The sequence below is a fragment of the Haliea salexigens DSM 19537 genome, assembly GCF_000423125.1.
GTDB classification, from domain to species: domain Bacteria; phylum Pseudomonadota; class Gammaproteobacteria; order Pseudomonadales; family Halieaceae; genus Haliea; species Haliea salexigens.
In genome coordinates this window covers 1-41,489 of sequence record NZ_AUHJ01000022.1, presented here as the reverse complement: position 1 = coordinate 41,489, position 41,489 = coordinate 1, and the positions used below count along the sequence as shown (strand labels likewise).

Annotated in this window: 37 protein-coding genes, 5 tRNA genes and 1 pseudogene; 10 read left to right on the top strand and 33 right to left on the bottom strand. The window is 61.1% G+C overall.

All coding sequences use genetic code 11. The annotated features are described in order from the left end of the window. Positions 1-195 (top strand): annotated as a pseudogene (locus tag G533_RS25025) (hypothetical protein); the annotation flags it as partial. A gap of 38 nt (positions 196-233) precedes the next feature. Here G533_RS25025 and G533_RS0117250 read toward each other — a convergent pair. From G533_RS0117250 to G533_RS0117240, 3 genes are all read right to left on the bottom strand, one after another. Next, positions 234-310, bottom strand: a tRNA-Arg gene (locus G533_RS0117250). Between the two features lie 142 nt (positions 311-452). Then, positions 453-528: transfer RNA gene (locus G533_RS0117245), tRNA-His, on the bottom strand. Positions 529-582: 54 nt separating this feature from the next. Next, a tRNA-Pro gene (locus tag G533_RS0117240) sits at positions 583-659 on the bottom strand. 192 nt (positions 660-851) lie between these two features. On the opposite strand from G533_RS0117240, the gene folD reads away from it, so the two are divergent. Continuing rightward, on the top strand, positions 852-1,697 hold the full coding sequence (folD, locus tag G533_RS0117235; protein ID WP_027951033.1) for a bifunctional methylenetetrahydrofolate dehydrogenase/methenyltetrahydrofolate cyclohydrolase FolD: 846 nt from the start codon (positions 852-854) through the stop codon (positions 1,695-1,697). Between the two features lie 15 nt (positions 1,698-1,712). Here the strand turns inward: folD and cysS are convergent, their stop codons facing one another. Both cysS and G533_RS0117225 read right to left on the bottom strand, forming a co-directional pair. Beyond that, positions 1,713-3,089, bottom strand: coding sequence for a cysteine--tRNA ligase (gene cysS / locus G533_RS0117230; protein ID WP_027951032.1), 1,377 nt, complete (start codon positions 3,087-3,089; stop codon positions 1,713-1,715). Beyond that, complete coding sequence (locus tag G533_RS0117225) at positions 3,086-4,759, bottom strand: glutamine--tRNA ligase/YqeY domain fusion protein (protein WP_027951031.1); 1,674 nt, start codon at positions 4,757-4,759, stop codon at positions 3,086-3,088. The genes cysS and G533_RS0117225 overlap by 4 nt, the downstream gene beginning before the upstream one ends. Positions 4,760-5,025: 266 nt before the next feature. On the opposite strand from G533_RS0117225, the gene G533_RS0117220 reads away from it, so the two are divergent. Then, the gene (locus tag G533_RS0117220) at positions 5,026-5,523 is read left to right on the top strand and encodes a peptidylprolyl isomerase (RefSeq protein WP_027951030.1); all 498 of its coding nucleotides are present in this window, start codon (positions 5,026-5,028) and stop codon (positions 5,521-5,523) included. Between the two features lie 18 nt (positions 5,524-5,541). Then, complete coding sequence (locus G533_RS0117215; RefSeq protein WP_027951029.1) at positions 5,542-6,258, top strand: UDP-2,3-diacylglucosamine diphosphatase; 717 nt, start codon at positions 5,542-5,544, stop codon at positions 6,256-6,258. A 32-nt stretch (positions 6,259-6,290) separates the two neighbouring features. On the opposite strand, the gene G533_RS0117210 is transcribed toward G533_RS0117215, so the two are convergent. Both G533_RS0117210 and G533_RS0117205 read right to left on the bottom strand, forming a co-directional pair. After that, positions 6,291-6,908: a MiaE family protein gene (locus G533_RS0117210; RefSeq protein WP_027951028.1), complete on the bottom strand. Its 618-nt coding sequence runs from the start codon at positions 6,906-6,908 to the stop codon at positions 6,291-6,293. After that, a complete protein-coding gene (locus tag G533_RS0117205) occupies positions 6,905-7,360 on the bottom strand; it encodes a DUF1289 domain-containing protein (protein WP_338035411.1) in 456 nt (151 codons plus the stop codon). The genes G533_RS0117210 and G533_RS0117205 overlap by 4 nt, the downstream gene beginning before the upstream one ends. Before the next feature lie 174 nt (positions 7,361-7,534). Here G533_RS0117205 and acnB point away from each other — a divergent pair, with 174 nt between their 5' ends. After that, a complete protein-coding gene (acnB, locus tag G533_RS0117200) occupies positions 7,535-10,150 on the top strand; it encodes a bifunctional aconitate hydratase 2/2-methylisocitrate dehydratase (protein WP_035528793.1) in 2,616 nt (871 codons plus the stop codon). 117 nt (positions 10,151-10,267) lie between these two features. Here the strand turns inward: acnB and G533_RS0117195 are convergent, their stop codons facing one another. Together G533_RS0117195 and G533_RS0117190 are read right to left on the bottom strand one after the other, a co-directional pair. Continuing rightward, the gene (locus tag G533_RS0117195) at positions 10,268-11,197 is read right to left on the bottom strand and encodes an electron transfer flavoprotein subunit alpha/FixB family protein (protein ID WP_027951025.1); all 930 of its coding nucleotides are present in this window, start codon (positions 11,195-11,197) and stop codon (positions 10,268-10,270) included. Continuing rightward, positions 11,194-11,946, bottom strand: coding sequence for an electron transfer flavoprotein subunit beta/FixA family protein (locus tag G533_RS0117190; protein ID WP_027951024.1), 753 nt, complete (start codon positions 11,944-11,946; stop codon positions 11,194-11,196). Before G533_RS0117190 ends, G533_RS0117195 begins: the two co-directional genes overlap by 4 nt. A 293-nt stretch (positions 11,947-12,239) precedes the next feature. Between G533_RS0117190 and G533_RS0117185 the strand changes: the two genes are divergently transcribed. After that, positions 12,240-13,892, top strand: coding sequence for an electron transfer flavoprotein-ubiquinone oxidoreductase (locus tag G533_RS0117185; RefSeq protein WP_027951023.1), 1,653 nt, complete (start codon positions 12,240-12,242; stop codon positions 13,890-13,892). A gap of 32 nt (positions 13,893-13,924) precedes the next feature. Here the strand turns inward: G533_RS0117185 and G533_RS22590 are convergent, their stop codons facing one another. From G533_RS22590 to G533_RS0117080, 21 genes are all read right to left on the bottom strand, one after another. Continuing rightward, entirely contained in the window at positions 13,925-14,446 is a 522-nt protein-coding gene (locus tag G533_RS22590; protein ID WP_035528787.1) for a DUF1285 domain-containing protein, read from the bottom strand. An 18-nt stretch (positions 14,447-14,464) separates the two neighbouring features. Then, a complete protein-coding gene (locus G533_RS0117175) occupies positions 14,465-15,640 on the bottom strand; it encodes a phosphoglycerate dehydrogenase (RefSeq protein WP_027951022.1) in 1,176 nt (391 codons plus the stop codon). Positions 15,641-15,676: 36 nt separating this feature from the next. Beyond that, positions 15,677-17,560 carry a SurA N-terminal domain-containing protein gene (locus tag G533_RS0117170; RefSeq protein ID WP_027951021.1) on the bottom strand — a complete coding sequence of 628 codons (1,884 nt, stop codon included), beginning with the start codon at positions 17,558-17,560 and terminating at the stop codon, positions 15,677-15,679. A gap of 128 nt (positions 17,561-17,688) precedes the next feature. Beyond that, positions 17,689-17,964, bottom strand: coding sequence for an HU family DNA-binding protein (locus tag G533_RS0117165; RefSeq protein ID WP_027951020.1), 276 nt, complete (start codon positions 17,962-17,964; stop codon positions 17,689-17,691). A 215-nt stretch (positions 17,965-18,179) separates the two neighbouring features. Continuing rightward, positions 18,180-20,591 (bottom strand): endopeptidase La, encoded by a 2,412-nt coding sequence (gene lon / locus G533_RS0117160; RefSeq protein WP_027951019.1) that lies wholly within the window; start codon positions 20,589-20,591, stop codon positions 18,180-18,182. Between the two features lie 132 nt (positions 20,592-20,723). Continuing rightward, positions 20,724-22,022, bottom strand: a complete 1,299-nt coding sequence (gene clpX / locus G533_RS0117155) for an ATP-dependent Clp protease ATP-binding subunit ClpX (protein WP_027951018.1) — start codon at positions 22,020-22,022, stop codon at positions 20,724-20,726. Positions 22,023-22,126: 104 nt separating this feature from the next. Next, positions 22,127-22,768 carry an ATP-dependent Clp endopeptidase proteolytic subunit ClpP gene (gene clpP / locus G533_RS0117150; RefSeq protein ID WP_027951017.1) on the bottom strand — a complete coding sequence of 214 codons (642 nt, stop codon included), beginning with the start codon at positions 22,766-22,768 and terminating at the stop codon, positions 22,127-22,129. 56 nt (positions 22,769-22,824) lie between these two features. Continuing rightward, positions 22,825-24,147, bottom strand: coding sequence for a trigger factor (gene tig, locus G533_RS0117145; protein ID WP_027951016.1), 1,323 nt, complete (start codon positions 24,145-24,147; stop codon positions 22,825-22,827). 87 nt (positions 24,148-24,234) lie between these two features. Continuing rightward, positions 24,235-24,319, bottom strand: a tRNA-Leu gene (locus G533_RS0117140). A gap of 194 nt (positions 24,320-24,513) precedes the next feature. Next, the gene (locus tag G533_RS0117135) at positions 24,514-25,569 is read right to left on the bottom strand and encodes a beta-N-acetylglucosaminidase domain-containing protein (RefSeq protein WP_035528785.1); all 1,056 of its coding nucleotides are present in this window, start codon (positions 25,567-25,569) and stop codon (positions 24,514-24,516) included. A gap of 250 nt (positions 25,570-25,819) precedes the next feature. Beyond that, positions 25,820-26,173, bottom strand: a complete 354-nt coding sequence (locus tag G533_RS0117130; RefSeq protein WP_027951014.1) for a PilZ domain-containing protein — start codon at positions 26,171-26,173, stop codon at positions 25,820-25,822. Beyond that, positions 26,170-27,222, bottom strand: coding sequence for a DNA polymerase III subunit delta' (gene holB / locus G533_RS22585; RefSeq protein ID WP_144079928.1), 1,053 nt, complete (start codon positions 27,220-27,222; stop codon positions 26,170-26,172). The genes G533_RS0117130 and holB overlap by 4 nt, the downstream gene beginning before the upstream one ends. Further along, positions 27,171-27,830, bottom strand: a complete 660-nt coding sequence (gene tmk / locus G533_RS0117120) for a dTMP kinase (RefSeq protein ID WP_027951013.1) — start codon at positions 27,828-27,830, stop codon at positions 27,171-27,173. The genes holB and tmk overlap by 52 nt, the downstream gene beginning before the upstream one ends. 2 nt (positions 27,831-27,832) lie before the next feature. Beyond that, entirely contained in the window at positions 27,833-28,849 is a 1,017-nt protein-coding gene (mltG, locus tag G533_RS0117115; RefSeq protein ID WP_240472463.1) for an endolytic transglycosylase MltG, read from the bottom strand. A gap of 17 nt (positions 28,850-28,866) precedes the next feature. Further along, positions 28,867-29,706 carry an aminodeoxychorismate lyase gene (pabC, locus tag G533_RS0117110; RefSeq protein WP_035528782.1) on the bottom strand — a complete coding sequence of 280 codons (840 nt, stop codon included), beginning with the start codon at positions 29,704-29,706 and terminating at the stop codon, positions 28,867-28,869. Positions 29,707-29,716: 10 nt separating this feature from the next. Beyond that, positions 29,717-30,958: a beta-ketoacyl-ACP synthase II gene (gene fabF, locus G533_RS0117105; RefSeq protein WP_027951010.1), complete on the bottom strand. Its 1,242-nt coding sequence runs from the start codon at positions 30,956-30,958 to the stop codon at positions 29,717-29,719. A 101-nt stretch (positions 30,959-31,059) separates the two neighbouring features. Next, positions 31,060-31,296 carry an acyl carrier protein gene (gene acpP / locus G533_RS0117100; RefSeq protein WP_027951009.1) on the bottom strand — a complete coding sequence of 79 codons (237 nt, stop codon included), beginning with the start codon at positions 31,294-31,296 and terminating at the stop codon, positions 31,060-31,062. A gap of 146 nt (positions 31,297-31,442) precedes the next feature. Beyond that, positions 31,443-32,186 (bottom strand): 3-oxoacyl-ACP reductase FabG, encoded by a 744-nt coding sequence (fabG, locus tag G533_RS0117095; protein ID WP_027951008.1) that lies wholly within the window; start codon positions 32,184-32,186, stop codon positions 31,443-31,445. 38 nt (positions 32,187-32,224) lie between these two features. Continuing rightward, positions 32,225-33,172 (bottom strand): ACP S-malonyltransferase, encoded by a 948-nt coding sequence (fabD, locus tag G533_RS0117090; RefSeq protein ID WP_027951007.1) that lies wholly within the window; start codon positions 33,170-33,172, stop codon positions 32,225-32,227. A gap of 190 nt (positions 33,173-33,362) precedes the next feature. After that, positions 33,363-33,545: a 50S ribosomal protein L32 gene (rpmF, locus tag G533_RS0117085; RefSeq protein ID WP_027951006.1), complete on the bottom strand. Its 183-nt coding sequence runs from the start codon at positions 33,543-33,545 to the stop codon at positions 33,363-33,365. A 3-nt stretch (positions 33,546-33,548) separates the two neighbouring features. Further along, a complete protein-coding gene (locus G533_RS0117080; RefSeq protein ID WP_027951005.1) occupies positions 33,549-34,085 on the bottom strand; it encodes a YceD family protein in 537 nt (178 codons plus the stop codon). Between the two features lie 98 nt (positions 34,086-34,183). Here G533_RS0117080 and G533_RS0117075 point away from each other — a divergent pair, with 98 nt between their 5' ends. Next, entirely contained in the window at positions 34,184-34,762 is a 579-nt protein-coding gene (locus tag G533_RS0117075; protein ID WP_035528778.1) for a Maf family protein, read from the top strand. On the opposite strand, the gene G533_RS22580 is transcribed toward G533_RS0117075, so the two are convergent. Together G533_RS22580 and rluC are read right to left on the bottom strand one after the other, a co-directional pair. After that, positions 34,744-35,403, bottom strand: a complete 660-nt coding sequence (locus G533_RS22580; RefSeq protein WP_035528775.1) for an HAD-IA family hydrolase — start codon at positions 35,401-35,403, stop codon at positions 34,744-34,746. The genes G533_RS0117075 and G533_RS22580 overlap by 19 nt on opposite strands. 6 nt (positions 35,404-35,409) lie before the next feature. Beyond that, the gene (gene rluC / locus G533_RS22575) at positions 35,410-36,366 is read right to left on the bottom strand and encodes a 23S rRNA pseudouridine(955/2504/2580) synthase RluC (RefSeq protein ID WP_035528772.1); all 957 of its coding nucleotides are present in this window, start codon (positions 36,364-36,366) and stop codon (positions 35,410-35,412) included. A gap of 585 nt (positions 36,367-36,951) precedes the next feature. Between rluC and rne the strand changes: the two genes are divergently transcribed. Together rne and G533_RS0117055 are read left to right on the top strand one after the other, a co-directional pair. Then, positions 36,952-39,876, top strand: a complete 2,925-nt coding sequence (gene rne, locus G533_RS22570) for a ribonuclease E (protein ID WP_035528769.1) — start codon at positions 36,952-36,954, stop codon at positions 39,874-39,876. A 99-nt stretch (positions 39,877-39,975) separates the two neighbouring features. Continuing rightward, a tRNA-Ser gene (locus G533_RS0117055) sits at positions 39,976-40,065 on the top strand. Positions 40,066-40,148: 83 nt separating this feature from the next. Here G533_RS0117055 and G533_RS25175 read toward each other — a convergent pair. Continuing rightward, the gene (locus G533_RS25175) at positions 40,149-40,433 is read right to left on the bottom strand and encodes a hypothetical protein (protein WP_240472464.1); all 285 of its coding nucleotides are present in this window, start codon (positions 40,431-40,433) and stop codon (positions 40,149-40,151) included. On the opposite strand from G533_RS25175, the gene G533_RS0117050 reads away from it, so the two are divergent. Continuing rightward, positions 40,323-41,486: an ISL3 family transposase gene (locus G533_RS0117050; RefSeq protein WP_240472402.1), complete on the top strand. Its 1,164-nt coding sequence runs from the start codon at positions 40,323-40,325 to the stop codon at positions 41,484-41,486. The two genes, G533_RS25175 and G533_RS0117050, sit on opposite strands and share 111 nt — an antisense overlap. Positions 41,487-41,489 lie beyond the last annotated feature (3 nt).

The window sequence follows — 41,489 nt, the reverse complement described above, 5'->3', positions numbered from 1 at the left end:
GTGAACTTCAGTACCGTGTTTGCGGGCCAGTATGTAGGGATTAGAGAGATCGCTGACGAGATCTGGCTTGCCGGAAGGCCGGACCCCAGCTTTATGGATTATGATCTAGGCTTTTTTGATCAGACCGAGAACAGGGTGGAGCCAGTGGGTGTGAACCCCTTCGCTCCAAAAGTGTTACCCATGTCCTCGGAATAAAGTGCAACCTATGTGACCGGAATGCACCCTTGATTTAGTGGCAGGGGCAGAAGGACTCGAACCCTCGACCTACGGCTTAGAAGGCCGTTGCTCTATCCAGCTGAGCTATACCCCCACAGAGGCTGATGGCAACAGAGTGCCCTGCCGGGGTTCAGCGGTAAACCACAACCTCGACGCGGCGCGAGTATACCATTGGGGGCGAGCGATTCCAGAGTGTCTTGCGGAGTTCGTTTATAAGGATACAGCGAGACAGAAGATGGGGTGGCCGACGGGTCTTGAACCCGCTACCTCCGGAGTCACAATCCGGTGCTCTACCAGGTGAGCTACGGCCACCACTGCAAAAGGGCTGAAAACAACACAACCAACTCGACAACCGTGGCCAATAGTTGGTCGGGGTAGAGAGATTCGAACTCCCGACATCCTGCTCCCAAAGCAGGCGCGCTACCAGACTGCGCTATACCCCGATATCTCGCATGGACCAAACGTGCAGCCCGTTTTCAGGTGGCGAATGATACTCAGCCCCCGCGAGGGCGTCAACGTCCGTTTGGTCATAATATACTCCTTTCGCATTGCCCTCCCCTCCCAATCGCCACCTGCCCGTGGGACAATACGCGGCGAACGACTCCCATCCCCCTTTGATTACAGGATACAGACCCATGTCAGCACTGGTTCTGGACGGCAAGGCCCTCGCGGCCAAGACCGAAGCCGAACTGCTCGCGCGCGTCGAGCAATTGAAAACCCGTTCCGGCGGCAAAACGCCCATTCTCGCCACCATTCTGGTTGGTGACGATCCGGCTTCCGCTACCTACGTCAAAATGAAGGGCAATGCCTGCCGCCGCGTGGGCATGGAGTCACTCGCAGTTGAACTTCCCGCCGCCACCAGCACTGAGCAGTTGCTGGAGGAAATTGCCGCCCTGAATACCAACCCCGATGTCCACGGCATTCTGTTGCAACACCCGGTGCCCGAACAGATTGATGAGCGCGCCTGCTTCGATGCCATAGCGCTGGAAAAGGATGTCGACGGCGTGACCTGCCTGGGCTTCGGCCGCATGGCCATGGGCGAGGATGCCTATGGCTGCGCGACACCACAGGGCATTATGCGCATACTGGAAAGCTACGGCGTCGAGATTGAAGGCAAGCACGCCGTGGTGGTGGGCCGCAGCCCCATTCTCGGCAAGCCGATGGCGATGATGCTGCTGCAAAAGAACGCCACCGTCACCATCTGCCACTCGCGCACGCAGGACCTGCCTGCGCTCATCGCACAGGCAGACATCCTGGTTGGCGCCGTGGGCAAGCCGGAATTCATCAAGGCGGCCTGGGTCAAGCCGGGTGCGGTGGTGGTCGACGCGGGCTACCACCCCGGCGGCGTGGGTGACATCGAGCTCGCCCCCCTGCTGGAAACTGCCAGCGCCTACACACCCGTGCCGGGTGGTGTTGGCCCCATGACGATCAACACGCTCATCATGCAGACCGTGGAGTCCGGGGAAAAGTCTCTCAGCTAACGTCCACGGGAGCTCTCAAGCCCTGCGCCAGAGAGTTCCCTCGCGGCCGTCTTCGAGTTCTACACCGGCGTCCAGCAACTGCTGGCGGATCTCATCGGCGCGGGCAAAGTCCCGCGCCTGCTTGGCTGCCTGGCGCTCTGCTATCAGCGCCTCGATTGCCTCCGGTGTCATCTCCCCTGCTGCCGCGCCGCCCTGCAGCCATGCCGCGGGTGGTTGTTGCAGTATGCCCAGCAGTTTGCCTGCCGCCAGTAGCCGTGCTTTCAGCTGTGGCTTGTCAGCGCCCCCTGCTTTGTGCAACTGCTTGGCCAACGCATGCAGCTCGGCAATGGCTAGCGGTGTATTGAGGTCATCTTCCAGCGCCTGGTAGAACGGCTCGGCCGGCAAGTCCACAGGGCCGCTGTCCGGCAGGCTTTCCACGCCCCGCAGGGCGGTATAGAAACTCCCCAGGTTTGCCTCGGCCTGCGCCAGCAGGTCGGTGCTGAAATTCAACGGCGACCGGTAGTGGGCCGACAGCAGGGCGAAGCGCAGAACTTCGCCACGGTAGTGCTGCAGCAATTCACGCACAGTGCGAAAGTTACCCAGTGACTTGGACATCTTCTCGCCGTCGATGTCCAGATAGGCGTTGTGCATCCAGTAACGCACATAGTCGCCACCGTGGGCACACCGGCTCTGGGCAATTTCGTTTTCATGGTGGGGGAAGATGAGATCCCGACCACCGCCGTGGATATCAATGGTCTCGCCCAGGTGCGCGCGAATCATCGCCGAACATTCCAGGTGCCAGCCCGGGCGTCCACGGCCCCAGGGGCTGTCCCAGCCCGGGTCCTCGGCCGCAGCGGGCTTCCACAACACAAAATCCCCCGGATGGCGCTTGTAGTCGGCCACCTCCACACGGGCACCCGCCAGCATGTCATCCAGTGAACGACCCGAAAGCCGGCCGTAGTCCGGCATCGACTCCACGGCAAACAACACATGGCCTTCGCTGACGTAGGCATGGCCTTTTTCCAGCAGCGTCTGTGTCAGGGCAATCATGCCGTCGATATTGTGGGTGGCATGGGGCTCGAGGGTGGGCGGCAGTGCATTCAGCGCCGCCATATCCTCGCGGTATTTCGCGGTGAACTCGGCGGTAATGTCATCAATGCTGCAGCCCCGGTCGCGGGCCGCGGTAATGATCTTGTCGTCCACATCGGTAATGTTACGCGCGTAAACCACCTCCGCGTACTGGGTTTGCAGCAGGCGAAACAGTACATCAAACACCACCACCGGCCTCGCGTTGCCGATGTGCGCCAGGTTGTACACCGTGGGGCCGCAGACATACAGGGTGACGCGGTCTTGCTCTAATGGCACGAAGGGCTCCTTGCGGGCATTCAACGTGTTGTAAAGCGTAATACTCATGCATCGCCCCCTGCTGTGGCCCAGGTATCACGCAGCCCAATGGTGCGGTTGAACACGGGGTTGGCCGTCGTGTGATCATGCCGATCGGCCACGAAGTACCCTTCCCGTTCGAACTGAAAACCCTGCTCGGGCGATGCCTCGGCAAGGCTGGGCTCAATCCAGGCGCCCTCCACCGTGTGCAGGGAATCGGGGTTCAGCAGTTCCAGGTAGGCGTTGTCGCCCCAGTCGGGTGCTTCATGGGTGAACAGGCGGTCATAGAGGCGCACGGTGGCGCGACGACCCTCGCTGGCAGAGACCCACTGAATGACGCCCTTGGGTTTGATGCCATCGGCCGGGTCATTGCCCAGTGTGTCAGGGATGGTGTGCGCATGCACGGCAACAATGGCGCCGGTGTCATCCTTCACCACATCCGTCGCCTCGATAACATAGGCATTGCGCAAACGTACCCGCTTGCCCAGCACCAACCGTTTGTATTTCTTGTTGGCCTCCTCGCGGAAATCGTCCACATCGATGTAGACCTCGCGGGTGAAAGGCAAGGTACGACTGCCGAGATCCTCACGGCTCGGGTGGCACGGCGCGGTAATCACCTCCCGATGTGCCTCTGGCAGGTCGGTGAGAATCACCTTGAGCGGGTTCAGCACGCACATGCCGCGTGGCGAATTGTTGTTCAGGTCGTCGCGAATCGCGTGCTCCAGCATCGCCACATCGACGACACCGTCGCTGCGGGTCACACCAATCATGTCGCAAAAGGTGCGGATGGAGGCAGGTGTGAAGCCGCGCCGGCGCATACCGGCAATGGTGGGCATACGCGGGTCATCCCAGCCGCTGACGATCCCCTCATCTACCAGCGCCTTCAGTTTGCGCTTGCTGGTGACGGTGTAATTCAGGTTCAGGCGACCGAATTCGTACTGGCGCGGCCGCGATGGCACCGGCAGGTGTTCCAGCAGCCACTCGTAGAGCGGACGATGGTCTTCGAACTCCAGCGTGCAGATGGAATGCGTGACACCTTCGATGGCATCCTCCTGACCGTGGGCAAAATCGTAGGTGGGGTAGATAACCCAGGTGTCGCCGGTCTGGTGATGCGGCACCTTGCGAATGCGATATAGAATGGGGTCACGCAGGTTCATGTTCGGCGAAGCCATATCGATGCGCGCTCGCAGCACCCGGCTGCCCTCCTCAAACTCGCCATCGCGCATGCGCTGCAACAGGTCGAGGTTTTCCTCCACCGAGCGGCTACGGCCGGGGCTGTTGCGGCCAGGCTCGGTGAGAGTGCCGCGGTACTCGCGGGCCTGCTCGGCATTGAGGTCACACACATAGGCGTTCCCGTTGCGCACAAGGTGCACGGCCCAGTCGTAAAACTGCTGGAAATAGGCGGATGCGAAGCGCACCTCTCCCGCCCACTGGTAGCCCAGCCAGCGCACGTCCTCCTGGATCGCATCAATGAACTCCTGGCTTTCCTTCTCCGGGTTGGTGTCATCGAATCGCAGGTGGCAGTGGCCACCAAAACGCTCCGCAAGGCCGAAATTCAGGCAGATGGATTTGGCGTGGCCGACATGCAGATAGCCGTTGGGCTCGGGGGGAAAGCGCGTGACCACGGTCTGTACGCGACCCGCGGCAAGGTCGTCGGCGATGACGGTCTGGAGGAAGTTGTTGCCGGGCTTGGTGTCCATGGAGCCTTTGATTCCCAAAAGCGGCGCATTATAGCCCCAGACGTGCGGCGCTTACAGCTATACTCGGGTAGAGCGCACGGATCATCAGGGGCTGAAGGCCGGGCAAGCAGTTCGCGCCCGACGGCAAGCTGCAAATCGGTCACCGCGAAGTGTGAGGTAATGCCAAACACACACCGCGTGTTTTACAGTCAGGCAAAAGTCCGTATCATTGCGCTCTCTTTTTTCAATGGAGTTGTTCGACTCCCCAACAAGGCGGCGTATCTGCAATGGTTATCATTAAAACAACCTTTGGCGACATCACCCTGACCCTGGACGCAGACAAGGCCCCCATCACCGTGGCCAATTTCCTCCAACACGCGCGTGCGGGCTCCTACGATGGCACTATTTTCCACCGTGTCATCGACAATTTCATGATTCAGGGGGGGGGCTTTGACACCGAAATGCGCCAGAAGCCAGCCGGTGAGCCCATCGAGAACGAAGCGGACAATGGCCTGAAGAATGACTTCGGCACCATCGCCATGGCGCGCACCATGGACCCGCACTCGGCCACCACGCAGTTCTTCATCAATGTCAAAGACAATGACTTTCTTAACCACAGCGGCAAGAACATGCAGGGCTGGGGTTACGCGGTTTTCGGCAAGGTCACTGGCGGTGAAGAAGTGCTGAACAAGATCCGCGTTCTGCCCACCACGAGCCGCGCCGGTCACCAGGATGTACCGGTAGACCCGGTTATCATCGAAACCGTCGAGATCGTCGAAGGCTGAGCCACCGGGCCCGCGACTGTGAGCGCCACCTACCTGATTTCCGATCTCCACCTGGAATCCACCCGCCCGGCAACGGTGCGGGCCCTGCGGAGATTCCTGCTGGACCACCAGGATTGTGACGCGCTCTATATTCTCGGGGACCTGTTCGAGGTGTGGATTGGTGATGACGACGATTCGCCCCTCGCACGGGAGGTCACCGAGATGCTGCACCGCTTCACCGCGGCCGGGCCCAAACTGTACCTGCTGCCGGGCAACCGGGACTTTTTACTGGGGCGTGACTTCTGCAAGTCCGTGGGCGGCAAGCTGCTACGCGATCCCCGCGTCGTCAACCTCTACGGCACGCCCACCCTGCTCCTGCACGGCGACAGCCTGTGCACGCGGGATACCGAATACCAGGCTTTTCGCAAGACGACCCGCTCCGCTGCATGGCAAAACGAACTGCTGGCACGCAGCCTGGACGAGCGGCGCGCGCTGGCGCGCGAGTTGCGCAACCGCAGTCGCGAAGCCAACAGCAACAAGGCGGAAGACATCATGGACGTAACCCCCAGCGAGGTGGAACGCGCCTTCCTGGATCATGAAGTACAGTGCATGGTGCATGGTCACACCCATCGCCCGGCCCGCCATGAGCATGCCGCTGGTGTGCGCTGGGTGCTGGGAGACTGGGACCAGAAAGGCTGGTACGTGAAGGCCGACCCCGAAGGCTGCAGCCTGCATAGTTTCGATATAAAACAATAGCTTAAAGCTAAAATTTTACCTGAAATCTAGTTTTAGGCCGCCGCCGGCACGCCACTATGAAAACGAAACTCCCGATCGACGCCGGTGATCAGCGCTGCCTCTACATCCTTCAGCTGGTCCAGCCGCTTCGCAATCTCTTCCGCCGTAGCCAGCCCCCCAGCCAATGCCAGGTAGTCCTCGAAGTGTCGCGCCTCCGACTTCAGCAGCGAGCGATAAAACTCCGCCAGCTCACTGTCGAGGTGTGGAATCAGCGCAGCAAACCGTTCACAGGAGCGCGCCTCAATCAAGGCACCCACGAGCAAGGTATCAACCAGCCTGCCGGGCTCGTTGCCGCGTACCTGCGCTCGCAGGCCCGCGGCATAGCGCGACGCAGAAAGCTGCGGATATGCCATATTGCGTCGCTGCATGATGGCGAACACCTGCTCAAAGTGGCGCAACTCCTCGCGCGCGAGCCGCGATAGCTTCTGTAACAGCCTGGGGTGCTCCACATAGCGGTACATGAGGTTCAGCGCTGTAGAGGCCGCTTTCTTCTCACAGTTGGCATGATCCACCAACAGCGTGTGCGGATGCTCCAGCGCCCACTGTACCCAGGCCTGCGGCGTGGCGCAGGGCAAAAACGCCAGTACCGGCGCCATTAAGGTCTCGGTCATGATTGCAGGCCACCAAACAGGTCCGGCGTGCGCATATACCGCTCGTAGTGCGCTTCCGACAGGATGTAAAACTCGCGATCAATCGTGTCGCGCAGTTCGGTGAGGGTCAGGCGCGCATGACTGGCATGCACTTCGAACCCGAAGTCGGCGGGGCGCTCAATCTGCCCTGCCCCTGCCTTCAACAGGCTGAACACCCAGCAGTATTCATCGTGTTCCGGGTTGAACCGCAACTGCTGGACCTGCAGCTGCCAGGCCAGCAGGGGTTTGTCCCTCACCGCCAGGGTGTTGCTGACGCACTGCGACAGGAAGCCTGACAGGCGCGCGTCGATGGCGCGCTTCTGCTCCGCTGTGTAACTGTTCCAGTGAATAACCTCATGACTGAATCGCTTGCAACCGCGGCATACGGCATCACCTATACCCGTAGAGCAGACGCCAATACAGGGGGTCTTCACGGCTGGTTTGAGCATAATCGGGAAATTGGGCGGACTGAAAACAGCCCAAAAGTGTACGTCATCAGCCTGCTGAATGCACGGTATAAGCGTTTGATTTATTTATCTTAAACAGGCGCTGGGATATACTCCTGCGGCAAATTACACCTCCCCGCCATCGTAACAAGGAGTTTCACCGTGCTAGACGCCTATCGCGATCACGTGGCCGAAAGGGCCGCCCTGAATATCCCGCCCAAGCCCCTGAGCGCCGAACAGGTCGCCGCGCTGGTTGAACTCCTGAAGAACCCACCGGCGGGCGAAGAGGCCTTCCTTCTCGACCTGATTACACATCGCGTTCCACCGGGCGTGGATGAAGCGGCGTACGTCAAGGCCGGCTTCCTCACAGCCCTGGTACAGGGTGAAGCGAGCAGCCCGCTGATTGACGCGGAAGCCGCGGTGGTGCTGCTGGGCAACATGCACGGTGGCTACAACATCGAGGCGCTGGTCGGGCTGCTGAAGGATGACAAACTGAGCGCGCTGGCTGCCACCGAGCTCAAGCACACCCTGCTGGTGTTCGATGCCTTCCACGATGTGGAAGAACTGGCCAGGGCGGGCAACGCGCACGCCAAAGACGTGATGGAAGCCTGGGCCGCCGGCGAGTGGTTCACCAACCGCCCCGCGGTGCCCGAATCCATCAAAGTGTCCGTGTTCAAGGTAACCGGTGAAACCAACACCGATGACCTCTCTCCGGCCCCGGATGCCTGGTCCCGCCCCGACATCCCCCTGCATGCGCTGGCCATGTACAAGATGACCCGCGACGGCCTCACGCCGGAAGAACACGGCGTCACCGGCCCCATGACGCAGATTGCAGAACTGCAGGACAAGGGCCTGCCAGTGGCTTTTGTCGGTGACGTAGTTGGCACCGGCTCATCGCGCAAATCGGCGACCAACTCTGTGCTCTGGTTTTTCGGTGAAGACATGCCCGGCGTGCCCAACAAGCGCGGCGGCGGCATCTGCATCGGCGGCAAGGTTGCCCCCATTTTCTACAACACCATGGAAGATGCCGGTGCGCTGGTGTTTGAAGCGCCAGTAGACGACCTGAACATGGGTGACGTGATTGAAGTACGCCCCTATGACGGCAAGATTCTTTCGGAAAGCGGCGCTGTGCTGTCCGAGTTTGCCCTCAAGTCCGAGGTGTTGCTCGACGAAGTGCGCGCAGGCGGCCGCATCAACCTGATTATCGGTCGCGGCCTCACGGCGCGAGCCCGGGAATCACTCGGCCTGCCCCCCACCGACCTGTTCCGCCGCCCCGAGCAGCCCGCCGACAGCAGCAAGGGCTTTACCCTGGCACAGAAAATGGTCGGCAAGGCCTGCGGCATGGACGGCATCCGCCCCGGCACGTACTGCGAGCCGCGCATGACCACAGTAGGGTCGCAGGACACCACCGGCCCCATGACCCGCGATGAGCTGAAAGACCTCGCTTGCCTCGGCTTCTCCACCGACCTGGTCATGCAGTCTTTCTGCCACACTGCGGCCTACCCGAAGCCTGTGGACATCGACACCCAGCACAGCCTGCCCGACTTCATCATGACCCGCGGCGGTGTTTCCCTGCGCCCCGGTGATGGCATTATCCACAGCTGGCTGAACCGCATGCTGCTGCCGGACACGGTAGGCACCGGTGGCGACAGCCACACCCGCTTCCCCATGGGTATTTCCTTCCCGGCGGGTTCCGGGCTGGTGGCCTTCGCCGCCGCCACCGGCGTGATGCCGCTGGATATGCCGGAATCCGTTCTGGTGCGCTTCAAAGGCGAAATGCAGCCGGGCATCACCCTGCGCGACCTGGTGCACGCCATTCCCTACTACGGTATTCAGCAGGGCCTGCTGACCGTTGAGAAGAAAGGCAAGAAGAACATTTTCTCCGGGCGTATTCTGGAAATTGAAGGCCTCAAGGGTCTCACCGTCGAGCAGGCGTTCGAGCTTTCTGACGCCTCTGCAGAACGCTCTGCGGCCGGCTGCACCATCGCCCTGGACGAAGACACCATCGCCGAATACCTGCGCTCCAACGTGGTGCTGTTGCGCTCCATGATCGCCGAAGGCTACGGCGACAGCCGCACCCTGGAACGCCGCGCGGTGAAAATGGAAGAGTGGCTGGCCAACCCGAGCCTGATGACCGCCGATGCCGACGCCGAATACGCAGCCGTCATCGAGATCGACCTCGCAGAAGTGCGTGAGCCCATCGTCTGTGCCCCGAACGACCCCGACGATGCCCGCCTGCTGTCTACAGTGGCCGGCGACAAGGTTGACGAGGTGTTCATCGGTAGCTGCATGACCAACATCGGCCACTTCCGCGCCGCCGGCAAACTGCTGGACCAGCATAAGGGCGGTATCACCACGCGTATGTGGATTTCACCGCCGACGCGGATGGACGAACACCTGCTGATGGAGGAAGGCTACTACAACATCTTCGGCCGCGCCGGCGCGCGTACCGAAATGCCCGGCTGCTCACTCTGTATGGGGAACCAGGCACGGGTAGCGCCCAACAGCACGGTGCTTTCAACCTCCACGCGTAACTTCCCCAACCGTCTGGGTGATGGCGCCAACGTCTACCTGACGTCGGCCGAGCTAGCGGCCGTCGGCGCGATTCTCGGCAAACTGCCAACGCCCGAGGAGTATCTGGAGTACGCCAGCCAGCTGGATGCGATGTCATCGGAGATCTATCGCTACATGAACTTCGACCAGATCATCGAGTTCCAGAAGAGCGCGGAAGAAGGCAAGCGCATCTCGGCGGTGCAAATCGATACCGTCACGGCCTGAGTTCAGGCCAACACCGCCACGGCCCACTACGGTGGGCCGGATGGCGGCACACAAAAAAGCCGGCTTGCAGCCGGCTTTTTTGTCACTGCAGGAAACCCTGCTACGAAGATGTCTGGCTCAGAGCGCAGACTCCAACTGGGGCAAGGCATCGAACAGGTCGGCAACCAGGCCGTAATCCGCCACCTGGAAGATCGGCGCGTCTTCGTCCTTGTTGATGGCAACGATGACTTTGGAGTCCTTCATGCCTGCCAGGTGCTGAATAGCGCCGGAGATACCCACGGCAATATACAGGTCCGGCGCAACGATTTTACCCGTCTGACCGACCTGCATGTCGTTGGGCACGAAGCCGGCATCCACCGCGGCGCGCGAGGCACCAATGGCTGCCCCGAGCTTGTCGGCAATACCTTCGAGCAGCTTGAAGTTGTCGCCGTTCTGCATGCCACGGCCGCCAGAAATAACCACCGGTGCGGCGGTCAGTTCAGGACGGTCAGACACCGCGACTTCTTCGCCCACGAAGCTGGACAGACCGGCATCATGCACGGCGGACACAGCTTCTACCGTGGCGGAACCGCCCTCGGCGGCAGCCGCATCAAACGCGGTGGTGCGTACGGTGATGACCTTGCGTGCGTCACTGGACTGCACGGTGGCAATCACATTACCCGCGTAGATGGGCCGCTTGAAGGTATCCGCTGACTCCACGGCGGTAACATCAGAGATCTGCGCAACATCCAGCAGGGCCGCAACGCGGGGCATGATGTTTTTGCCGTTGGTGGTGGCGGGTGCAACAACGTTGTCGTATGCGGCGGCCACTTCTGCGATCAACAGGCTGACGTTTTCCGCCAGCTGGTGCTCGTAGGCGCCATTATCGGCGACCAGCACTTTGCCGATCCCGGCGATTTTTGCTGCTTCATCGCCTGCCGCGGCACAGTTTGCGCCGGCGACGAGGATATCGATATCCGCACCCAGCGCCTGGGCGGCGGTGACAGCATTCAGGGTGGCCGGCTTCAGGCTACCGTTGTCGTGTTCTGCAATAACGAGTGTACTCATGAGATCACCTTCGCCTCGTTTTTCAATTTATCCACCAGCTGTGCCACATCTTCAACTTTGATACCCGCCTGACGCTCTGCCGGCGGCTCTACCCGCACCAACGTAATATGGCTGGTGACTTCTACGCCGAGGTCAGCGGGGCTGTAGACGTCCAGCTGCTTCTTCTTCGCCTTCATGATATTCGGCAGTGACGCATAGCGCGGTTCGTTCAGACGCAGGTCGGTGGTGACGATAGCCGGCAGGCTGAGGCTGATAGTCTGCAGGCCGCCATCCACCTCGCGAACTACATTAAGTTTTTCGCCTTCTACCTTGATTTCAGAGGCAAAAGTACCCTGCGGCATATTGGTCAACGCACCCAGCATCTGGCCCGTCTGGTTGTTGTCGCCGTCGATGGACTGCTTGCCCAGAATCACCAGCTGGGGCTGCTCTTTCTCTACCACGCCCTTGAGGAGCTTGGCGATCACCAGCGGTTCAATGCGGCCTTCGGCTTCCACATGAATGCCGCGGTCAGCGCCCAGGGCAAGTGCGGTACGAATTTGTTCCTGGCAGGGCTTTTCACCCACGGAAACAGCGATCACCTCGGTCGCGACTCCGGCTTCCTTCAATCTTACCGCCTCTTCCACGGCGATCTCACAGAACGGGTTGATGGCCATTTTGACGTTATTCAGGTCAACGTCACTGCCATCGCCCTTGGCACGGACTTTGACGTTATAGTCAACGACGCGCTTAACGGCAACAAGAACCTTCATAGGATTTCCAACGCTAGTTTCGGGTGGGTTTGAATGGGCCGGGGCGCGTGGATCAAGGCGCCGACCTGTACTCGGGCCGCTATGTTGCCGCCAAAGGCTGTGGAGGTCAAGAGTGTTTCAGCGCGTCCCGGTGTGTGGTGCTGGACAGAAGCAGAGCACAGAGCACCCCCGGCCTTCTGGCTTTTAACCTTTAGAAATTATATACTTGCGCAGCTTTTTTGGCTGACTTTCGCTTATGCACGAAGCGGCCGCAAGCAGCCAACCAGACCCCCGCACGATCAGAGGAGCCTACCGTGGAACGTGAATCAATGGAATTTGATGTAGTGATTGTTGGCGCGGGGCCCGCGGGCTTGTCTGCCGCCTGTCGCATCATGCAGCTGGCCCAGGCGCAGGAACGGGAAGTCACGGTTTGCGTCGTCGAGAAAGGTTCCGAGGTGGGGGCGCACATCCTGTCCGGTGCCGTGTTCGAACCACGCGCGCTGGCGGAGCTGTTTCCCGACTGGGCCAACATGGGTGCACCGCTGAACACCGCGGTCACGCACGACAACTTCTTCTTTTACACGGGCGCCAAGAAAGCCATCAAGCTGCCCAATTTCCTGATTCCCAAGCCCACCCACAACGAAGGCAACTTCATCGTTTCGATGGGCAACGTCTGCCGCTGGCTGGCGGAACAGGCTGAGAACCTGGGCGTAGAGGTTTACCCGGGGTTTGCCGCTGCAGAGGTGTTGTACCACGACGATGGCCGGGTCAAGGGCATTGCCACCGGCGATATGGGGATAGGCGCGGATGGCGAGAAAAAGGACAGCTATACGCCCGGCATGGAGCTGCACGCCCGCTACACGCTGTTCGCCGAGGGCTGCCGTGGCCACCTGGGCAAACAGCTGATCAGCCGTTTCGGCCTGGATGAAGGCAAGGACCCCCAGCACTACGGCATCGGCATCAAGGAAATCTGGGAGATTCCCGCCGAGCAACATGAAGAGGGGCTGGTGGTACACGGCCTGGGTTGGCCGCTGCAGGAAAACGGCGCCAGCGGCGGTGCCTTCCTCTACCACGCCGAAAACAACCAGGTTTACCTCGGCCTGATCACCGACCTGAACTACAGCAATCCGCACCTGAGCCCGTTCGAAGAGTTCCAGCGCTGGAAACAACACCCCGAGACGTTGAAATACATCCAGGGTGGCTCACGCATCAGCTATGGCGCCCGTGCTATTACCAAAGGTGGCTACAACTCCCTGCCCACCATGCATTTCCCCGGTGGACTGCTTATCGGTTGCGATGCCGGCACCCTGAACGCGGTAAAGATCAAGGGCAACCACACCGCGATGAAAAGCGGCATGCTCGCGGCTGAGGCCGTGGTCGAGGCGCTGCTGCAGGGCGAGTCTGCGCCTGCAGATCTTGCCACGTATGCGGACAAGGTCCGTGATTCGTGGCTGCACGAAGAGCTTTACACCACCCGCAACTTCAGCGGTTTCATGCACAAATTCGGCTTCATGATCGGTTCGGCCATGGTGTGGATCGACCAGACCCTGTTCGGCGGCAAACTGCCCTTCACCCTGAATGACTCGGTGCCGGACTACGCCACCATGAAGCCGGCCAAGGAGTGCAAGAAACCCGACTACCCCAAGCCGGACAACAAGATCACCTTCGATCGCCTGTCCTCGGTGTTCCTGTCGAACACCAACCACGAGGAAGATCAGCCCTGCCACTTGACGCTGATCGACCCGAACATACCGCTGGAGAAGAACCTGCCGCTGTACGACGAGCCGGCACAGCGTTACTGCCCGGCCGGTGTCTACGAAGTGGTGGAGGATGCGCAGGGGCAGCGCTTCCAGATCAACGCACAGAACTGCGTGCACTGCAAAACCTGTGATATCAAGGATCCGTCACAGAATATCGTGTGGGTGACACCGGAAGGCTTCGGCGGTCCGACCTACCCCAATATGTGACCCGGCAGGTTCCCGCTATCGGTAGCTTGCAACTACTGTAGCGGGAACCACACGCCAGCGCTGCAGACCTGCAGCCGCCCCTCCCGCTCTTGCGCGGAGTCCACCAGACGATACCAGGCAGCCCGTGTCAGCACGGCACTGAGTCCGTGTGGCAGACGAACGGCCGCCACATCACCCACAGCCGGCTCGAGAAACAGGGCCTGTTCCGCGTTCACAGCGACCTCGCGGCCGGTATTGAGTTTGGCGTACAGCGTGTCGTCGCGGCGATTGATTTCAGTCACCACCAGGGGATGCAATTCTACCTGAATGCGCCATTTTTCTACCGGCGTGACCAGGTAGTACTCACCGTCTTCTTCCCGGCGCAGAATGCTGGCAAACAGCGCGACCAGGGGCGCGCGTCTGATTCTCCCGCCCTCGTGGTACCAGCTGCCGTCCGCCCTGATGCGGATATCGATATCGCCGGAGAGCGGTGGGTGCCATTGCTCCAGTGGCGGGCCTGACGTTTTCGCCGCGGCGGGCACGTTGCCCGCCAGTGTATCAAGTGGATCTGTCATTGTGCCCCCGCAGTGAAGTCAGGGAATCACCCTGACGTTGACAACGCCTTCCAGCGCACGCATGGATGCGAGGCTTGATTCAGCCGGACATATGTCCATATCGATAAGATTATAGGCGATATCGTCGCGGCTCTTGTTGAGCATATCCACCACGTTGATATTCAGCTCAGCCAGAATGGATAACACGCTGCCCAGAATTTTGGGGACGTTGGTGTTGGTCACTGCCAAACGGCACCCCCCTGCCCGCTCCAGTTGCAGCGTGGGGAAGTTGACTGCGTTGCGTATGTTGCCGTTTTCGAGGAAGTCGCGCAGCTGGTCAGCTGCCATGATGGCGCAGTTGTCCTCCGCCTCGTCAGTGCTGGCACCGATGTGTGGCATCAGCACGGCGTTCTTGCGACCAATCAGGGCCGGGCTAGGGAAGTCGGCGATGTACTTGCGCAGGCGGCCCTGGTCGAGGGCCTCGAGCAGCGCGGCTTCGTCGACAATCTCCTGCCGGGCAAAGTTGAGCAGGCAGGCCTGTTCGGGCATCACGGCAAACAACTCGGCATTGATCAGCCCACGTGTGGACTCCAGCGCCGGCAAATGCAGGCTCACATAGTCGCTGCGGGAAAACAGCGCCGATAGCGAGTCGGCCTTGCGCACCTGGCTGGACAGACGCCAGGCAGCATCTACCGACAGGGCCGGGTCGTAGCCGATGACGTCCATACCCAGAGTCAGCGCCATGTCAGCTACCAGGGAGCCGATGGCACCCAGGCCAACCACGCCCAGCGTTTTGCCGCGCAGCTCGTTGCCCTTGAAGTGCTTCTTGTTGGCTTCCAGGGTCTTGTTGAGTTCCGCCGGGTCCGTGATGCTGGCGAGGCCGGACACGTATTCCAGGCCTTCTACCACGCCTCGTGAGCCCAACAGCAGCCCCGCCGCCACCAGTTCCTTCACCGCGTTGGCGTTGGCGCCGGGCGAATTGAATACCGGAATACCGCGCCGCGTGCATTCCGCCACCGGGATGTTATTGACACCGGCGCCAGCGCGCGCAATCGCCACCACGGTGTCGGCGATATCGTCGGCCTGCAGCTTGTGGCTGCGCAGCAGGATGGCGTCGGGATGCGCAAACTCGCTGGCTATTTCATAGGCGTCACGGGGCAGGCGCTCAAGGCCTTTCAGGGAAATCTGGTTAAGCGTGAGAATACGTCGGGCCATGATGAAACGGGTTTCCTTGTTGTCTGTCAGCGTGCGTCAGAGCACAGAGATGTCGGCTGCGGCACGCAGGCCCTGCTCGTGTTCAACCTGCAACAGCGCACCGAACTCACTGCCAATGCGCTGCCGCAGGCCACGTTGCTGCTCGGCGTCGAGGCTGGCCAGAGCCCCGGCCTGCACGCGCACCAGCTGCACGACGCGGGCATCCCCGGAGGCATCGATCACGTAGTCAGCGACCGGCTTGTCGTCGCCCGGAGCTGGCAGGCTGAACGCGCGCTGCAGCACCGCCGGCGGCAGCACACGGCTGTCGCGCTGGGCTCCCAGCTCCACCTGCCATTCCACATTCTCGCGTGCCGCCAGCGCCTCAATGCTCTGTTCGCCAGTAGTAAGTTCAGCCACAGCCTCGGCGGCGGCGCTCTCCAGTGCCTCACGCGCCCGTTCCCGGGTGATGCTGCGCGCGATCTCTTCCCTTACCGCATCCAGCGGCTCCAGCGTCGGCTTGTTGTGCTCATGCACGTGTACCGCAACGAAGCGGTCACCGCCCAGCTCCAGCACCTCGCTGTTGTGCCCCAGCTCCAGCACGTCTTCAGAGAAGGCTGCACGCAATACGGAAGGTTCGGCGAGAGGGCCGTCTCTCTGTTCACGAGTCATCGGTTCGGTACGCAGCACCTCAAGCCCCAGCTCCTGGGCCGGCGCACGCAGGCTATCCGCGGTGAACGCGATGTCGCGCAGCTCTTCCACCGCAAGCAACAGCGCGACGCGGGCTTCACGTTCTTGCAGACCGGCTTCAAGCTCGGGACGCAGCTCCGCCAGGCTGGGCGCTTCTGAATCGCGGCGCTCCGTGACCATGAGAATGTGCGTACCGGCATCGGTTTCGACCGGCGCGGACACTGTGTCCACCTCAAGTGCGGCCACGGCCTCCTCCATCTCCGGCGGGAAGGCATCACCGGCGGAAAACCCGAGGTCACCACCATTGCCGGCTGAACCCACGTCATCCGAGCGCTCTGCGGCCACATCGGCAAACGACTTGCCCGCTGCGAGTTCATCCTGCACGGTGGCAATACGCGCGGCGAAGTCCGCCTCCGACTCATCACTACCGCGCTGCAGTAGAATATGCGAGACTCGGTTCTCCGTCTGATACTGGTAGCTGTCCAGCTGGATACGGTACTCCTCCTCAATCGCGGCCTCTTCCACCGGTTCGCGGAAATCGTCCAGCGTCAACTCGACATAATCCAGCACGACAGACTCCGGCGTCATGAAGCTGGCCTCATTCTCACGGTAAAACGCCTCGAGGTCCTCCTCACTGACTTCAACCGCATCGAGATACGGTGCCAGGGGCAAAGTGAGGTAACGCACATCACGCTGCTCGGCGACAACCCGTGCGGTCAGGGCGAGCTCGGCGGGCGTGGCAAAATCACTACCGGCAAGGCCGGCACGTACCTGACCCAGAATAAGGTCATCGCGCAACGCGCTCTTGAAGGACGCCGGGGTAAAACCGGCTGATGCCAGCAGGCTTTTGTACATCTCGGGAGAGAAGTTGCCGTCGAGCTGGAATTGCTCCATCCCCGCAATAACGGCGCCGAGCTCCGCTTCGGAGACCGTCAGGCCCATGTCGCGAGCCGATTGCATCAGCAGCTTGCGCGAGACAATGCCCTCAAGAGCCTGGGCACTGATCCGCTGGTCGTCAAGCATGGCAGGATCGAGATTATCCCCCATCATGGCGATCAACTGACGCCGCTGTGTATCCACCGCCTGCTGCAACTCCATCGGCGTGACGGCTTCGCCGTTGACCTCGGCGACGGCACCACCGCCACCGCCCAGCAGAATCGATTCAATACCAAAAAGTGCGAAGGAGATGACGATCAACCCGATAACAACCTTGGCGGCCGTTCCCTGAGTGGTCTTGCGGATGTCCTGAAGCATGGTGTCTTCCGTTCCTTATCAACAAAAAAGCGCACTCATGAGTGCGCTTTTCCCTGAACCGTTACCGGTACACAGACGGGGTGATGAGCGCTGCGCGAGCGAACGCCAGACCCGCCGGTTACTGCAAGTCAGCCGTTGACGGCGTCCTTGAGTGCCTTGCCGGGCTTGAAGCCGGGCACATTGGAGGCCTTGATCTGGATAGTCTGGCCAGTCTGCGGGTTGCGGCCTTCGCGGGCAGCACGCGCTTTCACGGCAAAAGTGCCGAAGCCTACCAGCGTTACCTGATCACCTTTTTTCAGGGCTTGCGTAATGCTGTCTACCACGGCGTCCAGAGCGCGCCCGGCAGAAGCTTTCGGCAGGTCGGCAGCGGCAGCAATGGCGTCAATGAGTTCGGTTTTATTCACAGGTATCCCCTTGGAGTGTTATCTGACTAAAGTATGGTGTTCTCATCCGCAATGAAATGCGGGCAATTCATGATGCAGCAGGCGAGCACCTGAAAGTGATTCCAGCTGTACACTGGCCAGCACCTCTCGGCACCAAAAACCGGCAGGAAGCGCACTGGATTCAGGGGGCTGACTGTATACCAGAGCCGAGTTGGCGGTCAACCAGCACCCCGCTCTCAATGCGTATTTATCCGGTTTTTCTCGCCCTGCTCGCTGTCCTGGCCGCTTCCGGGAGCGGGTGCGAGGTACTCTTCATCCGAGAGTGGCTCCGGCACGCGCTCAAGCGCAATCGCCAACACCTCGTCAATCCACTTCACGGGCCGGATCTGCAGATCCTGCTTGATGTTCTCGGGCACTTCCTTGAGGTCACGCTCGTTTTCCCTGGGTATGATCACCGTCTTGATGCCACCGCGACGCGCCGCGAGGAGTTTCTCTTTCAACCCCCCAATGGGCAGCACTTCACCGCGCAGGGTAATCTCGCCCGTCATCGCCACGTCCGCGCGCACCGCGATGCCGGTGCTGATGGACACCAGCGCGGTGCACATGGCCACGCCGGCACTAGGACCATCCTTGGGTGTAGCCCCTTCGGGCACATGAATGTGCACGTCGTGCTTGTCGTGCCAGGAGGCCGGAATACCGAGCACCTGTGAGCGGCTGCGTACCACGGTGGTCGCCGCCTGAATCGACTCCTGCATCACGTCGCCGAGCGAGCCCGTCTTGACATAGCGGCCCTTGCCCGCCACCGATGCCGCCTCAATCGTCAGCAACTCACCACCCACAGATGTCCAGGCGAGGCCTGTCACCTGCCCCACCTTGTTCTGCTCCTCGGCAATGCCGTAGTTGAATTTGCGCACGCCCAGCAGGTCCGGGAGCATGTCGGGAGTCACCTCTGCCGACACACTGTCTTCTTCCAGTGCAATGCGCTTGACCATCTTGCGGCAGATCTTCGCGACTTCCCGCTCCAGCGCCCGTACGCCCGCTTCGCGGCTGTAGTAGCGGATGATGTCGATCACCGTGTCTTCACCGATGGTGATCTCTTCCTTGCCCAGGCCGTTCTGCCGTATCTGCTTCGGTATCAGGTATTTGGCCGCAATGCTGACTTTTTCGTCTTCCGTATAGCCGGGAATACGGATGACTTCCATGCGATCCAGCAACGGACCGGGAATGTTCATGGTGTTGGAGGTACACACGAACATCACATCCGAGAGGTCGTAATCGACTTCCAGATAGTGGTCGTTAAAGGCGTGATTCTGCTCCGGGTCCAGCACTTCCAGCATCGCGGACGCAGGGTCGCCGCGGTGGTCCATACCCATCTTGTCAATTTCATCGAGCAGGAACAGCGGGTTACGCACCCCTGCCTTGGCCATTTTCTGCAACAGCTTGCCCGGCATGGAACCAATATAGGTGCGCCGGTGGCCCCGAATTTCCGCCTCGTCACGCACGCCGCCCAGCGCCATGCGCACGAATTTGCGGTTGGTGGCGCGCGCCAGCGACTCGCCCAGCGAGGTCTTGCCCACCCCGGGCGGGCCAACCAGGCACAGCACCGGACCCTTCACTTTGCGTACACGCTTCTGTACGGCGAGATATTCCAGTATGCGCTCTTTCACTTCCTCAAGGCCGAAATGGTCTTCATTGAGAATACCGGAGGCGCGCTTCAGGTCGTGCTTCACCTTGCTGCGGCGCGACCAGGGCACACTCACCATCCAGTCGATATAGCTGCGCACCACCGAGGCTTCGGCAGACATCGGCGACATCATCTTGAGCTTGTTCAGTTCGGCGACCGCTTTCGTGCGCGCCCCATCGGGCATGCGCGCATCATCGATCCGTGCCTGCAGGTCGTCCAGCTCGCTCGGGGCTTCATCAAGGTCCCCCAACTCTTTCTGGATCGCCTTCATCTGCTCGTTGAGGTAGTACTCGCGCTGGCTCTTCTCCATCTGCTTCTTGACGCGGCCGCGGATACGTTTTTCCACCTGGAACAGGTCGATCTCCGCCTCCATCAGGCCCATGAGGTGCTCAAGCCGGGCCCGGATATCGGCAATTTCAAGAATGGACTGTTTTTCCTGCAGGTCCACACTCATGTGCGCGGCAATCGTATCCGCAAGACGGCCCGGCTCGTCAATGCCCGACAGCGAGGTGAGAACCTCGGCAGGCACTTTCTTGCTGAGGTTCACATACTTTTCAAACTGGCTGACCGTAGAGCGCAGCAGGCCCTCGGCCTCATCATCGGGCACGTCATCACTCTCGACTTCACGAACACCGGCAACCGTGAACCGGCCTTCGTCGTCCACATTGTCGATCACCGCGCGATAACTGCCTTCCACCAGCACCTTGATCGTGCCATCGGGCAGCTTGAGCAGCTGCAGGATGTTGGACACGGTGCCCACCTGGTAGATGTCGTCCACGCCGGGGTTGTCATCGGCCGCATTGCGCTGGGCGACGAGCAACACCTGCTTGCTGCCAGCCATGGCATCTTCCAGCGCTTCGACGGACTTTTCCCGGCCAACAAACAGCGGCAACACCATGTGCGGGTACACCACGACATCGCGCAGCGGCAGCAGGGGAAGATCAATTACCGAGGAGGAACCCATACAAATCTCCGGGTTGTGAATGGTCACAGCTGACCTGTAGATGGGGGCGGTGCAGCCGGAACACAAGGCCCCGGCACACTTTGCGCCTGCCGGGCCGGGGGCCCGGGCAGCCGGAACCTTGCGGTTCCGGCGCTACTCGTCCTTCGACGCCGCTCGCGCTGCCGGCTCGTGGTTCTGGTATACCAGCAGTGGTTCGGAGTCACCGCGAATCACCGATTCGTCGATAACCACCTTGCTGACATCGCTGCGCGAGGGAATGTTGTACATGGAGTCGAGCAGTACGCCTTCGAGAATGGAGCGCAGGCCGCGAGCACCTGTTTTGCGCTCCATGGCCCGTTCGGCCACGGCTCGCAGGCCGTCTTCACGGAAGTCGACCTCGACACCCTCCATTTCAAACAGTTTACTGTACTGTTTGGTCAGTGAGTTGCGCGGCTCGGTCAGGATCTGCACCAGAGCGGGCACATCGAGCTCTTCCAGCGTTGCAATCACCGGCAGGCGGCCAACGAACTCGGGAATCAGGCCGTATTGCACCAGATCCTCGGGCTCAAGGTCGAACAACAGCTCGCCGACGTTGCGGCGCTCGTCCTTGCTCTTGACCTCGGCATTGAAGCCGATGCCGCCTTTTTCGGAACGGTTGCGAATCACCTTGTCCAGGCCCGCGAATGCACCGCCGCAAATGAACAGGATGTTCGAAGTGTCCACCTGCAGGAACTCCTGTTGCGGATGCTTGCGCCCGCCCTGCGGCGGCACTGACGCCACCGTACCCTCGATCAGCTTGAGCAGCGCCTGCTGCACGCCCTCACCCGATACATCCCGGGTGATAGAGGGGTTGTCGGACTTGCGCGAAATCTTGTCGATTTCGTCGATGTACACAATGCCGACCTGCGCTTTCTCAACGTCGTAGTCGCATTTCTGCAGCAGCTTCTGGATGATGTTTTCGACATCTTCACCCACATAGCCCGCCTCGGTCAGCGTGGTCGCATCCGCAATGGTAAAGGGCACATCCAGCAAGCGTGCCAGCGTTTCCGCCAGCAGCGTCTTGCCGCTACCGGTTGGCCCCACCAACAGAATGTTGCTCTTGCCCAGCTCCACGTCTTCACCGCGGCTGCTGGCCTGACTGTGGCGCAGACGCTTGTAGTGGTTATACACCGCCACCGAAAGCACTTTCTTGGCGCGCTGCTGGCCGATCACGTACTCGTCCAGGATCGTCTTGATTTCGTGTGGCGTGGGCAGGTGGTCGCGCTTTGCTTCGCTGTTACCTTCCTGCACTTCTTCGCGGATGATGTCGTTACACAGATCGACGCACTCATCGCAAATGAACACCGAGGGACCAGCGATCAGTTTGCGCACTTCGTGCTGGCTCTTGCCGCAAAATGAGCAGTACAGCAGCTTGCCGCCGTCGTCGCCTGATTTTGTGGTGTCTTTAGTCATGCTCTGCCCTGTGGCCTATGAATTCTGCAATCTCATCTGGTTCAAAGATGATGTTTTTTCCCGCCATTTGCAAGCCCGCGGACAGGGCGCCCGGCAGCGTTGTCTTATGACGCAGCCGGCGCGCGGCGATTGACCACCTCGTCAATCAGCCCGTATTCCTTGCTCTGCTCGGCGTTCATGAAGCGGTCGCGCTCCGTATCGCGCTCGATCGTCTCAAGGGTCTGGCCGGTATGCTCCGCCATCAACTCGTTCAGGCGGCGACGGATAATGAGGATTTCGCGCGCCTGGATATCGATATCCGAGGCTTGCCCCTGGGCTCCGCCGCTGGGCTGGTGAATCATGGTGCGCGCATTCGGCAGGATGAAGCGTTTGCCGGCGGCACCGCCCGCGAGCAGGAAAGCCCCCATGGAAGCGGCCTGACCGATACACATCGTGCTCACATCCGGTTTAATGAACTGCATGGTGTCGTAAATCGACAGCCCTGCTGTCACCGAGCCGCCGGGGGAGTTGATGTAGAGGTGAATATCCTTGTCGGGGTTTTCCGACTCCAGGAACAACAGCTGGGCCACGATCAGGTTTGCCATGTGGTCCTCTACCGGCCCTACCACAAATACCACGCGCTCCTTGAGCAGACGCGAGTAGATATCGTAGGAGCGCTCACCGCGGGCCGTTTGTTCCACGACCATCGGGATCAGGCCCAGGTTGTTGACATTCATCGTGTTACGCCCGTCTGGCAAATTCGACATGCGATCGTTTCCTTGGTTGTCAATTGAGGCGCCGCCTCGACGGCGCCTGAATGTGTTCAGCGCTGGCTCTGAGCCTGTGCAATGGCTTCCTGGTAGCTGCAGGGCTCATCGGTCACCTCCGCCGCTTCCAACAGCTTGTCGACCACACTGTCCTCAAGCACCTTGGACTCAACGGAGGAAAGCTGCTCCGGATTGCCATAGTACCAGTTGATCACCTCTTCCGCGTCCTGGTAGGTGGCGGCCAGTTCCTCAATCGTTTCCCGCACTTTCGCCGGGTCTGCCTTGAGTTCGAACTTGCTGATCATCTCGGACAACACCAGACCCAGCTTGACGCGGCGCTCGGCGTTGTCACGGAACATGTCATCGGGCAGCAGGGAGTCCAGATCCAGACCTTCAGGGGCCGCACCGCCAAACTGCTGGAACATTTGCTTGCGCAGCGCCTGGATCTCCTGGGAGATCAGCGCCCTGGGCACTTCCAGACCCTTGTGCGCCTCTACCACGGCATCCATGACCTGCTGTTTGACACGACTAGTTACGGCGTTTTTCAGCTCTCGGGTCATATTTTCCGCAACTTCCTTGCGAAACTGGTCCTCACCACCCTCTTCTACGCCGTAAAGCTTGAACAACTCCTCGTCCAGCGGTGCCAGCACCAGCTCTTTCACGTCGTTGACCTTAACCGCGAACTGTACCGCAGCGCCCTGCAGCTCCTCGCTGTGGTAATCCTCGGGGAACGTCAGCTCAAGGGTTTTCTCGTCGCCGGCGGCCAGGCCCACGATGCCGTCTTCAAATCCGGGGATCATGCGACCGGAGCCGAGCTCAAGGTCGGTTCCCTCGGCGCTGCCACCGTCAAATGCTTCGCCATCCCGAGTGCCGGTGTAGTCCAGATTGACGATATCGCCCATGGCCGCGGCGCGCTCGACAGATTGACGCTCCCCCTGCTGCTTGCGGAACACCTCAATGATGTTATCGACATCGGCATCCGTGACTTCGGCAGCCGGACGGGTAACGGCAAAGCCGGACATGGACACGACTTCAACTTCGGGGAACACTTCAAACGTGGCCACGTATTCCAGATCACGACCGGCTTCGAGGCTGCGCGGCTCGATGCTGGGCTGGCCGGCAGGGCGCAGCTTTTCCTGTACCACGGCCTCCTGGAAAGAACGGCTCATGACCTCGCCCAGGACTTCCTGGCGAACGCCAGCGCCGTAGCGCTGACGCATCACTTTCATCGGTACCTTGCCGGGCCGGAAGCCGGGCAGGCGCACGTTCTGGGCGGCTTTTTGCAGCCGCGAATCGACCTCACTGTCAACCTGGGCGGCGGGTACGCCGACAGTCAAACGGCGCTCCAGGCCCGAAGTCGTTTCAATGGACACCTGCATGCTTATTCCTCACAATCCAGTCGGTAGTGGGCGCCGGTGCGCCCCGTCATCAGAACGACCCTGGCCCGGGCCAGAGTCGCTGTCAGTTGGTGCGGAAGGAGAGACTCGAACTCTCACGCCTTGCGGCACTGGAACCTAAATCCAGCGCGTATACCAATTTCGCCACTTCCGCGTGTCGGGAAACTGCCAGTGCGCGACGTTACAGTGCTGAAAATCAACCTGCAAATACGCCGTAACTTCTTGATTTCTTTGGCCTTGATGACCTAAAGAACCGCAACTTTGAGTTCTCGCAAGGCTGCGGATTCTGCCACAAACCGGGTTCGCACACAACCGCGAACGACGCTTCCCGCACCGAGGCAGCGCACGCTAATCAGTGAGACAGGCAGGGTCGAAAGCGTACTCCCCCTTTAGCCAGTCGACCACCTCGCACGCCGCCGCGCCGGGGAGCTCCGCATACTCTGCTGCCAGCGCCGCGCGGCGCGCCGCAGACATACCAGACAGGCCCTGCGCACGAAACTCCTCGGCATCGCGCTGCAAGCAGTGCCACAGTGCAGCCCCGAGCATTGCTACCAGGGCATCAGGATCGGGGGGTGCGCTTGCGTGGAGCTGCGCCAGTCCCGTCAGGGCCGGCAGCGAGCAGCGCCCCTGCACCATCGGGTTGCATAGATGACCGGTCAGCTTGCCGTTGTCCCGCAGGCCGGTGCGGCCTTGCAGCGGATCCAGGTACAGGTGGTTGCTGCGCTGGGCACCGTCGTTGACCGGGTAATTGTCCCACAGCAGCACCGGCCGCCCCAGCACCGCCGCGGCGTGGGCGACATCATCCGCGCTGATGGTATCGGCACACACCTGATTACCCGTCCAGAACACGTCAACCTCCGGTGCCAGCAACCGGCCGAGGTCCGCCCAGTAATGCTGTGGCATACGGCCGAAATGCCGCTCCAGTACGGGGTCGAAAGAATAATAGGTCGGGCATACCAGCAGCCGCTGCGCCCCACTCCACGCCTGCACATCGGCAACAATCTCCGCCTGGCGCTCCGCGAGGTCGGCCTGTTCACCGGGCATGTCGTCAAACAGGATGGCCAGCAGAGGGGCCTCCAGCGTATTCAGGCGACTGATCTTGTCGCGCAGGCTGCGCTTCTGGGCGGGGCCATAGTGACCGTAGAGCTCAAAGGGTGACAGGCCCACGCCAAACCGCAGCCCGTGCTGACGGTAATGCAGGGCCAGCTCTGTCAGCGCCCGCCATTCTTGCGCCGGCCAATGCGCCTGCCAGCGTTTGCGCAGCCACGGGTCGCCCTTGGGGGCATACAGGTAGGTATTCAGCCCCAGCGCCTGCAGAAAGCCGGCATAGGCCAGGCGCAACTCATGCGGCCACAGGCGCCCGTAGAAGCCTTCCACGATGCCGGTGAGCGGGTCAGCGGGCACTGAACAGCAACCGCTTATTCTTTATCAGGATATAAATCAAGTTTTTTATCGTAAATTAGCCTAATAATTCGCCTGCGGAACTGTGGAAAATTACCACTGATAGGCGATACTTAAAGTGTGGTTGCTTATCCCCTGACTCGAACGAGCAGCCACTCGGGGCATACCCAATGCACCGAGAAGGGAAGCAATTCCTTTTGTGTTTCACTCCTAATGGTCTTCTTGGGTCCCTGGCGGGACCCATTTTTTTTGCCTACATCGTATGCGTTGGGCGGTCGGAGCCGAGTGATCCCGCCAGGTGATTCTCGATCTTGCTGTTAGCGGCCGCATCCTGCTCACTGAACTGCACGCCAATGCCCGCTGTGCGGTTGCCCTGCGCGCCGCGCGGGGTGACCCAGACAACCTTGCCGGAAATCGGTATTTTCTCTGGTTCATCCATCAGCGTGAGCAGCATGAACACCTCGTCCCCGACCTTGTAGGTCTTGTTGGTGGGCACAAACAGGCCACCGTTGTGCAGGAACGGCATGTAGGCGGAATACAGCACGGCCTTGTCCTTGATGGTCAGGGACAAAATGCCATTGCGGCTGCCCGCGGCGGAATCACTCATGATGCGATCTCCTGTGAAGACGAACGCATGTTAGCACCGCTGCGCATGACACCAAAGCCATCGGCGAAACTGATCAACACGCTTTCCAGCGCAAGCTGCGGATTCGGGTTGGAACCGGCGGCAATAGCGACCTGCAATGCCTGCATGCGATCGAGCAACTGGAACAGTGGCCGCGCACGGCGCAGCCCCGCCTGCTCCTGTCGACAGAGGTACACATGCAAAAACAGGGCTATGTCACGCAGCGTCTGCGCCAGATCCTGCTGGCCGAGGCGCGCCGCCACCAGCGGCACATTCACCTTGCCACGCGCCAGGTCGCCCAACAGCTTGCGCTGCTCGCGCAACGGTTCTGCCCCGCCGTCGTTGTACAACTGCTCAGCCTGCAGCGGCACGCCCCCGGCGAGTTCGAGCAGCTCCGTTGCGCTCGCCTCGTCCCCGGTGACCTGTTGCAGCCAGGGTATGCACTGGTCACCGGGTGGCAGTGGCAGCTTGACCAGCTGACAGCGTGAGCGGACGGTCGCCGGCATGCCCTGCAAGCGCTGTGCAACCAGTATCAGGTGCGTATCCTCGGAGGGCTCCTCCAGACCTTTCAGCAGTGCGTTGGCGGCGCTGTTGGACATGCGCTCCGCCGGTGTCAGTACCACCACTTTGCGCGCACCGAACCCCGCGGTGCGATAGACAAAGGCAACCGCCTCGCGCACCTGCTCGATGCGTATGACCTTGCTGCTGCCCTCGGGCTGCAACCAGCGAAAGTCGCCATGACTCCCGGACTGGCTGTAGCGACAGGCCCGACACTCACCGCAGTTGTGACCGGCGACCGGTTGGTAACAAAGCAGATAGCGCGCCAGTGCCAGTGCCAGGCGTTCCTTGCCGACGCCAGCGGGGCCGGCAAACAACAGCGCATGGGGCAACTGCTGACGGCTGATCTGCTCCTGTAGATGCGCCCAGGCCTGTGCCTGCCAGGGGAGTGGCACGCTGACCTGCGGCAACCCCTGCAGATTCATCGCGCCACCGGGTGGCGCGGTGCCCAGCAGGCGAACAATTCCTCGCAAATCTCTTCTATGCGAGCTTGCACGCCTTCCAGTGGCTGGCTGGCATCGACCAGATGATAGCGACCGCTACTCTCTCGGGCCAATTGCAGATAGGTCTCGCGCACGCGCTGAAAAAATGCCAGTTCCTCGCGCTCGAACCGGTCCAGGTCGCCGCGGCCGCGAACACGCTCCAGGCCCATGTCTACTGGCGTATCGAGCAACAGGGTGTAGTCCGGACGAAGTTCGCCCTGTACCAGCGACTCCAGCGTGCGTACCGCCGAGGCCGGCATGCCACGGCCGCCGCACTGGTAGGCATAACTGGCATCGGTAAAGCGATCACAGATAACCCATTTGCCCGCGCCCAGCGCGGGCAGGATAACGTCCTCAACATGCTGCGCCCGCGCCGCAAACAGCAGCAACAGCTCCGCCATCGGCACAACGGGTTCCTCCCTGGGGCGCAACAATACTTCACGCACGTCTTCTCCCAGGCGGGTGCCACCGGGTTCACGGGTGACCACCAGGTCTACGCCCCGCGACTGCAGATAAGCCTGGATGCCGGCAATATTGGTGGATTTACCTGCACCTTCCCCGCCTTCAACGGTGATGAACAGGCCGCGCGATGGAACCATGGTCAGGGTTTCTCCGGGGATGAACGATAGTCTTTGCGCCTTTGCAGCTGGTATTTACGCACGGCACGCTCATGGCCTTCAAGCGTGGTGTTGAATTCGTGACTGCCGTCGCCGCGCGCCACAAAAAACAGCGTCTCCCCGGCGGCGGGCTGCAGCGCTGCGTGCAAGGCTGCACGTCCAGGCAATGCGATAGGTGTAGGGGGCAGACCATCGTGCCGATAGGTATTGAACAGGTTGCCTGCATCCCGCAGGTGGCTGCGGCGCAGATTGCCATCGAAGGACTCACCCAGGCCATAGATGATGGTCGGGTCGGTTTGCAAACGCATGCCCCGCTGCAAGCGGCGCACGAAGACGCCGGCTATTTCCTCGCGCTCCTCGACAACGCCGGTTTCGCGTTCGATTATCGACGCCATGATCAGTGCTTCATAGGGCGTGGCGTAAGGCAGCTCCGGGGCGCGACCCGCCCACTCTTGCTCCAGTGCCGCCAGCAGGGCCCGGTGGGCACGCTGCAACAGGTCAAGGTCAGTGTCACCCCGCTCGAAACGGTAGGTTTCCGGGAGGAAGAGGCCTTCGGTTGCCTCAAAAGGCGCCACCAGCGTCAACAGCCGCGCATCTTCAGGCCCGGACAGCACACTCGTCAGTGCCGGCTCTTCGCGCAAGATGGCCAGTGCCTGGGCGACCACAATCCCTTCAGGCAATGTCACCTGGTATTGCACCACACGACCACTGACCAGCATGGCCAACAGGCTCTCCGCCGTCAGTCCCGGCTGCAGGTCATACTCACCGCGACGAATGCTCGCATCCAGCTTGTGATAGCGCGCCCAGAGCAGCAGCAGCTCGGGATGTTGCAGAACACCCTGCATTTCCAGGCGTTCCGCCACGGAGCGCAGGCTGTCACCGGGATATACCGTGAGCAGTATGCCGGACTCCGGCAACAGCAGCGGCGCCTGCCATCTCTGCCACGCTTCGCGCACCGCCAGCGCCGCGACGAGCGCCAGGATGGCCGCTGATAACAGCAACCAGCGCCACCCCCTGCTCACCGCTGCAACCATTCACAATAGGCTGCGTGCAGGCGTTCGGTGACCGGGTGCTCACTCCAGCTTCGATCGCGGTAAGTCGCCACGGGGCGCAAGCCGATCAGCGCATTGCAGTAAAACACCTCATTTGCCGCCAGCAGCTGATGCAACTGCAAACGTGACTCGCCCACTTGCAGGCCACAGGCGGAGGCCAGGTGTTCCAGCAACAGACGACGGCGAGTGCCGGCGATACCGGCATCGACCAGCGTCGGCGTTAACAGGCGTTTGCCCGCCACCAGAAACAGGTTGCCCGCCGACACCGACAACGGCGCGCCACCCTGGTCCAGCATGAGGACTTCATCCATGCCGGCCGCAGCCGCATCCGCGGCCGCCAGCACCTGCTCCAACCTGTTGAGGTGCTTCACGCCGGCGAGCAGCGGCTGCTTGCTCCAACGCACCGCTGTTTCCCCGAGGGTGGCCGGTGTGGGGAGCTGTGCAGGGTCATGCGCCAGATCCGACACGGTGATGACAACCCGTGGCGCAGCATCTGCGGGCGGTGCGTAGCCACGCGGGCCAGCGCCCCGAGACACCGTGAGGCGCATTACACTGTAGCCCGTTGCCGCGCCCAGTGCGCCGAGCGCTGTTTCGAAGTGTTTGCGTGCCAAAGGTAGCGCCGACGGCATGCGCAGGCACGCCAGACCGGTCGCCAGGCGATCAAAGTGGAACTCGGTCAGCAGCGCACGGCCATCGCGCAGCAGAAGCGTTTCGAACACACCATCACCGTAAGCAAAGGCGCGGTCTGGTAACGGCAGTGCATCGCCGGCGCTGCCGTCAATCCATGTCTTGGCCGCTGCTACCACCCCGCCGGCGTCAGTCGAGCTGACTGAACAGCAAGGACCCGTTGGTGCCACCGAAACCGAATGAATTGGACAGGGCATGCTTGATTGTGCGCTGCTGCGCAGTGTGCGGAACGTAATTCAGCACACAGCCCTCATCCGGGTTGTCGAGATTGATCGTGGGGGGAGCGACCTGATCCCGCAATGCCAGGATGGAAAATATGGCTTCGACCGCGCCGGCCGCGCCCAACAGGTGTCCGATCATCGACTTGGTCGAACTCACCGCAACCGTTTCCGCTGCGCTGCCCAGCACCGCCTGAATTGCCCGGCTCTCGGCGAGGTCACCGGCATTGGTGGACGTGCCGTGAGCGTTGATGTAGCCGATCTGGTCAACGGGCACACCGGAATCGGCAATCGCGTTACGCATTGCCGCCGCTGCACCGCGACCATCCTCCGGTGGCAGCGTCATGTGGTAGGCATCGCCGCTCATGCCAAAACCGGTAATTTCCGCGTAGATATGGGCTCCGCGCGCTTTGGCGGATTCGTATTCCTCGATCATGAGAACGCCCGCGCCATCGCCCAGGACAAAGCCATCGCGATCGCGGTCCCAGGGGCGTGAGGCTGCCGCCGGGTCATCGTTGCGGGTAGAGAGTGCACGTGCCGCCGCGAAACCGCCCAGCCCCACCGGCGTGGTCGCCATCTCGGCGCCCCCCACCAGCATGGCATCGGCGTCGCCGAGTGCGATCAGGCGCGCCCCGAGGCCGATATTGTGCGTCCCCGAAGTACAGGCTGTGACGACCGCCAGATTGGGGCCCTGCAGGTTATAGCGAACCGAGAGGTTGCCAGAGATCATGTTGATGATCGAACCCGGAACAAAAAATGGCGAGATCTTGCGTGGCCCGGAGCGCGCCACAATTTCGGTGTTCTTTTCGATCTGGCCGATACCGCCGATGCCCGAGCCGATGGCACAGCCGACGCGATGCGCGTTGGCGTCGGTGACTTCCAGCCCAGAGTCCAGCATTGCCTGAATGCCGGCGGCCATGCCGAACTGCACGAAGATATCCATCTTGCGCGCGTCTTTGTCGCTGAAGTACGGTGTGATGTCGAAACCCCTGACACTGGCACTAAACCGCGTGCTGTAGGCATCAACATCGAAAGCGACGATGGGTGCAACGCCGCTTTTCCCAGCGACGATATTTTTCCAGGTCTCCTGAACGTCCAGCCCGAGGGGGCTGACCATGCCAAGGCCTGTTACAACTACGCGTCTGCCAATCACCGAACGCACTCCCCGGTAGAATCAGGTGCTGGAAGCATAAATAAGAAAAGCCGCCCTATCAAAACATAGAAACGGCTCTTCCGGTTACTGCGGGGACAATATCAGGCGAGGTTTTCCTTGATATAGTCGATAGCCAGCTTCACCGTGGTGATTTTCTCGGCTTCCTCATCGGGAATCTCGGTTTCAAACTCTTCTTCCAACGCCATGACCAGTTCCACGGTGTCCAGTGAGTCCGCGCCCAGGTCCTCGACAAAAGACGCTTCCGTCTGCACTTCCTCTTCCTTGACGCCAAGCTGCTCTGCGACGATCTTTTTTACGCGTTCTTCAATGCTGCTCATTTTATGTGTAACTCCTGACAAAAAAATATTCTGAATGAAACCTGGTCACCCGGCCCGAGCGCATATTTTACTCTGTTTTGCGCCGGAGTAATAAATTTTTTTTGGCCACAATGCGCCGGGATAACCCACGATGCGCGAGCAATTGCTCACGCCATGTTCATGCCACCATTAATGTGAATGGTTTCACCGGTAATGTAACCCGCATGGGACCCACACAGGAACCCCACCAGAGCGGCAATTTCACTCGCCTCACCCAGGCGCGCCAGCGGGATCTGGCCCAACATCGCCTCGCGCTGGTCTTCATTGAGTGCCCGCGTCATATCGGTATCAATAAAGCCCGGCGCCACACAGTTGACCGTGATGGCGCGCGACCCCAGCTCGCGCGCCAGTGCGCGGGAAAAACCCTCCACACCGGCTTTGCTGGCCGCATAGTTGCTCTGCCCTGCGTTCCCCATCGCGCCCACCACGGAGGTGATGTTGACGATCCGACCCCAGCGGGCCTTGGTCATGCCGCGCAGGCAGGCCTTGCTGGCGCGATACACGGCGCTCAGATTGGTATCAATCACCGCTTGCCACTCCTCCGGCTTCATGCGCATGAGGATATTGTCGCGGGTGATTCCGGCATTATTGACCAGCACCAGCGGCGCTCCGAACTGCGCGCTGATACCTTTCACAACGTCCTCAACCGCCGCCTGGTCGGCTACGTCCAGCGTCATGCCACAGCCATCGAAACCGCCCGCCTGCAGATATTCAGTGATCGCGGCAGCCCCGCTCTCAGTCGTTGCGGTACCTACCACTCGATAGCCATCATCGGCGAGTCGCTCGGCGATGGCGCGCCCGATACCGCGGCTGGCGCCGGTTACCAGTGCTACTGTCTTTTCTTCACTCATGACCTGTTCCCCTTTCCGATACCGTTTTCACGCTCTGCTCAAGCCAGCGCTGCGAGCGCATCGGCAAGACCTGCGGGCTCTTCCAGTGAATGGCTGAGCAGGGCGCTGTCGATGCGCTTGTTGAGGCCACTCAGCACCCTTCCCGGGCCACACTCCACCACCTGTGTAACACCCTGACCCGCCATGTAGGCAACACAGGCTGTCCACTGCACCGGACTGTAGATTTGCTCCACCAGCAAGCTGCGAATCCGCTCAGGGTCGGACTCGGGCTGCGCGTGCACATTGTGCACTACCGGAATGGTCGGTGCCTGGATCGTCACAGTTGCCAGTACCTCGGCCAGTCGCTCGCCCGCCGGACGCATCAGTGCCGTATGGAAAGGCGCGGATACCGGCAGGGGCATGGCCCGCTTGGCCCCCCCCGCTTTCAGCGCGGCAGAGGCCCGCTCCACCGCGGATGTGTGCCCGGCGATCACCACCTGGCCCGGAGAATTGAAATTGACGGCCGCCACCTCCCCGTCGCCAGCGGCGCTGACTTCAGCGCAGATGCGATTGATGCTGTCGTCATCCAAGCCGATGATGGCCGCCATGGCGCCCTCACCCACCGGTACTGCCGTTTGCATGAATTCACCGCGCTGACGCACCAGGCGCACGGCGTCGGCAAAGTCGAGAGAACCGGCACAGACCAGTGCTGAAAATTCGCCCAGACTGTGTCCGGCCATGAGTGCCGGCTCGGCGCCACCCGCCGCGCGCCAGGCGCGCCACAGGGCCACACTCGCGGTCAGTAAAATCGGCTGCGTGGTCGCCGTGAGGTTGAGGGCTTCCTGCGGGCCTTCCTGAACCAGACCCCAAACATCCTGACTGAGTGCAGCGGAAGCCTCGTCAAAGGCTTCACGCACCGCGGGAAACGCAGCGTGCGCAGCCGCGAGCATGCCGACTTTCTGCGACCCCTGCCCAGGGAAAACAAATGCACAGTGACTGAGCGTCATAATGGATAATCCTTTTCTTGTTAACGCAAGACAGCGATAACTGGCCCTGCATCACCTACGCCAGTGTAGAACACCGCGAGCGCCGGGGGGCCAAAAACGCGAAACGGGAGCCTGGGCTCCCGTTCACATGCACTATCAATACCGGCACAGGGACTGCGAACAACCCGCAGTACCGGCGACCGGAACGACCTTACTCGTCGTTTCCTGTGTTGACCACTTTCTTGCCACGGTAGAAACCGTCGGCCGTCATATGGTGACGACGGTGAGTTTCACCAGAGGTCTGGTCGACGCTCAGCGTGGGGCCGGAAAGTGAGTCGTGCGAACGACGCATGCCGCGGCGTGAACGTGATTTTTTGTCCTGTTGAACAGCCATGTCTTACTCCTGATGGGTATCGCCGGGCTTCAATTGCGCCAGCACGTCAAACGGGTTGGGCCTGTCAACGGGCTCGTCTGCTACGCGCTCCGCGGCGAGGTCCGCCAAAACTGTGTTGCAATCCGCCTGTTCGTGATAGCTGAACGGCGGCATGGCCAGAATCAGCTCATCCTCGACCAGTTCCCGCAGCGAAACCTCTTCCTCACCGGCAATCAGCGGGTCGAGACTTGCCGGCAAATGACGAGCCTGCTCATCCGTCCAGACCACCGCAAGGGTGCTGTCGGAATGAAGCGCAGCCGGCATGGGCCGCAGGCACCGCTGGCAGGTAACGATCACGGAGCTCTCCGTGACTGCGTGCACAACGTACCTGCCCTCCTCATCGCGAGACATCGCCAATTCCGCCTGGATGACACCCTCGTCTGCGGCCAGCAGATCCCGGAAACGGGGCAATTCCAGCGGTTTCAACGTGCCCCTGACAGTCGCACCACGCGTGGCAGCCTTGCGGACATCCAGCGAAGCGGGAAGGGGGTCGGTCAACATAGGCGCGCATCATAGGGGCGGTTTACCCTTTTGTCAAAAAATATCTTTAGAATACAACCAGTTCACTGCCCAACCGACTGCCAGCGGAAAACCCGATCATGGACCTGATACTCGCTTCCACCTCCCCCTACCGCAAAGCGCTGCTGGCACGCCTGCAGCGTCCCTTCCGCTGCCTGCCACCGGAAACGGACGAAACGCCGCTGGCCGGTGAATCTGGCGAGCAACTGGCGCTGCGCCTCGCGGTCGACAAGGCCCGTTCGGTCGCCCGCGCACACCCGCGCAGCCTGGTCATCGGCAGCGACCAGGTGGCGCTGCTGGACGACACCCTCATCGGCAAGCCCGGCAACCTCGACAACGCCCGCAAGCAGCTGAGCGCCAGTTCCGGGCGCCGCGTGATGTTCCTTACGGGGTTGGCCCTCTGCCACGCCGCGAGCGGGCTCGAGCTCACCCATGTCGAACAGTTCAGCGTGTATTTTCGCGAGTTATCCGCCGCGGCGATTGAGAGCTACCTCGCGCGCGAGCAGCCCCTGGACTGCGCCGGGAGCTTCAAGTGTGAGGGCCTTGGCATCGCGCTGTTCGACCACATGGACGGTGCAGACCCGACCAGCCTTGAGGGCCTGCCACTGATCGCCCTCACCAGCCTGCTCGGCCAGGCCGGCTACCCGGTGCTCGCCTGAGCCGCCAGCTGCGGCACGCTACGCAGGGCCTCCAGGCGATCGATCAAGGCCACGGGCTGATGCTGCGACAGCTGTTCGCGCGAGTGCACGCCAAAGGTGACACCCACCGAGGCCATGCCTATGCGCTGCGCCATGTCCAGATCGTACGCCGAGTCGCCCACCATGAGGGCGTTGTGGACTGTTTTGCCGCGCGCTGCCAGTATTTCTTCCAACATCATGGGGTGCGGCTTGGAACGGGTTTCATCAGCACAGCGCGTGCTCTGGAAATACGTTTCCATCCCCAGGCCCTTGAGTACGCGGTCCAGCCCGCGGCGGCTCTTGCCGGTTGCCACTGCAAGCTCAAATCCGGCGCTGCGCAGCCACTCCAGTGTTTCCAGTGCCCCCTCATGCAATCGCGCGGGGCCGGGATCCAGGGCCTGGTAGCTGCTCGCGTACGCCGCCTGCATGGCCTCCTGCTGCGCCGCTGTAGTCCCCGGAAACAGCAAAGGCATGGCGGTAACCAGGCTCAGGCCAATGATGTGCCGAACGGCGGCGGCCTCGGGCACCGGTAGGGCGCAGGTCTCCGCTGCCGCCTGCATGGCCTGGACAATCTGCTCCACGGAGTCGCAAAGCGTTCCATCCCAATCAAATATTACTATCATAATTAGCTACTTACGTGCATTTTCTAATATTAATTCGAGTTCGGCGTCGAGGGGAGCCTCAAGCCGCAATTGCGCCTCACCGGGCAGCGTGAAGGCCAGCGAGCGGGCGTGCAGGAACAGGCGCCCCACCCCCAGTGAACGCGCCAGCGCAGCGCAGGCATCGTCCATATATTTATCGTCGCCCAGTATGGGGTGGCCGGCGAAGCGCGCGTGAACGCGAATCTGGTGCGTGCGACCCGTGAAAGGCCGCGCTTCCACCAGCGTCGCCGCCGGGAACTGCTCCAGTACTTGAAAACCCGTGACCGACGCCTTGCCCTCTTTCGCCACGCGCACCATCCGCTCCCCGGACTGCACCACGTTTTTCTGCAGAGGTGCCTCCACCATCCGCCGCTCGCGCGGCCAGCGCCCCGCCACCAGGGCCACATAGCGCTTGTCCACGCCATCGCCACGCAGCTGCCGATGCAACTCGCGCAACACAGCAGGCTTGCGTGCCACGAGGATGAGGCCGGAGGTGTCACGGTCCAACCGGTGTACCAGCTCTAGATAGCGATCGTCGGGCCGCAGCTGTCGCAGGCATTCGATCAGCCCGAAGTTGAGGCCACTGCCACCGTGCACCGCAAGACCCGAGGGCTTGTTGATGACCAGCAGGCCGGGGTCTTCATACACAATCCGCGCCCGGATTTCACCCGCCCAGTAGCCGGGCACCACAGGCGCTGCGCCGGGCTCCGGCTGATGCAGTGGCGGAACCCGCAGCAGATCACCTGCCACCAGCCGATACTCGGCCTTCACCCGCCCCTTGTTGATGCGGAACTCACCCTTGCGCAGCCCCCGGTAGATACGGGTTTTAGGTACGCCCTTGAGCTCGCGCAGCAGGTAATTGTCGAGGCGCTGCCCCGCGCTGTCGGCGTCGATCTCGACGAAGCGGACAGCATTTGGGGTGCCTGTGGAGCGGGGTTTAACCATGAGATCGGGAAATCACCAAATAATTGAAGCACTTAGCAAATACGGGTATACTCCGGCGCGTGTAGCCGAGCTCAGGGCACGTTTCCCTGACGCACGACGCAACCACTCCGGTGACAGCAGAGCCTGCCGAAATAACCGCAGCGCCCCACTGGAGACATCATACCCGCACTTGCGCGTGCAGGCACACAACGGATGTCGACGCGCCCGCCACCCACAGGGCCATGCCCGGGTTTCAGGCTGAGCCGCGCCGATACAGTATGAACCGCGCAGTATAACTGCCGGGACTCCGAATCAGTGAAAGCTTTGGGTAGTAAGGCCGTATTCGTCAGGTGATGCGGCCGCCACCGGACAAGGGCTTGCAGCGTGCAGGCACCGCCGGCAGTGCTACCCGGCCAGAGGCGCAAAACACCTCTCGCCCTGTACAGTTCACCTGAGCGTACTGAGTAGTACCTCACCACTGCGCACACGGCCCAGCCATCGCGTCAGTGTCAGGACCCTTACTCGGCTATGTCCGGCCTCTCTGGCCGGCTGTATGGCTGATTCCCGCCCCGCCAGGCCTGCGCGCACCAGGTAGAATGGCACATCATGAAAAAAATGCTTATCAATGCAACACAGCCCGAAGAGCTGCGCGTTGCGCTCGTTGACGGCCAGCGTCTGTACGATCTGGATATCGAAAACCGCACTCGTCTGCAAAAGAAATCAAACATCTATAAAGGCAAAATCACCCGGGTTGAACCCAGCCTCGAAGCGGCATTTGTCGAGTTCGGCGCGGAGCGTCACGGCTTTCTGCCACTCAAGGAAATCGCCCGCGAGTACTTCTGCAAAGATCCCGGCAACGGCGAAGGGCGCCTGAAAATCAAGGAAGTGGTCAAGGAAGGCACGGAAATCATCGTGCAGGTCGACAAAGAAGAGCGCGGCAACAAGGGCGCCGCCCTCACCACCTTCATCAGCCTCGCCGGGCGCTACATGGTACTGATGCCCAACAACCCCAAGGCCGGCGGCATTTCGCGTCGCATCGAGGGCGATGACCGCAGCGATTTGCGCGAGGCCCTGAGCGGCCTGGAAATCCCCAACGGCATGGGCGTCATCATCCGCACAGCCGGCGTTGGGCGCACCACCGAAGAACTGCAGTGGGACCTCAACTACCTCCTGCAACTGTGGGAATCCATCACAACCGCCAACACCGAAGTGAAAGCGCCTGCCCTGTTGTTCCAGGAGAGCAACGTCATCATTCGCGCGGTGCGCGACTACCTGCGCGACGACATCGACCAGGTGGTTATCGACTCGGACGACGCCTACGCGGAAGCCTTCGAATTCGTCAGTATGGTCATGCCGAAATACAAGAACCGCATTCGCCGCTACGAGGACACCATTCCGCTGTTCAACCGCTTCCAGATCGAAAGCCAGATCGAGACCGCATTCCAGCGCGAGGTTAGGCTTCCTTCTGGTGGGTCCATTGTTATCGACCCCACAGAAGCACTGGTTTCCATCGATATCAACTCCGCCCGCGCCACCAAGGGTAGCGACATCGAGGACACCGCCCTGCAAACCAACCTCGAGGCAGCCGACGAGATTGCCCGACAGCTGCGCCTGCGCGATATGGGCGGTCTGGTGGTCATCGACTTCATCGATATGCTCGCGGCGCGCAACCAGCGCGCCGTGGAGAATCGCATGCGCGATGCGCTCGAGCTGGATCGCGCCCGTGTCCAGGTTGGGCGCATCTCGCGGTTTGGCCTGCTGGAGATGTCACGTCAGCGCTTGCGCCCGTCGCTCGGCGAAACCAGCGCCATTGTCTGCCCGCGCTGCACCGGCCAGGGCACCATCCGCGACACCAAATCCCTCGCACTCTCGATCCTGCGCCTGATGGAAGAAGAGGCCATCAAGGACCGTAGCGCCGAAGTACGCGCCATCGTGCCGGTTGATGTGGCGGCCTACCTGCTGAATGAGAAACGCTCGGCCCTTTCAGATATCGAAATCATCAGTCGCACACGGCTGCTGGTGATTCCCAACCCGAACCTGGAAACGCCGCACTTTGAAGTGCAGCGCCTACGCGATGACGAAGTCAGCGAAGACCGCACTGCCAGTTATTCCATCGACATTGCGGTGCCGGATACCGACATCATCAGCGACGCCCATGCCGCCAATATTCCCCAGCAGGAAGCTGCCGTACAGCGCATTGCACCGCAAATGGCCGCACCCCAGCCGGCGGAAGTGAACGACGCCCCGGCTGCAGCCGAGGCACCCAAGCGCAAGCGTGGCGGCAAGGGCAACGCACGCAAGGCAGCAGAACCCGTGGCGCCACCGGTCAAGACCGGTCTGGTGAGCCGCCTGATGGGCATGCTATTTGGCGAACCGGCGAAAATCGAGGAACCGGCGCCCAAACCGAAGGCGCGCAAAGCAGCCCCTGCCGAGCAGGACGCCGAAAGCGGTGAAAAGAGTGGCGAGCGCAGCGGTCGCAAACGCAGCCGCGGCGGTCGCCGTCGCAATGGCAACAACAGCGGCAACAACAGTGCACGCAATGCAGACCAGCCGCGCGGTGATCGCGATGATGCTGGCGACAAGGGCGAGCAGTCCGGGAAAGCTGAAAAGGCCGATGACCGCAACCGTTCGCAGGATGACTCCTCGGAAGAGCGCCAGTCCAGCGGCAATTCGCGGCCCCGCCGCCGCGGTGGCAAAGGCCGTAGACGCCCCGATGCCGAGCGCCGCAACGAGCCGGTTGAAGACCAGACCGACATCGACGCCGATGCTTCCGACGACGACAGCCTTGAAGCCTATGCGCGTCGCCAGCAGGAAGAGCAACGCGAGCAGCAAGCCGACGATGGCGACAAGCCGCGCAAGCGCCCAAGTGACATGAAGCGCGGCGAACCCCGCCGTCGTCGCCGCAACCGTCCGCAGGTTGACGCTGACAATGCGGAAACCACGCAGCCCGCCAGCGACGCTGGTGCAATCACCGCCGAGACCGCTGAGGTCGCTGCGGGAGAAGCCGCAGTGGAAAAAGCGCAACGCACACCTGTGGACGCGGCCGCCACCGAACCGGTAACCGCCACTGAGGTTGTCGAAGCCACGCCGGCGGAAGCACCGGCTGCGAGCAGCCCCGCGGATACCAGCGACAGCGCAGAAAACGCGATTGCCGAGGAAACCCCAGCCCCGGCTACGGCAGAGCCGGCACCCAGCGTACCTGTGGTAGAACCCGCTGCAGTAGAACCTGCAGCAGAAGCACCTGCAGAAGAGCCCGTCGCGAAGCCGGAAGTGCCTGCGGTAGCCGCCGCAGAGCCACCAGCGGCTCCGGTTGCAGCCAAGGGCCTCACCCCAGACGGACGTGCAGCCAATGATCCCCGCGTAGCGCCGAAGGCAGTAGGCGAAGTGGCAATCACCACGGACCACCTGCAACTGTTCCGCGAAGAGCAGCTTCCTCCGGTCGCAGCTAGCGGCAATATTGCACCGCGCGCCAGCAATGATCCGCGCGGGCCGCGCGCAGGCGCCAATGCTGGCGGTGCATCAGAGGGCTAAAAGCACTGCAAATTCATGCGCACACGGCCTCCGGGACTTGTGCGCATGTGCAGGCACTGTATAATCGCGCTCTTCCGTCGAAGACGGAATTTCAAACACGGTGGGCTGGCTGAGTGGTCGAAAGCGGCGGTCTTGAAAACCGTTGAGGGTTTATCCCCTCCCGGGGTTCGAATCCCTGGCCCACCGCCATACTTTGTGAAAAAGGCTTATACTTCAAGGAGTTGAAAATAAGCCTAATTCCTTGCCTACATAAGAACCTACAAAATCAGGTTTTAAGCCACAAGAGTGAGTGCCCTTATATTTGGTTCATCGCGGGTTAGCGTGAAAAAGTAGGAGACGGCGGTAAAACCGGTTAGTTTTGAGTTCGCCAAAACAACAAACCTGACCGACTCACCGCCGTCCCTATGAATGCTAATCCTCTTGCCCTGTTCTGGGAAGGATTCACGATAGAATCGTATGCCCAGATTGACGCTCAATCTCTGCTCATCCGACTGCAACCTGCCGACGATTACTTGCCATGCTGCAGTGGTTGTAATCAGCACACGCTTGCCATCCATGACATCAGCACCCGACGAGTCCGAGAACGCGACCTGTTCCAATACCGCGTCTGGCTGGACGTGCCAGTTCGCCGAGTTCGTTGTACGACCTGTGGCCCCAAGCTTGAACAGATTCGCTGGTTACCAGGGCGACAGCGTCTGACGGCAGGCATGGTCAGTTGGATTGAATCCCTGGTACGACTGATGCCGATCCAACATGTGGCAACGCTGCTAGGGTTGCATTGGCATACGGTCAAGGCCATCGACCATCGGCGCCTCAAACGAGAAGTGACTGAGCCAGATAAACGCCGGATTCGTCGACTGATCATGGATGAGTTCGCCTTGTTCAAGGGACACCGCTACGCCACCGTGGCGATTGATGCGGATACTCAACAAGTCCTCTGGGTTGGAGAAGGTCGCAGTCGAGCAGCGGTACGCCCCTTCTTTGAATGGCTGGGGCCGGAAACCTGTGGCCAGATCGAAGCCGTGGCGATGGATATGAATACCGCCATGGACCTGGAAGTTCAGCACCACTGCCCACAAGCACGGGTGGTCTATGACCTGTTCCACGTTGTAGCAAAGTTCGGACGGGAAGTGATTGACCGTGTCCGGGTCGATCAGGCCAATCAGCTTCGACACGACAAGCCGGCTCGCAAAGTAGTGAAACGAAGTCGCTGGCTGTTGCTCAGAAACCGAGGCAACCTCAAGGATGAGCAGGCTCTGAAGCTCGAAGAACTGCTGCAAGCCAACCAGCCCCTGATGACTGTCTACGTCCTGAAAGACCAGCTCAAAGAGCTCTGGTACGCTCCCTCAGAGGCCGATGCCAGACAACGCTGGCAAGACTGGCTAAATCTGGCTATGAGTAGTGGGCTGGCCCCCGTGCAGCAGTTTGCCAGGCGCCTCAAGGGCTACGTCGACGGCATTATCGCCAGCGCGGTCTACCGGTTGAACACCAGTGTGTTGGAGGGAATGAACAACAAGATCAAGGTGATCAAGCGGGTGGCCTACGGCTACCGGGATAACGACTACTTCTTTCTGAAGATAAAAGCAGCATTTCCCGGTAAAGCGCGATGAACC

What these genes read in the sequence shown, in the direction of transcription:
- tmk (WP_027951013.1), bottom strand. Translation starts at nt 27,830, where the DNA reads ATGGTTCCATCGCGCGGCCTGTTCATCACCGTTGAAGGCGGGGAAGGT.
- tig (WP_027951016.1), bottom strand. Translation starts at nt 24,147, where the DNA reads ATGCAGGTGTCCATTGAAACGACTTCGGGCCTGGAGCGCCGTTTGACT.
- clpP (WP_027951017.1), bottom strand. Translation starts at nt 22,768, where the DNA reads ATGTCGAATTTGCCAGACGGGCGTAACACGATGAATGTCAACAACCTG.
- G533_RS0117075 (WP_035528778.1), top strand. Translation starts at nt 34,184, where the DNA reads ATGGACCTGATACTCGCTTCCACCTCCCCCTACCGCAAAGCGCTGCTG.
- G533_RS0117080 (WP_027951005.1), bottom strand. Translation starts at nt 34,085, where the DNA reads ATGTTGACCGACCCCCTTCCCGCTTCGCTGGATGTCCGCAAGGCTGCC.
- G533_RS22580 (WP_035528775.1), bottom strand. Translation starts at nt 35,403, where the DNA reads ATGATAGTAATATTTGATTGGGATGGAACGCTTTGCGACTCCGTGGAG.
- G533_RS22590 (WP_035528787.1), bottom strand. Translation starts at nt 14,446, where the DNA reads ATGACAGATCCACTTGATACACTGGCGGGCAACGTGCCCGCCGCGGCG.
- clpX (WP_027951018.1), bottom strand. Translation starts at nt 22,022, where the DNA reads ATGACTAAAGACACCACAAAATCAGGCGACGACGGCGGCAAGCTGCTG.
- G533_RS0117175 (WP_027951022.1), bottom strand. Translation starts at nt 15,640, where the DNA reads ATGGCCCGACGTATTCTCACGCTTAACCAGATTTCCCTGAAAGGCCTT.
- rne (WP_035528769.1), top strand. Translation starts at nt 36,952, where the DNA reads ATGAAAAAAATGCTTATCAATGCAACACAGCCCGAAGAGCTGCGCGTT.
- G533_RS0117170 (WP_027951021.1), bottom strand. Translation starts at nt 17,560, where the DNA reads ATGCTTCAGGACATCCGCAAGACCACTCAGGGAACGGCCGCCAAGGTT.
- rpmF (WP_027951006.1), bottom strand. Translation starts at nt 33,545, where the DNA reads ATGGCTGTTCAACAGGACAAAAAATCACGTTCACGCCGCGGCATGCGT.
- G533_RS0117195 (WP_027951025.1), bottom strand. Translation starts at nt 11,197, where the DNA reads ATGAGTACACTCGTTATTGCAGAACACGACAACGGTAGCCTGAAGCCG.
- fabD (WP_027951007.1), bottom strand. Translation starts at nt 33,172, where the DNA reads ATGACGCTCAGTCACTGTGCATTTGTTTTCCCTGGGCAGGGGTCGCAG.
- acpP (WP_027951009.1), bottom strand. Translation starts at nt 31,296, where the DNA reads ATGAGCAGCATTGAAGAACGCGTAAAAAAGATCGTCGCAGAGCAGCTT.
- G533_RS0117190 (WP_027951024.1), bottom strand. Translation starts at nt 11,946, where the DNA reads ATGAAGGTTCTTGTTGCCGTTAAGCGCGTCGTTGACTATAACGTCAAA.
- G533_RS0117220 (WP_027951030.1), top strand. Translation starts at nt 5,026, where the DNA reads ATGGTTATCATTAAAACAACCTTTGGCGACATCACCCTGACCCTGGAC.
- folD (WP_027951033.1), top strand. Translation starts at nt 852, where the DNA reads ATGTCAGCACTGGTTCTGGACGGCAAGGCCCTCGCGGCCAAGACCGAA.
- rluC (WP_035528772.1), bottom strand. Translation starts at nt 36,366, where the DNA reads ATGGTTAAACCCCGCTCCACAGGCACCCCAAATGCTGTCCGCTTCGTC.
- G533_RS0117225 (WP_027951031.1), bottom strand. Translation starts at nt 4,759, where the DNA reads ATGGACACCAAGCCCGGCAACAACTTCCTCCAGACCGTCATCGCCGAC.
- G533_RS0117130 (WP_027951014.1), bottom strand. Translation starts at nt 26,173, where the DNA reads ATGAGTGATTCCGCCGCGGGCAGCCGCAATGGCATTTTGTCCCTGACC.
- fabG (WP_027951008.1), bottom strand. Translation starts at nt 32,186, where the DNA reads ATGAGTGAAGAAAAGACAGTAGCACTGGTAACCGGCGCCAGCCGCGGT.
- G533_RS0117210 (WP_027951028.1), bottom strand. Translation starts at nt 6,908, where the DNA reads ATGACCGAGACCTTAATGGCGCCGGTACTGGCGTTTTTGCCCTGCGCC.
- G533_RS25175 (WP_240472464.1), bottom strand. Translation starts at nt 40,433, where the DNA reads ATGGATGGCAAGCGTGTGCTGATTACAACCACTGCAGCATGGCAAGTA.
- cysS (WP_027951032.1), bottom strand. Translation starts at nt 3,089, where the DNA reads ATGAGTATTACGCTTTACAACACGTTGAATGCCCGCAAGGAGCCCTTC.
- lon (WP_027951019.1), bottom strand. Translation starts at nt 20,591, where the DNA reads ATGGGTTCCTCCTCGGTAATTGATCTTCCCCTGCTGCCGCTGCGCGAT.